At 46.4% G+C, this 55,966-nt stretch carries 39 protein-coding genes (1 of these 39 only partly in view); 23 read left to right on the forward strand and 16 right to left on the reverse strand.

Translation table 11 applies throughout. The features are described 5' to 3' along the window. From ACYVGR_RS08595 to ACYVGR_RS08620, 6 genes are all read left to right on the forward strand, one after another. Window positions 1-832, forward strand: partial view of an acyltransferase family protein gene (locus tag ACYVGR_RS08595; RefSeq protein ID WP_460955524.1) — the 3' portion only. 395 nt of this gene lie to the left of the window's left edge; the window shows 832 of its 1,227 coding nt (coding positions 396-1,227); its start codon lies beyond the left edge, outside the window; its stop codon occupies window positions 830-832. Between the two features lie 35 nt (window positions 833-867). Then, window positions 868-2,841 carry a pyrroloquinoline quinone-dependent dehydrogenase gene (locus ACYVGR_RS08600; protein WP_460955526.1) on the forward strand — a complete coding sequence of 658 codons (1,974 nt, stop codon included), beginning with the start codon at window positions 868-870 and terminating at the stop codon, window positions 2,839-2,841. 125 nt (window positions 2,842-2,966) lie between these two features. Beyond that, on the forward strand, window positions 2,967-3,962 hold the full coding sequence (bioB, locus tag ACYVGR_RS08605) for a biotin synthase BioB (RefSeq protein WP_460955528.1): 996 nt from the start codon (window positions 2,967-2,969) through the stop codon (window positions 3,960-3,962). 94 nt (window positions 3,963-4,056) lie between these two features. Further along, complete coding sequence (locus tag ACYVGR_RS08610; RefSeq protein ID WP_460955530.1) at window positions 4,057-4,635, forward strand: Crp/Fnr family transcriptional regulator; 579 nt, start codon at window positions 4,057-4,059, stop codon at window positions 4,633-4,635. Window positions 4,636-4,748: 113 nt separating this feature from the next. After that, window positions 4,749-6,893 (forward strand): DAPG hydrolase family protein, encoded by a 2,145-nt coding sequence (locus ACYVGR_RS08615; protein ID WP_460955532.1) that lies wholly within the window; start codon window positions 4,749-4,751, stop codon window positions 6,891-6,893. Between the two features lie 56 nt (window positions 6,894-6,949). Beyond that, complete coding sequence (locus tag ACYVGR_RS08620) at window positions 6,950-7,288, forward strand: hypothetical protein (RefSeq protein ID WP_460955534.1); 339 nt, start codon at window positions 6,950-6,952, stop codon at window positions 7,286-7,288. Window positions 7,289-7,427: 139 nt separating this feature from the next. Here the strand turns inward: ACYVGR_RS08620 and ACYVGR_RS08625 are convergent, their stop codons facing one another. Further along, the gene (locus ACYVGR_RS08625) at window positions 7,428-8,189 is read right to left on the reverse strand and encodes a hypothetical protein (RefSeq protein WP_460955536.1); all 762 of its coding nucleotides are present in this window, start codon (window positions 8,187-8,189) and stop codon (window positions 7,428-7,430) included. Window positions 8,190-8,574: 385 nt separating this feature from the next. Between ACYVGR_RS08625 and ACYVGR_RS08630 the strand changes: the two genes are divergently transcribed. Further along, window positions 8,575-9,366 (forward strand): UDP-2,3-diacylglucosamine diphosphatase, encoded by a 792-nt coding sequence (locus tag ACYVGR_RS08630; protein WP_460955538.1) that lies wholly within the window; start codon window positions 8,575-8,577, stop codon window positions 9,364-9,366. A 17-nt stretch (window positions 9,367-9,383) separates the two neighbouring features. Here ACYVGR_RS08630 and ACYVGR_RS08635 read toward each other — a convergent pair whose 3' ends face one another. From ACYVGR_RS08635 to ACYVGR_RS08650, 4 genes are all read right to left on the reverse strand, one after another. After that, window positions 9,384-10,112 carry a carboxypeptidase-like regulatory domain-containing protein gene (locus ACYVGR_RS08635; protein ID WP_182463249.1) on the reverse strand — a complete coding sequence of 243 codons (729 nt, stop codon included), beginning with the start codon at window positions 10,110-10,112 and terminating at the stop codon, window positions 9,384-9,386. A gap of 259 nt (window positions 10,113-10,371) precedes the next feature. Beyond that, the gene (locus tag ACYVGR_RS08640; protein ID WP_460955540.1) at window positions 10,372-11,205 is read right to left on the reverse strand and encodes a phosphatidate cytidylyltransferase; all 834 of its coding nucleotides are present in this window, start codon (window positions 11,203-11,205) and stop codon (window positions 10,372-10,374) included. After that, complete coding sequence (locus ACYVGR_RS08645; protein WP_460955542.1) at window positions 11,186-11,404, reverse strand: putative signal transducing protein; 219 nt, start codon at window positions 11,402-11,404, stop codon at window positions 11,186-11,188. Before ACYVGR_RS08645 ends, ACYVGR_RS08640 begins: the two co-directional genes overlap by 20 nt. 37 nt (window positions 11,405-11,441) lie before the next feature. After that, window positions 11,442-12,323 carry a lysostaphin resistance A-like protein gene (locus ACYVGR_RS08650; RefSeq protein ID WP_460956086.1) on the reverse strand — a complete coding sequence of 294 codons (882 nt, stop codon included), beginning with the start codon at window positions 12,321-12,323 and terminating at the stop codon, window positions 11,442-11,444. Window positions 12,324-12,569: 246 nt separating this feature from the next. On the opposite strand from ACYVGR_RS08650, the gene dusB reads away from it, so the two are divergent. The 6 genes from dusB (at window position 12,570) to frr (ending at window position 17,518) form a co-directional block, all read left to right on the forward strand. Then, window positions 12,570-13,562 carry a tRNA dihydrouridine synthase DusB gene (dusB, locus tag ACYVGR_RS08655; protein ID WP_460955544.1) on the forward strand — a complete coding sequence of 331 codons (993 nt, stop codon included), beginning with the start codon at window positions 12,570-12,572 and terminating at the stop codon, window positions 13,560-13,562. A gap of 88 nt (window positions 13,563-13,650) precedes the next feature. Next, entirely contained in the window at window positions 13,651-14,559 is a 909-nt protein-coding gene (locus tag ACYVGR_RS08660; protein WP_460955546.1) for a DMT family transporter, read from the forward strand. Window positions 14,560-14,601: 42 nt separating this feature from the next. After that, window positions 14,602-15,108 carry an acyl-CoA carboxylase biotin carboxyl carrier protein subunit gene (locus ACYVGR_RS08665; protein WP_460955548.1) on the forward strand — a complete coding sequence of 169 codons (507 nt, stop codon included), beginning with the start codon at window positions 14,602-14,604 and terminating at the stop codon, window positions 15,106-15,108. An 18-nt stretch (window positions 15,109-15,126) separates the two neighbouring features. Further along, window positions 15,127-16,080 (forward strand): sugar phosphate isomerase/epimerase family protein, encoded by a 954-nt coding sequence (locus ACYVGR_RS08670; protein ID WP_460955550.1) that lies wholly within the window; start codon window positions 15,127-15,129, stop codon window positions 16,078-16,080. Between the two features lie 65 nt (window positions 16,081-16,145). Next, the gene (pyrH, locus tag ACYVGR_RS08675; protein WP_460955552.1) at window positions 16,146-16,877 is read left to right on the forward strand and encodes a UMP kinase; all 732 of its coding nucleotides are present in this window, start codon (window positions 16,146-16,148) and stop codon (window positions 16,875-16,877) included. A gap of 80 nt (window positions 16,878-16,957) precedes the next feature. Beyond that, window positions 16,958-17,518: a ribosome recycling factor gene (gene frr, locus ACYVGR_RS08680; RefSeq protein WP_460955554.1), complete on the forward strand. Its 561-nt coding sequence runs from the start codon at window positions 16,958-16,960 to the stop codon at window positions 17,516-17,518. 105 nt (window positions 17,519-17,623) lie between these two features. On the opposite strand, the gene ACYVGR_RS08685 is transcribed toward frr, so the two are convergent. Beyond that, the gene (locus ACYVGR_RS08685; RefSeq protein WP_460955556.1) at window positions 17,624-17,878 is read right to left on the reverse strand and encodes a hypothetical protein; all 255 of its coding nucleotides are present in this window, start codon (window positions 17,876-17,878) and stop codon (window positions 17,624-17,626) included. A 189-nt stretch (window positions 17,879-18,067) separates the two neighbouring features. On the opposite strand from ACYVGR_RS08685, the gene ACYVGR_RS08690 reads away from it, so the two are divergent. From ACYVGR_RS08690 to ACYVGR_RS08710, 5 genes are all read left to right on the forward strand, one after another. Further along, on the forward strand, window positions 18,068-19,261 hold the full coding sequence (locus ACYVGR_RS08690; protein WP_460955558.1) for a glycosyltransferase: 1,194 nt from the start codon (window positions 18,068-18,070) through the stop codon (window positions 19,259-19,261). Between the two features lie 221 nt (window positions 19,262-19,482). Further along, window positions 19,483-20,322: a TolC family protein gene (locus ACYVGR_RS08695; RefSeq protein WP_460955560.1), complete on the forward strand. Its 840-nt coding sequence runs from the start codon at window positions 19,483-19,485 to the stop codon at window positions 20,320-20,322. Between the two features lie 9 nt (window positions 20,323-20,331). Next, window positions 20,332-22,521 carry a GumC family protein gene (locus ACYVGR_RS08700; protein WP_460955562.1) on the forward strand — a complete coding sequence of 730 codons (2,190 nt, stop codon included), beginning with the start codon at window positions 20,332-20,334 and terminating at the stop codon, window positions 22,519-22,521. A 107-nt stretch (window positions 22,522-22,628) separates the two neighbouring features. Beyond that, entirely contained in the window at window positions 22,629-29,330 is a 6,702-nt protein-coding gene (locus ACYVGR_RS08705; protein WP_460955564.1) for an amino acid adenylation domain-containing protein, read from the forward strand. 5 nt (window positions 29,331-29,335) lie between these two features. Further along, entirely contained in the window at window positions 29,336-33,388 is a 4,053-nt protein-coding gene (locus tag ACYVGR_RS08710) for a non-ribosomal peptide synthetase (RefSeq protein WP_460955566.1), read from the forward strand. A gap of 159 nt (window positions 33,389-33,547) precedes the next feature. Here the strand turns inward: ACYVGR_RS08710 and ACYVGR_RS08715 are convergent, their stop codons facing one another. From ACYVGR_RS08715 to ACYVGR_RS08730, 4 genes are all read right to left on the reverse strand, one after another. Then, entirely contained in the window at window positions 33,548-36,112 is a 2,565-nt protein-coding gene (locus ACYVGR_RS08715) for a glycosyltransferase family 2 protein (protein WP_460955568.1), read from the reverse strand. Between the two features lie 462 nt (window positions 36,113-36,574). Next, complete coding sequence (locus ACYVGR_RS08720; protein ID WP_460955570.1) at window positions 36,575-38,014, reverse strand: MOP flippase family protein; 1,440 nt, start codon at window positions 38,012-38,014, stop codon at window positions 36,575-36,577. Window positions 38,015-38,068: 54 nt separating this feature from the next. Then, complete coding sequence (locus ACYVGR_RS08725; protein ID WP_460955572.1) at window positions 38,069-40,399, reverse strand: T9SS type A sorting domain-containing protein; 2,331 nt, start codon at window positions 40,397-40,399, stop codon at window positions 38,069-38,071. An 84-nt stretch (window positions 40,400-40,483) separates the two neighbouring features. Further along, window positions 40,484-41,491, reverse strand: coding sequence for a T9SS type B sorting domain-containing protein (locus ACYVGR_RS08730; protein WP_460955574.1), 1,008 nt, complete (start codon window positions 41,489-41,491; stop codon window positions 40,484-40,486). Between the two features lie 127 nt (window positions 41,492-41,618). On the opposite strand from ACYVGR_RS08730, the gene ACYVGR_RS08735 reads away from it, so the two are divergent. The 4 genes from ACYVGR_RS08735 (at window position 41,619) to ACYVGR_RS08750 (ending at window position 46,021) form a co-directional block, all read left to right on the forward strand. Beyond that, a complete protein-coding gene (locus tag ACYVGR_RS08735) occupies window positions 41,619-42,368 on the forward strand; it encodes a 4'-phosphopantetheinyl transferase family protein (RefSeq protein WP_460955576.1) in 750 nt (249 codons plus the stop codon). 106 nt (window positions 42,369-42,474) lie between these two features. Further along, window positions 42,475-43,428: a hypothetical protein gene (locus ACYVGR_RS08740; RefSeq protein WP_460955578.1), complete on the forward strand. Its 954-nt coding sequence runs from the start codon at window positions 42,475-42,477 to the stop codon at window positions 43,426-43,428. 293 nt (window positions 43,429-43,721) lie between these two features. Continuing rightward, window positions 43,722-44,261, forward strand: coding sequence for a gluconate 2-dehydrogenase subunit 3 family protein (locus ACYVGR_RS08745; protein ID WP_460955580.1), 540 nt, complete (start codon window positions 43,722-43,724; stop codon window positions 44,259-44,261). A 41-nt stretch (window positions 44,262-44,302) separates the two neighbouring features. After that, the gene (locus ACYVGR_RS08750) at window positions 44,303-46,021 is read left to right on the forward strand and encodes a GMC oxidoreductase (RefSeq protein ID WP_460955581.1); all 1,719 of its coding nucleotides are present in this window, start codon (window positions 44,303-44,305) and stop codon (window positions 46,019-46,021) included. An 89-nt stretch (window positions 46,022-46,110) separates the two neighbouring features. On the opposite strand, the gene ACYVGR_RS08755 is transcribed toward ACYVGR_RS08750, so the two are convergent. From ACYVGR_RS08755 to ACYVGR_RS08780, 6 genes are all read right to left on the reverse strand, one after another. Beyond that, complete coding sequence (locus ACYVGR_RS08755; RefSeq protein ID WP_460955583.1) at window positions 46,111-47,322, reverse strand: glycosyltransferase; 1,212 nt, start codon at window positions 47,320-47,322, stop codon at window positions 46,111-46,113. Window positions 47,323-47,696: 374 nt separating this feature from the next. Next, window positions 47,697-48,827, reverse strand: coding sequence for a glycosyltransferase family 4 protein (locus ACYVGR_RS08760; protein ID WP_460955585.1), 1,131 nt, complete (start codon window positions 48,825-48,827; stop codon window positions 47,697-47,699). Next, window positions 48,824-50,272, reverse strand: a complete 1,449-nt coding sequence (locus ACYVGR_RS08765; protein ID WP_460955587.1) for an O-antigen ligase family protein — start codon at window positions 50,270-50,272, stop codon at window positions 48,824-48,826. The genes ACYVGR_RS08760 and ACYVGR_RS08765 overlap by 4 nt, the downstream gene beginning before the upstream one ends. Window positions 50,273-50,402: 130 nt before the next feature. Then, window positions 50,403-51,344, reverse strand: coding sequence for a glycosyltransferase family 2 protein (locus ACYVGR_RS08770; protein WP_460955589.1), 942 nt, complete (start codon window positions 51,342-51,344; stop codon window positions 50,403-50,405). Then, window positions 51,323-52,495 (reverse strand): sugar transferase, encoded by a 1,173-nt coding sequence (locus tag ACYVGR_RS08775; RefSeq protein ID WP_460955591.1) that lies wholly within the window; start codon window positions 52,493-52,495, stop codon window positions 51,323-51,325. Before ACYVGR_RS08775 ends, ACYVGR_RS08770 begins: the two co-directional genes overlap by 22 nt. Before the next feature lie 272 nt (window positions 52,496-52,767). Next, entirely contained in the window at window positions 52,768-53,277 is a 510-nt protein-coding gene (locus ACYVGR_RS08780; protein ID WP_460955593.1) for a response regulator transcription factor, read from the reverse strand. A 418-nt stretch (window positions 53,278-53,695) separates the two neighbouring features. Between ACYVGR_RS08780 and ACYVGR_RS08785 the strand changes: the two genes are divergently transcribed. After that, window positions 53,696-55,966: hypothetical protein (locus ACYVGR_RS08785; RefSeq protein ID WP_460955595.1), on the forward strand; the 2,271-nt coding region annotated here is incomplete at its 3' end.

Here is a 55,966-nt window from a genome sequence, read left to right on the forward strand (position 1 = left end):
TTATGCCGAATTTTATCCTGAGGTACTCAAGTTTCAACCGTATCAGGATGGAGGGGCTGGTGGCGCTTTCAGCTGGCATCATCTGTGGTTTATCTGTTACCTTTTCTTTTATTCGTTGCTGAGCATTCCACTGTTCAAGTGGCTTAAAAGCGAATCAGGACAACGCTTTACGAACAAAATCGGGCGACTCATTGCCCGGCCGGGCGGAGCCTTGTGGCTGGTTGGTTTGCTATTGCTCAATGATGTGGTGCTGGGCGGCTTTTTTCCCCACGAAACCCACGCCTTAGTGAATGATTGGGCCTATTTCATGAAGAACTTGATTCTCTTTTGGTTGGGCTATTTACTGATCAGTCGGCGAAGCTTTTGGGAAACCATTGCCGACCAACGACGTTATTTTCTGGTTGCAACGATTATCTGTACCGTAATTATCTACAGTTTTCGGTTCTTTGTCAGTCAGGAAGCGTTCGATAATTCGAGGTTAATCATTACTCTGTTTAGCTTTGATGGTCTGGGAATAACCTGGTTTTCAGTGCTGACAACTATTGCCTATGGCTATCGCTATTTGAATAAAAACCATCGGCTGTTACCGCAACTAAACGAAGCGGTTTATCCATTCTACATCATCCATCAGACCGTTATTTTGTTGATTGGCTACTATGTACTGACAAAAACTGGTTTGGGCGTCTATGATGGTTTTTTGACAATAACTCTCTCGTCGTTTGTTGCTTGTACTGCCATCTATTTGCTGATCATACGGCCGTTTACACTAACACGATTTCTGTTTGGTCTTAAAGCAAAGTCAGCCCCAAAGCCTGAATCAGTTCCTGCCTAACGCCAGTGATTAGTTAGAAACGAAATATATCTGCCATGAACCAACTGAAATTCATACATCAAGTTTGCCTTGCTGGTACCCTTCTACTTCGGATAAGCTGCCAAACAGAGTCAAGGGCTCAAATATTATCCAAACAAGCCACCAATTCTGTTGAATGGCCAGCTTATGGGAACGATGCAGGCGGTATGCGGTTTTCGCCACTAACGCAGATCAATCCGGGTAATGTGAAGCAATTAACCGTAGCCTGGACGTTTCGAACGGGCGAATTGGAGCATTACAAAGGCACCTCTGCCGAAGAGAAAGCGGCTTTCGAAGCCACGCCCATTATGGTTGATGGTACGCTTTTCTTTAGCACGCCCACCTCACGGGTCTTCGCAATTGATGCGGCTACTGGTCAAAAGAAATGGGAATACAACCCTGATGTGTATCTGCGTCAGGATTTATCCGAATTGACGTCGCGTGGCGTTTCTGTCTGGCCTTCGCCAAGCGAGAAGAAAGCAACAGTTGGAGCCGCCAAACGTATTTTCGTGGCTACGATTGATGGGCGGCTGATTGCGTTGGATGCGCTTACGGGCAAGCCAATCGACACGTTCGGAAAAGCGGGTAGTGTAGACTTACGGGCAGGAGTGGGAAACATCAGCGTTACGTCGCCACCTGCGATTATTGGGAATACGGTTGTGGTAGGCTCGTCGATGGGCGATAATCAGCGGTTCAATTATGATCGGGGTGTCGTGCGGGCGTATGATGCCGTAACAGGTGCTTTACGCTGGAGTTGGGACCCGATTCCGCGCACAAAAGGAGAGGCTGGTTTCGAGACCTGGAAAGGCCCCAATGCCACTCAAACCGGCGCTGCAAATGCCTGGTCCATTATTTCGGCCGATGCTGAGCGAGATCTGGTGTTTATTCCAACAACCAGCCCGAGTCCGGATTATTATGGAGGTGAGCGTCTGGGCAAAAATCTCTATGCCAGTTCTATTGTAGCTATCCGAGCCTCTACAGGCAAAGTCGTCTGGAGTTTTCAGACGGTCCACCACGATTTGTGGGATTACGACAATGCGTCGCAACCCTTGTTGTTCCCCTTTACCTTCAACGGTAAAACGGTGCCAGCGGTGGCAGCCGGTACGAAAATGGGCTTTGTCTTTATCCTGAATCGGGAGACAGGAGAGCCCTTGTTACCAGTCGAGGAGCGCCCTGTTCCGAAATCGACTGTTCCGGGCGAAGAAGCGTTCCCGACACAACCCTTCCCGAAAACACTACCTGCGTTGGGTCTGCAAAAACTGGAAGCCTGGGGCATGACTCCAGCCGATAAAGCCATTGCTCAAAAACGAATTGATGGGCTTTTGTATCAAGGTATTTACACGCCACCTTCATTACAGGGCAGCCTGATGACGCCGGGCAATGTAGGAGGTATCCATTGGGGAGGTATGTGTTATGACCCCACATCGGGTTTGTTGATCTCCAATGTGAACCGGATGGCGGCTGTTATTCGGCTACTGGAACGGGAAAAGTTGGCCGAATCTGTGAAAAATGACCAGGATTTACTTCGGGCCGAAACCGGAATGCAGTCGGGGACACCCTACGTATTAAAACGTAGCTATATGTTCACCCGAGATGAACGAGGCATTCAAATGCAGACGCCACCCCCCTGGGGAACATTAGCGGCTATTAACCTCAAAAAGGGAACGCTGGAATGGGAAGTACCTTTAGGCTATATGATGGATATCAATAAATACCCAGAAGCTAAGCAATGGGGTTCGTTAAACTTCGGAGGAGCCATTGCCACAGCGGGCGGACTTGTCTTTGTAGCGGCCAGTTTAGATGGTCACTTACGTGCCTTTAAAACGCAGGATGGTAGCCTGCTATGGGAAGTTCCTCTGCCAGCAAGCGGCCAGGCGACTCCTATGACCTATCAGGTAAACGGACACCAATACGTGGTGATAGCCGCTGGAGGGCATGGTAAGTTAGGAACCAAGCTGGGAGATTATCTGGTAGCGTATCGATTGCCGTGATTTTGTCTAATATTATAGTGTAGAAACAAGGGCATCTCGCCAATTTCTGGACGGGACGTTTTTGTTTCTGCCCCTCCGGTTCTATTTTTGACCCTTTTACTAGCTTACTTAATTTACCCAGCGCTATGCTTCGTACCGATTGGACCCGTGCTGAAATAGCCGAAATTTATAATTCACCTGTACTGGATTTGATGTATAGGGCTGCTACCGTTCATCGTCAGCATCATGATCCGCAAGAAGTGCAGGTTTGTACCCTGTTGTCGGTCAAGACGGGCGGTTGCCCCGAAGATTGCGCTTATTGCCCACAGGCTGCTCGTTACCATACAGGGGTGAAAGTTCACAAACTGATGGAAGTGAGCGAGGTGTTAACCGCTGCACAACGGGCCAAAGATACAGGCAGTACACGGTTCTGTATGGGAGCTGCCTGGCGCGAAGTGCGCGACAATAGTGATTTCGATAAAGTGCTCGATATGGTGCAGGGCGTCAATGAAATGGGCCTTGAAGTTTGTTGTACATTGGGTATGCTTACCGAAAGTCAGGCACAAAAACTGAAAGATGCCGGCCTGTATGCCTACAACCACAACCTCGATACCAGCGAAGAGTTTTATGGCGATATCATCAGCACACGTACCTACGATGATCGCTTAGATACGCTTGGTCATGCTCGTAAAGCGGGTATTTCAGTTTGCTCGGGCGGTATTATCGGTATGGGCGAATCCGATCAGGACCGTATCGGAATGCTGCACACACTGGCTACGTTACCACAACACCCTGAGTCTGTTCCAGTGAACGCGCTGGTGCCGGTGGAAGGAACACCGTTGGAAGATCAGCCACGGGTATCGGTTTGGGAAATGATTCGGATGATTGCTACGGCCCGTATTATCATGCCCAAAGCAATGGTTCGGCTGTCGGCCGGACGCGTTCGGATGAATACCGAAGAGCAGGCACTATGTTTTCTGGCAGGTGCCAATTCAATCTTCGCAGGTGATAAACTCCTGACAACCCCAAACCCCGATGGCGACGCCGATCAGGAATTATTCCAGACACTGAATATCCGTCCGCGTAAGGCATTCAAAGACGCAACCCAACCAGCCGTTGTGTTTGAGCAGATTCCGATTTGAGGTAAATAAGTTGACTTTTGCTTAACTAGTACGTCAAAGTAGCAGTCTGACTGCTACTTTTTTTGCTTTAGGTTAATGCACAATCGGCTATCATATGCTTCCCCCTTTTCTAATCGCAGAACTCAGTCGGGCAAATGTTTCTCCCGACCTTATTGAGCAAATTCTGAAGCACACTTCGTTTTTAGACGTAAAAAGCCAAACACTACTCGTTCGGCCAGGCGACGTATGTAGTAATGTTTACTTTATCCTTTCTGGTGGTTTCGTATGCCGGTATATTGATGAAGCTCTGGAAATTGAGAAAACGATCAATTTTTATATGCCAGAGCTGCATCCGTTCATGAGTTGTGTTGATAGTTTTTTCTCGGGTCTACCAACCCGGTGCGAACTACGGGCAATCAGCAATGCAACCTTGCTGGCAATTGCAAAAAAAGATTTAGAAGTACTTGTTGCTACCGATAGTAATTTTTTCAGGTTTTATCATTCTATCGTTACAACAGCCTTACAGGAGGAAAACGACTTCAAGCTAAAAATCATTTCCTACACCTCCGAACAGCTATACCAATATCTTATTTCTACATTTCCGGGGATTATCCAGCGTGTCCCATCGCGCTTTATTGCTGAATTTATGGGAATTTCGCCAGAGTGGTTAAGTAAACTGAAACACAAAATCTAAGCAGCCCTATCCTGTCTGCCACTATTCGGCCAGAACTATTTCTTGAATTAATTCAAGTGCTGCTGCCACAATAGCCCATTAGTTTTGAGACATCTTTTTAACGTCTTAAAATTATGGAAAAAGAATACATTGGCTATCGCCCCCAGGATTTCAATACCAGGCATGCACAGTATTTTAATGAAACTATTCTACCGCTGGCAACGCATGCACAAACGGCCCTAGCCAATTCGCCTTTTCAGCCAGGGGCCTTACCTCCATTTTCGGCCGCCAATTACCTGGAGTCAGAAGGGTATACTGATCTGGAAAACGGATACACGAAGGGTGCCGACGGGAGTATTCACGTGGCTATCCGAACGCACATGCCCGGCGTAACTCCCAACATGTGGGACTGGTGGTTTGGCTGGCATGGTTGCCAAAACAATCGTTATAAACTATGGCATCCCAAAGCTCATGTGAGTGCCCATTGGGAAGATGGCCGAGACGAGGTATCCTATATTGGCCGCCATTCGATCATCAAAGAGTATATTGGCGAGGAGTTGCAGGATGCCGTTATCCAGTTTAAATCACCTACCGAATTTGGGTTTTCTACAGAAGCCATCAACAATCCCGAAAAAGCGGTTTATATCTGCGCCCGGCTTGGACATCCTACGCTACCAGTCGACTATGGCTATCTCGTACATCAGGTTCGCGCTGTAAAAGGAGGCTCAGAAATGCGGTCTCGATTCTGGCTCGGTGGCCAATATGTTAATGTCCGAAAAGCCGGTGTGCTGGCTAAATTAGCTTCTGATTTTCTGCGGAAAGTCCGCTCGTTGCCCAAAAACTTCGGTCCCGATTTACTGAAACATTGCTCAGAAGAGATGACTCATCTGGCGGCTTTCTTACCTGATCTCTATGCCAAATTTATGAAAGAAAACGAAGGGCTGCAGATTGCAGGCAACATCACAAACCAGGACGATCCTACCTTCGAGGAACTGGTTATGGGTACGTTATTCAATAAAATAGACCCTGGCAAGCGCCCCAGCATGGTAGTTGAACCCAAGAACATTCAGGACGTTATTGACACGATTAACTATGCCAGATCTACTAGCAAAAAAATTACCGTTTGTTCGGGCGGCCATAGTTTTAGTGCTAACCACTTGCGCGACAATAGCATTCTAATCTTGATGAAGCGCTTTAACAGTTACGAAATCAACGTCGACACCCTGACGGCAAGGGCTGGGCCAGGTGTAGGTGGTAGTGTGTTGATGCTCGAATTGTATAAGCATAATTTGTTTTTTCCGGCTGGTCACTGCAAAGGCGTTTGCATTGGGGGCTACTTATTGCAGGGTGGATATGGCTGGAACGGGCGTAAGTTGGGGATTGCCTGTCAAAGCGTAATTGGGCTGGATATTATTACAGCCGAGGGCGAACTCGTACATGCCAATGCCGAACAAAATTCCGATTTGTTCTGGGCTGCCCGTGGGTCAGGCCCCGGTTTCTTTGGCATTGTTATTTGCTTTCATCTTAAACTATATCCAATGCCTAAATACCGCGCCATTATTGCCCACGACTTCTATATGAAGCATCTGGAGGATGTATACACCTGGGCTTACGAAGTCGGGCCTGATATTCCTAAAGCCGTCGAGTTTCAGATGATTATGAGCAATAGTATGCTCAATTTGCTTGGGCCAGGAATTGAAGCCATTGCACCCATTTTTGCCGATACTAAAGATGAATATGAAGAGGCAATGGCATTTATGAAAAACAGCCCTATCAAGAGTAAGGCGGTTATTGCCACACCTGCATTCAATCCAGGTATTGACATGCTTTACAAAACAACAATGACTCATTATCCTGAAGAGCAGTATTGGGGAGTCGATAATATGTGGACACACGCCCCACTCGACGATCTGATGCCTTTTATCAAAGAAATTGCCCGTACGCTCCCTCCTGAACCATCGCATTTTTTGTGGCTAAACTGGCACCCTGGCCACCTTTCTACCGATATGGCCTATTCTAATGAGGATAACACCTATCTGGCTTTATATTCTACCTGGGAAAACGCTGAAGATACCCCTAAATATGGCAACTGGGCAGCCAACATGATGCGGCAAATGGCTCATTTATCGACGGGTATCCAACTGGCAGACGAAGGACTCCACAAACGTACGGCTCCGTTTCTATCAGACAGTCATCTGAAGAAAGTACAGGAAATCAGAGCCCAGCGCGATCCGAATGGCCTGTTTTATGAGTGGCATAGTCGACCTGTCATAAAATGATGGATTACTTCCAGACCTGCTAAATCGTCTTTTTTACCCTCTAAAATTCAGTAGCAATGAAACAAAATCTCTTTATTCTCGGCCTATTGCTTAGCCTTACCAACAGTTTATTCACCCAAAAACCAACTGATAATTTTGCGGGCAGTTATAAAACCGACGACGATGGTGCCCTTATTGTTGTCAGCAAAACCAGCAATGGTTTTTTGGGTATCGACCCGGCCAAACGGGTGGTTCTAAAAGACATAAAGTTTGTCGATGGCCAATGGAAAGGGCTTGTTTATAACCCCAAAAAAGACATAACCGCCGAATGTGAACTGTTTCTTATTGGGAACAAACTGAAAATAGTAGCCCACAAGGGTATTCTGACAAAAACCGTTTATTGGGAGAAGCTTTGAGCAGGGGTGAACGTCAGAATCTGCTACAGAATTGATAATGCCGTAAATCATCATTGATACGGAACTTGATTTCACAAAAAAGGTGAGTTGAAAATAGCCTATTTTCAACTCACCTTTTTTGTGAAATCAAGTATTCAGATTATAAACGACGAACGTATTCGTTCTCAGCAATTTTTTCAATGAGTACTTCGGCCAAGCTTTGTGCCTGTTCTTTTTTCGCTTCAGCTTTGCCTTTGGTTTCAACGGTCACATTGATGATGTGATTGTTGTAGAGAACGTGCAGAGCGCCAGTGGTTGCATCCCAAACGGCTTTATCACCAACGTTTGGAACCGCTTCGTAATGACCCGTGCTGGCGGCATGCTCTGTATGCGTAGCAGCAGCTGTTACACCGCCATGTTGTGGCTGGTGATCATCTGTCGAATGGTGTTCGGTAGCTTCTTCATCGCTAACGATGGCTTCAGGGCTAGTGCCTTCTGAGCTGTTGACTGTTGCTGATTCAGGTGCTTCAGTTACTGGTGCAGGGGCAGCAGCCGGTTTATTCTGATACATCTTGTCGAAAAGATATTCAGCCTGATTTATAGACGGATAAGGTTTCGATCCACCAAAGGAAACAAGAACTTTATTCCCTTCCCAGGCGAATTCGCAGCCGTTGTGTCCGTGGGCTTCTTCTAATTCTGCTTTTTCGCCTAAATTAAATGTGCTGCGGACATACTCTTCGCCTAAAATGTTGCAGGGCTCGTCGTACCCAAAATCGACAGATAGTGTGTTGACACCTGCCACTTTTTTGGCCAGAATAGGGCTGGCATCCATTTGGCTAGCTGGATCAGAAGTGTCAGAACCAGGGTTACTGCAGGCTAAACAAAGTACGGGAAAGGCCAGTAGTAGCGATTTGATTTTCATGGTCTATTTGGAGAAAAGCCAAAATTAGCGTTTTCTTAAATACCATTTTAGTCAGCCAGATGTTTTTACATGATCAGATAATCGACAATCCTACTCGCAAACTGAGTAATATTAGCTTCTCCAGCCGATTAAAGCGACGTTTTTAGTTCGTGGATCAGGTTTTTGGTTTTTGTAAAAGGCTGTTAGTGAAGGAATTCCTATTGCTTTTTATCGTTAGTCAGGAACTAACCACTGATAACCTATTAGCGATACGAATAAGAGAAAATATTCATTGAAGGTTCGGCGTGAATAGATTGTCAAAACAGAAAAAGGTACACTCAATACCTTCTTTCTATATTCGTATCGGGTTTCGTTATGTAGTTTTGCGGCAGAATAAACCGCATCCATGTCCGAGATCGAAACCATTCCCCTTGCTTCTGGTCGAAAAGTCTATTTCGCTTCTGATTTTCATTTAGGAACCCCCTCGCATCAACAAAGCCGCGACCGGGAACGAATTATTGTTAACTGGCTCGATACCATCCGAGCCGATGCCGATGTGATATTTCTGGTCGGAGATGTATTTGATTTCTGGTTTGAATACAAAAAAAGCATTCCCAAAGGGTTCATCCGCTTGCAGGGCAAACTTGCCGAACTCACCGATGCCGGTATCCGTATTGTGCTTTTCACGGGTAACCATGATATGTGGATGAACGATTACTTTACCCAGGAAATGGGAATTCCTGTCTATCGGGAGCCACGTCGCTATAGCATTGGCGAAAAACGATTTTTCATAGGGCATGGCGATGGGCTAGGGCCTGGTGACTATGTTTATAAACGGCTCAAAACGGTCTTTGAAAGCGGCTTAGCTCGCCAGCTATTCCGTTGGGTACACCCCGATTTGGGCATTGGTCTGGCTCATGCCTGGTCGCGCCGAAGCCGGATCAGCAACCAGAAGAAAGGGGAGGAGCATTTTTTGGGCGAAGGGCGAGAGTGGCTTTGGCTGTATGCAAACGAGGTAGAAGCCAAAACCCACCACGATTTTTACATTTTCGGTCATCGGCATCTACCACTCGATTTAGCCGTAACACCAAACAGCCGCTATATCAATCTCGGCGAATGGGTTTCCGCTAAAACCTATGGAGTTTTTGATGGAACGGATATCCAGCTCAAAACGTGGGAACCTAATTCGGGCAGCTAAATGAAAGCAATGCTGAATTAATTGGTTTCATTCAGAATATCTTTGCGGGATACGTTTTCGCGAGGAGCTTTGTTGATTTCGCTTCGCCACTCTTTCGTTTTCAGGTCGCCACGTTTAACGGAGCGAATGAAGTTAGCCCAGGCAAACGGGTTGGTAAAGGCGAACGTGGGCGTGGCACTGCGGCCAATAATAGACTCTCGTCCGAAGAACTGTTGATTCACGAAGTTCTGGTGGTTAGCCAGTGCTCCCATCGGCATTGTGGCCGCCTGACGCATAATAACAGTCGGGTCCATGTTTTTAGCCAGATTCTCCCGTTCTTTCTCGTCGGGGAGTTTCAGGTTCACAAAGGCCTCTTTAAATAGCTCTTCCGTAGCATATGGATAAACCTTTACCTCTGCCAGCGTTTTAACATCTTCCTGCAACGCTACTACGGCCGAATACGTAAGGTCTGTTATCCGACGGGGAATAATGTGGTATTGCGTACGGAAACCGACATAGCTGAAAATGACGCTATCGCCTGGAAACACAGGCAATGCAAAATAGCCATTGGGTGCTGCTAAAACCCCTTTCCCCGCTTTCGGAATGTAAATGTAGGCACCTGGCAAGGCATCATTGGTTTTACCTCCGGTGATAAAACCTGTGAACGTTATCTGTCGTTCCTGCCCTTGCGCCTGTACGGTCGTAAAGAGTCCCGCTAAGGCAGACAACACCAGAATAAAAACCAATAACGTCAATGACTTCTTCATGGACCTACAATCTAAACTACAACGTAAACTAGTAAAAGGCAGTATAAGGTTTCGGCTACCCGAATTTTAAGAAAGATTAGTACGGATACCCTGTCAAATTTAAGCATTATGACTGGAAATTGCCCCAACTAAAATTCGATTTAAGGTTATTTAAGACCCTGAAATCGAATTTTAATGGATCAATTTCTGATAGATGGGGCCTGGAAGTCGGCTATAAAAGGCTATCTAATTGCTTGTAAAAGTTGAGCTTATACCTGATTTACGCGAACAATTTCAGGAAGGTGATAATAAATGGCGCGGCAAGTAGCAGGCCATCAAATCGATCTAAAAATCCACCATGTCCCGGAATGCTACTGCCCGAGTCCTTAATGGCGATGCTTCGTTTAAACAGCGACTCAACCAGATCGCCATAGGTGCCGGTTACGACAATAATACCGCCAACGCAATACCATTGCCAGGGTTTGAGTTCGGGCGCCCAAAAGGTTAGTCCAAGGGCTATCAGAGCCGCGGCTGCTGCGCCACCAATACTACCTTCCCAGGATTTCTTGGGAGAAACCCGCTCAAAGAGTTTACGCCGACCAAATTTAGTCCCGGCAAAATAGGCCCCTATATCACTGGCCCAGAGGAGCAGTAAGCAGCCCGTAATAATAGCCGGATGATAGGTGCCCCCTTGCAAGGCTAAAATGATTAATAAAGCAAATGGCATGGCCACATAGATAATCCCAAGGAACGTGAAGCCGATATTGGTAAAGGGCTTCATGTCGCGCTTCTTGTAGAGCTTGATCAGGAAAATCATAGAGGACGCCGGACAAATCAGAAAGTAATTACCCGTGCCGATTTGATCGGTTTCAACAAAATAGGCTAGTACACAAATCATGCAGCCTACAACAGTGCCATAGGCGGTAAGCGGTTCAAATCCATCGAGGCCGAGCAGACGGTAAAATTCGCGCTGGGTGAGTGCACTGACTACGCAAAAGAGTAAGGCAAACGTCCAGGCGTCATACCAGATCATAAACAGAATAAACGGAACACCTGCTACAGCCGCAATAACTCGTTGTTGCAGGTTCGATAAGTTAGCTAAACGTTGCTTCATTTTCCAGGATTACTTTGGCCAGAACTGCGTCTTTAGCCAGCACATGAACCTCGCTCTTTCCCCAGCCTATACTAGGATAACTGCTACTTTGTTTATTAACAACTACTGCCGGAATGTCGTGTTCGAGCAATAAAGCCTTTGCCAGTTCGGCCCGATGAGGTAGCGGGCTGGTATAAATTGATTCCCAGGTTTCGGTCATTGTGTTGTGTATAGAAATCGTACTGGCCGACCAGTTTCTACGTCTGCTCTGAATTTATCTGCTTAAAATAATATAAGAGGCCCGTTGTAACCAGTAAGGCAACCAAGGAGCCCAGAATTGGCACGGACTCAGTGCTTTCAATATCCATGGTAGTCATTTCTTTCTGGTGTAAATAGACCATCACAACGGTAAAACCGTTGTTGACAAAATGGGCTAAAACAGATACCCAAAGATTGCCTGACCACAGATATAAATAGCCAAACAGAGCGCCGAGTAGCATTCGAGGGAAGAAGCCCAGAAACTGTACGTGGATAGCACTGAATAAGGCTGCTGCCAGCCAAATTCCCAGATGAGCATTACCTGTCCAGCGGATGAGATTACGTTGTAAAATACCCCGAAACAGCGTTTCTTCACCAAGGGCTGGGATAACTGCAATAACAAGAATGGCAATCAGCAGCTGACCAATTGTTTTAAACGAAGTAAGGTACTTTGTTAGGCCTGATAATTTTTGTTCCTGATCGCGCATCCATTGCTCAATGGGCGCCAAGGTTTCGGGTAAGTGGAGGTTTTGATTCCATTCGATAATCAACCCATCGAATGGCATAAACGCAATGACGATAAGGACGACGATACTAAATCCAGCTACTGCCGAAACAGGTCGAGGGTTAAACTGATCCCACGTTCGTCGTTCAATCGCGTACCAATACAATAACGAGGGAAGGAAAAATGTGCCGAGGTGGTTGACGGCCTGAAGCAACATGAGCTCATACCAGTTGGCGGGTGTGCCGGTTGGGTTAATGGCTAGTTCTTTCAGGTAACCCTGCGTTTCCGTAAAGTCCATTCCTTTACTCAGTGCCAGAATACCAAGCAAAAGATAAGTGCTGACAACACCTCCGATTAGGATAAAACCGACAAGCATAGTCAGCCCACCAAGGGTAGGTGGCCGTGAATTGGAGGCTTCTTGAAAGTGGAGTGGCTGCATAATTTCGGTAAATATACGCAATACGAGTTACGAAGAATGTTTTTCGCTTGAGTTGCTTCGCAGATCAACGGAACCAAACTGCCGGGCAAATCGTAACTTGTACATCCTTTGCGGGTAGTTTTAATTACTGCTCAATTAATTAAACGAAAATAGAGCTGGGTTTGGGAACCCATAAGAACAAAAATGGTCAATATTGGTACGATACAACTTCCGGATTTTCCACTGCTACTGGCACCGATGGAGGATGTTAGTGATCCACCGTTTCGGGCAGTCTGCAAAGCCAACGGTGCCGATCTGATGTACACCGAATTTATTTCGTCGGAAGGGTTGATTCGTGATGCCGCCAAGAGTGTTCAGAAGCTGGATATTTTTGAATATGAGCGTCCTATTGGCATTCAACTTTTCGGTTCGGATGTAGAAACCATGGGCGAATGCGCTCGTATTGCCACGCGAGCCAATCCCGATCTGATCGATATTAATTATGGCTGTCCTGTTAAGAATGTAGCTTGCCGGGGCGCTGGAGCCGCTTTGTTACAGGATATTCCTAAAATGGTTCGGATGACCGAATCTGTCGTGAAAGCGACTCATTTGCCCGTAACAGTGAAGACTCGACTGGGTTGGGATGAGAGCACGAAGAATATTGGCGAAGTTGCAGAACGTTTGCAAGACATCGGGATAAAGGCGTTAACGGTTCACGGACGTACGCGCGTACAGATGTATAAAGGTGAAGCCGATTGGACACTTATTGGCCGTATTAAAGAAAATCCACGGATTCAAATTCCCATATTTGGTAACGGCGATATTGACTCGCCTGAAAAAGCGCTGGAGTATAAAAACCGTTATGGAGTTGATGGGGTAATGATTGGTCGGGCTAGTATTGGGCATCCCTGGATTTTTAACGAAATCAAACACTTTGTTAAAACAGGCCAGCATTTGTCTCCACCTACCATTGCTGACCGGGTAGCGGTATGCCGTCAGCATCTTGATTTCTCGATTCGCTGGAAAGGAGAAATTGTAGGACTCTTTGAGATGCGTCGACATTATGCCAATTATTTCAAAGGACTACCCGATTTCAAACCTTATCGGATGCGCTTAGTAACTACTGATTCATATAGTGGTGTAAGTGCTATTCTGGATGAAATAGCTGAAATCTACGACATTGCGCTGATTGCTTAATTTTCATGTTGGGGTCGACGGAATTACAGGACTAGCCGGATTTTCGCATAAAAAACTATCTTGCAGTTTCTGTAATTCTACCTCAACAATGACTGCTGAAGAACCTGTCGTAATTCCTCAGAAACGACCACTATTAGCCTGGATACTGCTTTGTTCGCTCGCGTTGGTCTGGGGCAGTTCATTTATTCTGATCAAACGTAGCCTGGTTGCCTTTCCTCCAGAGCAGGTGGGGGCCGGACGATTAGTTTTTGCGCTCTTCTTCTTTACGCCTTTTCTAGCACGACAAAGCCGTCAGGCCGATGTTCGTGTGGCCGTTCGACACCGTTGGGTTGCCTTGCTGGCATCGGCTGTAATTGGGTTCGTTGTCCCGGCCTTTCTATTTGCCGAGGCAGGAGCTCATCTAAACAGCTCGCTGGCCGGTGCCTTAAATTCACTGAGCCCATTATTTACGCTGATTCTTGGGGGTGTATTTTTCGGTCAATCGCTCAAGATTCGACAAGTTGCTGGTATTTTGCTTGGTTTAGGGGGCTCGTTACTCTTGGTGTTTTTTAGTGCAACGGGTTCATTTCAACTAAATAAATATGCGCTTTTGGTTGTACTGGCCACGATTTGTTATGGCCTGAATACAAACTTGATTGGGCGCTATTTGAGTCACCTTCCTGCACTCGTATCGACCGCCTGGCTGTTTGCCTTTGCTGGTCCAATAGCTCTACTCACACTTATGCCGACCGATTTTTTGAGTCGGGTTATTACCCATGAAAATAACTGGTCATTGGGGGCATTGGTTACCCTTGGCGTATTTGGCTCGGGCTTAATGTCGATCTTTTTTAATCGGATTATGCAACTGGCCTCGCCTTTGTTTGCTGCTTCGGTCACGTATCTAATTCCCATTGTTGCCTTGATGTGGGGTGTTTTAGATGGCGAAACCATCTATCCGGTGCAATTTGCCGGAATGGGTGTGTGTTTAGCTGGAATCTGGCTGGTAAATAAATCGTAGTGTATTTTCTTCAAAACAATAACCCGGCGAAACAAAAAAAATATGTATACCGCAACTCTTGCCGACTCTGAACTTGCTCCTTTCTCAATTGACTTTCTTCCCGAAGGCCAGACACTAAACGGCGAACTATTTGCCTGGGACTTGGTCAAACTTTCTGATCGGACGTTCCATATTTTACACCAGAATCGCTCATTCACAGCCGAAGTGCTGGAACTGAACACAGCCGAAAAAACGGTCACGCTGAAGATAAATGGGCATATTTATCCAGTAAAACTAAAAGATCGCTTCGACCAGCTGCTTGAAAAAATGGGTATGAGTACGCTGGCCAGTGCAAAAATTAATGAGCTAAAAGCGCCGATGCCTGGTTTAATTGTGGGCATTAGTGTACAACCAGGTGATGAGGTTCGTAAAGGGGATAGTTTGCTGATTCTGGAAGCTATGAAGATGGAAAACATGTTGAAGGCACCTGCTGATGCGACTATAAAAACAATTCGAGTTAGCAAAGGCGACCGCGTCGAAAAAGGGCAGGTATTGGTAGAATTTGCCTGAAGCGGTGTTTAGGTGAGTATGGACTCCTTGCATTCTCGTCGTCATTTTCTGAAGCAGGCTACGCTGGTTGCTGGCTCATTGCCATTGATACCTTCGGCTATGAATCAGTCGATTAATCGGGTCGAAACAGGCTTGCCCGACATTCATATTTTCTCGAAACATCTGCAGTTTCTGAACTACACCGATATGGCCGATGCTGCGGCCAGTATGGGGTTCGATGGAGTTGACCTAACCGTTCGTCCCGATGGCCATGTGGTACCCGAGCGGGTAGAGGACGATTTGCCAAAAGCGGTTGATGCGCTAAAAAAAGCCGGACTTCCACCTAAATTGATGACTACAGCCGTCGGTGACGCGACCAACCCGATTGACAGACAACTGCTGGAGACAGCCGCTAAATTAGGCTATCAGGCATATCGGATGAAATGGTATTCCTATGATGCTAAGCGTTCTATGCCCGATTCGATTCTGCAATTTCAGAACCAGTTACAAGCGTTAGGAGAACTGAATAAAAGCCTGAAATTAGTAGGGTGTTACCAAAATCACGCGGGTTTGTTAGTCGGGGCATCCGTTTGGGAACTTTGGGAAATCCTTAAAAAGGCTGACCCCCAGTACATGGGCATTCAGTATGATATTCGACACGCTACCGTCGAAGGAGGAACGTCCTGGCCGAATGGGGTTCGGCTGCTATTGCCGCAAATCAAGACCATTCCAATAAAAGATTTTCGTTGGGAGAAAAAAGGAAATCAGTGGGTAGTGCAGGATGTGCCCCTGGGAGAAGGCATGGTTGATTTTAAAACGTACTTTCAATTATTGAAAAAAGCCAACCTGCAGGTGCCTGTGTCCCTGCACATTGAGTATCCGATGGGCGGTGCCGAGCATGGGACTACACACCTATCGATTCCCAGAAATGATTTATTTATGGCAATGAAGCGAGACCTGAACCGACTTAAAGAAATGTGGAAATCGGCATAAGCCAGCCTATGGGCGTTGCTTCCTTCTGGCCTTTTTCCCTATATTTGCCCGCAAAATTTCCCTACATGACATCGCAGACAAAGTACAAACGCATCCTGCTCAAGCTGAGCGGGGAGGCTCTGGCTGGGCCAAATGGTTACAATATAGATCCAGCTGTTCTCGAACAGTATAGCAAAGAGATCAAACAAGTAGTCGATTTGGGCGTACAGGTAGCCATCGTTATTGGTGGGGGCAATATTTTCAGGGGCGTGTCGGGTGAGCGTTCTGGCATCGACCGGGTACAGGGCGATTATATGGGTATGCTGGCAACGGTTATCAATGCGATGGCCATTCAAAGCTCGCTCGAAAAGCATAAGATGTATACACGAGTCATGTCGGCTATCAAGATGGAACAGGTTTGCGAACCTTACGTACGTCGGCGGGCAGTACGTCACCTCGAAAAAGGTCGAGTGGTCATCTTTGCCGCAGGAACGGGTAACCCTTATTTCACGACCGACTCAACGGCGGCCTTACGAGCAATTGAGGTTGAGGCTGACGTAGTGCTCAAAGGCACGAAGGTAGATGGGGTATACACCGCCGATCCGATGAAGGATAAAACAGCCACGCGGTATACGAGCATTACCTTCGACGACGTTTACGAAAAGAAACTGAGTGTTATGGACCTTACGGCCTTTACGCTTTGTCAGGAAAACAACCTGCCCATTATCGTATTTAATATGAATAAGCAAGGCAGTTTGCTCAAATTGATAGAGGGTGACGACGAGCAGGGTACGCTCATTACAATGAAATTACCATAATTAAATAGATTGAGTGATTGAGTGATTGAATGGAATAACCAGTCACTCAATCATTCAATCACTCAATCACTAAGTAAGACATGGAAGAAATCGAGTTGTTTCTCGACGATGCAAAGGACACGATGGAAAAGGCGCTTAAGCACTTAGCCATTGAATTGACTAAAATTCGCGCCGGGAAGGCTAATGCAAGCATGCTCGATGGCATTCAGGTTGAATACTATGGAATGCTGTCGCCTTTGCATACGGTAGCATCCATCAATACGCCCGATGCCCGTACTATTTCGATCAAGCCATTTGAGAAAAAGATGATTGGCGAAGTAGAAAAGGCGATCCGTAATTCCAGCCTTGGCCTGAATCCGAATAACGATGGTGAACAGATTCGCCTGAGTATTCCACCATTAACCGAAGAGCGTCGTCGTGATCTGGTGAAAAAGGTGAAACAGGAGGTTGAAACCGCCAAAGTCAATGTTCGGAACATTCGTAAAGATACGAACGAGGATATTCGTAAGCTCACAAAAGATGGCGTTTCAGAAGATGCCGTAAAAATGGGTGAAGAACGCGTTCAGAAACTTACCGATGCGTTCATTGCGCGTGTCGACGAAATATTTGTTGCGAAAGAAAAGGATATTCTGTTGGTATAAATTGTTGAATCATCCTAATCGTAAAGCTTCAGCTCTCAATGAAAACCGATCGTAAACGATCGGTTTTTTTATGTGATAAAGATGGCCTCCCTGTTGGCTAGAGGCTTACGTTGTCTGCCGAATAGCCGAATTCAAATAATCTTTTGCGGTTCGGCTAATGGTCTCTTCATCAACGGCGACGACTAATTCGCCCCGGTGTTCGTACGGAAATACTTCTCCCGTTAATGCGTCAAAAATACCGTAGGGTAGCAAATCGTATTCTTCATAACCCCAGAATAAAAAATCGACCGCGTCGGAGGAGTCGTCGAACCCCACGGCGTAGCCAATTTCCTGCTGAGCGAAAACAACGATGTAGCGCATAACCGTATATACGAACAGATTGGAATTAGGGTTGCGTCATATAGTGTGACTTGGTCACAAATTATTGGTCTTAAAAGGCAAGGATTCTGTTGGGGGGAGTTCGGTTGGAAGGCGAACAAATACCAATTTTCCGAGAAATTTATTAGACGGTAGGTTGTGGCAAGATAGGGTTAATTGTTTTAGTTAATTATGCAGTTTTTCTACGTTATATATATCCTCTTTTTAGGAATTATTTCACTAAATGTCTTATACTGGATCGTATTCGCTATAGCTGGCCGATTGGGTAAGGCTGATGATACGGATCAGGCGCAGGCACCTGTTTTTTTTAGGAAAATAGGCGTTTTAATTCCCGCTTATAAAGAAGATGCCGTCATTATTGAATCTGTTACTGAAAACCTGAAACAGATATACCCGTCAGACCGATTTGAACTGATTGTCATTGCCGATTCATTCCTACCTCAAACACTCAGCCGGTTGGCTGCTTTACCTGTTAAAGTTCTTCCTGTTTCTTTTGAGGTGTCTACCGTTGCCAAAGCCATTAATTCAGCGTTAAATAGGTTACCGATTGAAGAGTACGATATACTAGTTGTATCAGATGCTGATAATCATATGGCACCTGATTTTCTGAGCCGCATCAATACTGCTTTTGGGCAGGGGTGGAGAGCCATTCAAGGGCATCGGGTTGCCAAAAATATCAATACAAGTATGGCTATTCTAGATGCCATCAGTGAAGAAATCAACAACCATATTTTTAGAAAAGCCACGCGGGTATTAGGGTTCTCGTCGGCTACCATTGGATCGGGTATGGCATTTGAACCCGCAATTATGAAAGCGGCAATGACAACGCAACATACCATGGGTGGCTATGATAAAGAGCTGGAAACCAATGTGGTATTAAATGGTCATACAATCGGCTATCTGGAACAAGCCTTTATTTACGACGAGAAAGTGGCCCAACGGGTGGTTTTCGAAAACCAGCGTACCCGATGGATTGCTGCTCAGTGGCAGTTTGTGAAGTTCTATTTCTGGAGCGGTGTAAAGGAGCTTTTCTCGGGTCGATTTGCTAGTGGATTCAAAGTAATTCAAGCCATAATCTTACCCAAGATTCTTCTGTTAGGACTTTTGATTATCAGTTGCCTATTTGGGATACTGGCCGGAAAGGCATTGTTGTGGCAAATTCCAGTTGTTTTGTTGTTAGTACTAATCGTAAGTTTGGTAATCTCGGTGCCTACGTATTTGTGGAAACGTCTGAGTATGAGAGAATTACTTCTTATTCCGATGGTATTGCTCAGCTTTGTTCGGGCGGTACTGAATATGCGGAAAGCCTTTAAGCGATTTATGCATACTCCCCACACGGGCTCGGCTGATACGCAAGTGCCTTAGCAGATGAACCAGTTGGGCTAACTCGAATAGGCAAGTGTGACAAAATAGGAATAAATTAGTCAAAATCAGGAATAGACAGGTAACAAAAGAATAAAACTGGTAGTTGATTTGAAGTTTTGATTTTTCCGGTAAATGAAAATGATAAGTTATTGTGTTCTAGAAATAGGAAACTTATTGAATAGATACTTGTAGTAATAAAAACATGCGTAAATTTTTATAGAATGAGATTCCGTTTATTGCGATTAAACACAATACTTATTTGCCGATTTAGTCTTTTCTGCCTGATTGGAGTTCTTACTATATCGCTCTGCTCAGGGCAGAATAGAGGGGCTCGTGGGCTTGTTTCATTTGGGGCGTCGTCTGGTTTTGCTGATGATACCTTATACCTCGATATAAATCAGGACATAGCTGGTCAGTTGCTACCGTTTGATGATTTAATGAAAATAGCGGTAACGCACTCACCGTTTGTAAAATATCAGACAGAAGTGACGAATTCGCTGAACGAAGGATATGAAATAGCCAAATTGCAAATTCTGCAAAACGTTGCCGGGGCTGCCAATTATTCAACGGGGAATCAGGTGTTGGTCTCGACTGGCGCTCTACAGCAAGGAGGCACATCAACATCACAGGGGAGTACCCTTGGGCAAATTGCCAACGGTTACCGGGTCGGCATTGATGTTCGGTTTCCGCTCTATGAGTTGTTTGGCCGAAAGCACCAGATACGCCAGGCGCAGGCTAATTATAAAGCGGCTGTACATCAGAGAGAAACGGTTGAGTTGTCGCTGAAACGTGATCTGATTGGTATTTATCAGGATATGATTACGACGCAGCAACTCCTGAAAATTTTGTTGATCGATGAGCAGGCTTCGTTGACTGCCCTTCGTGTTGGGGAAGTTGAAATTCAAAAAGGTCAGATCACGGCCGATTTGATGGCGTCGATTACTAGCCGTTATGTTCAGGCAAAAACGGCCTCAGAGCAAGCGAAAGGCAATTTTCTGAAAAATGTTCGCTATTTTGAAGCATTAATGGGCATGCCTATCCAACGATTAAAACGTAACTAAACGAATTGTATGTCAGTCGAGGTCTTTTTGCGCTTACTGAAACAGCATATACTCTGGTTCATTCTCATTCCGGCAGTGACTGCAATTGCGGCTTTTTTCGCCACCCGGAATGAAGCCAAGGTGTATAGATCACAGGCTACTCTTTATACCGGGCTGGTTTCTCGCTATTCGCTATTATCAGATCGAAATAATGCCTATCAGGATCGGTCGGCTAGTGCGTTCGACAATATTCTGACTACGCTGAACTCTCGGGAAACCCTGCTTCAAATCGGGGTTTCTCTGCTTACAGATCACCTTCAGCTTCGGCGTCCCGATTCGCTGGTATTAGGCTATGCAGGGTTCCAGAAACTGCACAATGCGATCACACCCGAATGGGAAAACCTATATTACATTGCAGCAGACTCGACGCTCTTACATAATACCCTAGATAGTTTAGCAAAAACACCATCTGATAATCCAATAAAAACCTTACTGCTGAAATCAGATTCGTATTATTCCATAGCCCACCTGGGCGAAAACATAAAAGGCTCTGCTCGTAAGAATACGAATGATGTTTTGTTGATGGAATATGAATCTGACGATCCTGCGGTATCGCAGCGGACATTACATTATGCCATTGAATACCTGAACAAACGTTATTCGACGCTCAAAACCTCCGAAACCAATTCCGTTATTGGTTATTACGAAGCCAAGTTAGAGAAAGCGAAGGCAAAACTGGCGCAGGCAGAGGCCGATTTGCGGGCCTTCAGTGAGAAGCATCAGGTACTGGATTATGATGAAGAAGCCAGAAATGTTGCCTCATCGCGTGAGGCCTTAAATAGCGAATACAATCAGGAGCTGATGCGGAAAAATGCCGCTAAAGCCGCTCTCGATGCCTTAAATGGGCGTATGGGTCAACAGGGGAGTATTCGCGCTGCCAATAACGATTTAACCGAAAAACAGAAGAAATTAAGTGATGCCGAGAATAAACTAGCCAATGCCCGAGCCTATGGCCAGCCGCAAACGGTAATCGCTCAGTTGCAGGCCAGTGTCAAACAAGCTTCGGAAGATTTAAAAGTTAGTGCGCAAAAATATGATGCGGCAGCTAATTCGAATGATGCCATTCCGGCGCAAACAATGGCCAACGACCGTTTAATGAAGTCGCTGGAATACGAAGAATCGTCGGCCCGATTAGAACTCTATAAGAAACGAATGGATGACTATGCGGCCAAGACCAATGAGTATGGGCCGTTAGGAACCCAGCTTCGTCAGTTGAATCGAGCGTTAGCCATTGCAGAAAAAGAATACCTGGACTTAATACAGAATGTCGATCAGTCGAAAACGCGTCGTCAGGATGTATCGATTGGTGGAACATTGGAGGTTTTGGATGCTCCGGATTTTCCGTTAGTTCCGCTGCCATCCAAGCGCATACAAATGGTGGCTATCGGCTTTGGGGTCGGGCTTTTCATTGCCCTATTGCTTACAGCCCTTCGTTTCTGGTTAGACAAGCGCATCCAGTCGCCCGAACAGGCTGAATCCATGATTGGGATGCCTGTTGCCGCTTTATTCCCAACGGTCAAAAAACCACAGGTGTTTACAAGGGCTTCAATGGCATCGCGGAGTATGTTTGAACAGCTCTTCAACGCCATCAATGTTGAGGTGACCCAAAATACCACTAAGCCATATCCACCCATTATTACCCTCTTTAGCATCCGATCGAAACAAGGTAAAACCTGGGTGGCTAATGGATTGGTTGACCTTTACGAAAACGCAGACCAGAAGGTAGCCTATTGCTATCCACGGGTGACCGGAAAAGAGCAACGGGAGTTTAAACAGGGGGTAACGTATTTCCCGTACACCATTCGTCCCGATTTTATGAATGTTACGAGCGTCGATTACCTGGTTGATTATAATCAGGGGTTCGATGGCTCACAGTTTGACCGAATTATTCTTGAACTCCCCGCTCTGATTAACAATCAGATTCCGGTTTATCTGCTCAAAAGCAGTGCTTTATCCTTATTAATCATTGATGCAAGTAGTCCCTGGGCCAGGGCCGAAAAGCAACTGTTAAGTATGTATGTACGCGTAACGAACCAACCCATATTTACGGTATTGAACCGTGTGGAAGGGAATTACGTCGAGGTGCCGGGTAGGGCCGATGTCATGCCAAAGCCTGTAATTCCTGCCACCTCACTACAACCCCAACGGAATATGCTTTGAGCATCACTACATAACGATAAGTAAACACACTGGCAGATTCATTCGTCTACCAGCGAGTGCTACACTCGTGCATAAGGCGGATTGTTGATCCTCAATCAATTAACTGTATGGGTGTCTATGAAGACATAAGCCGGGGCATCCTTTCCCCGCAGTTTGTTCATCAGCTTGTCGAGCAAGTTGTACTTGACAATCCAGACCATTTGGCACTGGTGTTTAAGGATAGTGAGCTCACTTATCGTCGGTTGAACGATCGGGCAGATGCGCTCGCTCAGGCTATTCTAGATACCGATCCAGAGGCCGAACATATTGGGGTAAGTACGACCCGCAATCTGGAAATGATTGTGAGCGTACTGGCGATCCTGAAATCAGGGAAAGCCTATTTACCGCTCGATCCTGCCTATCCTGAATATCGGCTACAGCAAATTAAGGCTGATTCTGGTCTCCGAACCTGTTTGACGACGGCGCAGGATGAGTCGCTTTTTAGCCAGTTAGGACTTAAGGTAATTTTGTCGGATCGGGTCTATACTCAGCCCGAACAAGTGATGAGCCAGCACGGCAGCACGGCTTATGTGCTATACACCTCTGGTTCAACGGGTAAGCCAAAAGGTGTTTGCATGGGACATAGCCCCCTCATGAACCTATTGCAGTGGCAATCGAAACAGTCAACGGCGGGTTTGGGCAGTCGGACACTTCAGTTGGCTCCGTTAAGTTTCGACGTTTCGTTTCAGGAGATTTTTGCCACACTGAGTACAGGTGGCACATTGATGCTGATCGATGAAACGCTTCGTCTGGATCTGAACGCATTATTACGCTTCATTGACGAACAGGAAATCAATCGGCTCTTTTTGCCATTTGTCGCGCTCCAGTATCTGGCTGAAGCCGCTGTGAGTACCCAACTATTTCCGGTGCAGTTGCGCGAAATCATGACAGCTGGAGAGCAGTTGAAGATTACCCCTCAAATTGCCCAATTCTTTGCAGCATTGCCTAGTTGTGTTTTATTCAACCAATATGGCCCTACGGAATGCCACGTAATCACGCAACTGGCCTTAACGGGTGACCCCGCCAACTGGCCACCCCTGCCGACTATTGGTCAGGTGATTGATAACGTTAGCGTATTTGTGGTTGATGATTCGCTGACCATTCTGCCTGATGGCGATGTGGGAGAACTCTGTTTTGGCGGAGCTTGCCTGGCTGAAGGTTACCTGAATCAACCAGCACTAACCAGCGAAAGATTCATTGAGTTAAGTACTCCGCAACAAGAAAAGATGCGGATTTATCGCACGGGCGATCTTGGTCGTTTGTTGCCCGATGATACAATTGAGTTTCTGGGACGTCGTGATGATCAGGTCAAAATTCGAGGGCATCGGGTTGAATTGGGCGAAGTTGAAGTTATTATCAATCAACTTACTGGTGTTAAGCAGGCTGTAGTTGTTGCTCGTGAAGGAAATGACGGGCAGAAACGCTTAGTGGCTTATCTGGTAGCCATTGATGCTCATGTATCCAAAGCGAGTATTCGAACTCAATTGGAACAGCAACTGCCCGACTACATGATGCCCTCTGCGTTTGTTTGGCTAGACGAGCTTCCTAAAACCAGCAGTGGCAAAGTTGATAAGAAACAGCTACCAGCACCCGAACAAAAGCGGCCAGATCTGGCAGTGGCCTACCAAAAGCCTCGAACCGACCTGGAGCGGAAAATCGCAGGTTTGTGGGCTGAGTTGCTTCAAATCGATAAAGTTGGTCTGGATGATAATTTCTTTGAGCTTGGCGGGAATTCGCTGCTGGCTCAGAAAACCGTTGCGCAGTTAAAACAACAGCAACAAACGTTACCCGTTACCAAACTATATCAATATCCAACGATTGCGGGTATTGTTACTTACTTACAGCCACAAAAAACAGAACAACCCAATCGACTGACGAAAGATGTCTCGAAACCAAAAAGAGATACGTTGGCTAATCAACGAGACGATGTGGCAGTCATTGGCATGGCGGGTCGTTTCCCCGGAGCAAATACAATTGAGGCCCTTTGGGAACTGCTGAAACAAGGTAAGGAAACGACTCGCTTTTTTACCGATAGTGAACTAGATGCCAGTATACCAGCTAGCCTTAAAAATGATCCACTTTACGTAAAAGCAAGAGGAGTCATTGAGCAGGCCGACCAGTTTGATGCCCAGTTCTTTGGACTAACGCCCAATGTGGCCCAGCTTATGGACCCCCAGCAGCGCATCTTTTTGGAGATAGCCTGGGAAACACTCGAACAAACAGGCTATCTGCCCCAACATTTCGATGGTCGTGTGGGGGTATTTGCTGGTTGCGGAAACAATACGTATTACCTGAACAATGTGCTTGGTCATCAAAACCTGGTTGATCAGGTGGGCGCTTTTCAGGTGATGACCCTGAACGAAAAAGATTATATAGCCTCCCGAACAGCCTATCAGCTGGACTTGAAAGGCCCAGCTGTCAGCGTATATTCGGCTTGCTCGACATCGTTACTGGCTATTTCGCAGGCAGTTCAGAGCATTCGGAATGGGCAGTGTGAGCTGGCATTGGCTGGCGGGGCTAGCATTACCACCCCGCTCAACAGTGGTCATTTGTATCAGGAAGGAGCGATGCTAAGCCGGGATGGCCATTGTCGTTCGTTTGATGCAGACGCTCAGGGAACCGTGTTTAGCGATGGGGCAGGGGTTGTTTTGTTGAAAAATGTAGAAGCTGCGTTGCGTGACGGCGATACGATTTATGCAGTTATCAAAGGGGTGGGGGTTAATAATGATGGTGGAGGCAAAGGCAGCTTTACCGCGCCAAGCGCCGAAGGACAAGCTGGCGCTATTGCCATGGCTATTGCTGATGCTTGTATTGATCCAGCCACCATCAGTTATGTCGAAGCCCACGGAACAGCCACTCCGCTAGGTGATCCGATTGAAATTGATGGGTTGATACAAGCATTTGGTGAGCAGGTCGAAAAGCAATACTGCGCCATTGGGTCCATCAAAAGTAATATGGGCCATTTGACTCAGGCGGCAGGCGTGGCCGGACTGATTAAAACGACTCTGGCTTTATATCATAAGCAACTACCGCCGTCCATTAATTACGACGCCCCTAACCCCGCCATTGATTTCGAAAACAGCCCATTTTTTGTCAATACCAAACTTGCCGATTGGGAAATTAATGGAGCCGATGCGAATCCACGCCGGGCAGGTGTGAGCTCGTTTGGGGTTGGGGGTACAAATGTGCATGTAGTGCTGGAGGAATTTGAACAGGAACTACCTGTTTCAGATAGTGGTCGACCTGCACAGTTGATTACCTGGTCGGCAAAAACACCCGCCAGTGTAGAGGCCTACGCGCAAAACCTTGCCACTGAACTCGATCAACAACCGACTCTGAATCTGGCAGATGTAGCGTTTACCTTGCAAACAACACGTGCTGATTTTAAGCATCGTCGGTTTGTAGTAGCCTCTAGACCAACTGAATTGCGGGATACATTAGTGGACAGTTCGAAGTCATCGGGAATAAAAGCAACGACTGAGCGTCCTGATGAAGTTGTTTTTCTATTTCCGGGACAAGGGGCGCAATACCTGAACATGGGTCGGGATTTATACGAGCACGAGGCTGTATTCCGACAGGCTGTAGACAGTTGTGCGGCCTTGCTGAACCCATATCTGGACACGGACATTCGTGAGGTGATGTACCCCGAAAGTCTGAGTTCAGAGGCTGAACAGCGGTTGAAAAATACGCGGTATACTCAACCGGCGCTCTTTGTTACAGAATATGCATTGGCTCAATTATGGATGAGCTGGGGCATAGAACCCTCTGTTTTTTGCGGGCATAGTATTGGCGAATTCGTTGCGGCTCATTTGGCGGGTGTGTTCTCACTTTCGGATGCGCTAACCTTAATTACTGCTCGCGGACGGATGGTCAGCGAATTGCCACGGGGTAGTATGCTGTCGGTTCGACTCGCAGCGGATGCAGTGCTGGCAATCATGCCGCCAACAATCTCAATGGCTGCCATTAATAGCTATACACTCTGTGTTGTGGCTGGTCCCGATGAAGATATTGCTGATTTTGCGAGGTTGCTCGACGAACGGGAAATTCCTAATCAACCGTTGTTAACAAGTCACGCCTTTCACTCCGCCATGATGGACCCAATTGTGGATGAGTTTAAGGCGATTGTTGCGGGTGTTTCGCTAAATCGCCCTAAAAAACCAGTCGTATCGACTGTGAGTGGTACTTGGTTGACTGACGCACAAGCGACCGATCCTACTTATTGGGCAACCCATCTGCGTGCTACCGTGCGTTTTGCGGATGCGCTCGATACGCTCCTTACCTTCGATAATCCGCTCTTTTTAGAAGTTGGTCCAGGTCATGTAACGGCTACACTGGCTCGTCAGCAGGCGGCTAAAAAGCCCATAACGGTTTTGGCTGGTTTAGCGAATCAACCTGATTGGACTAAAACCTGTCAGGCCGTTTTAACGACCTTAGGGCAACTATATATGGCCGGACTTAAACCTGACTGGAAGGCTTTTTATGCTGGTCAGCAACGCAGCCGCGTCGTATTGCCGACCTATGCATTTAACCGAAAACGCTGCTGGGTCGACCCAGTCGTTCGATCAGCCGACCCATTGGAAAGTACACATTTCGCTTCCTCTAATCAATCGTTATCAATATCTAACCCACCAGAAACGCAAGCCTCAGCGGTTACTATGAGAAAAAATACCCTACTCAACAAAATTAACCAACTCCTCGAAGACGCATCCGGTATTGAAATGGATGGTGTCGCGCCTGATACAAGCTTCCTGGAGATTGGCTTCGATTCGTTGCTACTGACACAGGTAGCCTTGACGCTCAAAAAGGAGTTTGGCTTGCCAATTACGTTCCGGCAGTTAACGAGTGAATATACATCGCCTGAACAACTGGCCAACTACCTCGATCAGGCTTTGCCTGCTGAGGTTCAACACCCAGCTCCCGTATCAGCGCCAATACCACCAGCAGTGAGTCAACCTGTTGCTGTTCAGTATGTACAGAACCCAGCTTCGAATAATCCGGCCTTAGATCTAATCGCGCAGCAACTTCAATTACTGGCGAAACAGCTAGAATTACTCCAGGGTGGGAGTGCGGTGGTTCCTATTGCAGCTCCAGTAGCCCCAACTACTATAAAGTCAATTTTGACACCCAGTAATGGCGCTACAAACGGGAGTTCGAATGGTCATCATAAAGCCGACTCTGCTGCCGACCTGACTCCCGAAGAAAAAGTTGAGCTGAAAAAGCCGTTTGGTGCCACAGCTCGTATCGATCGCCAGGCTTCGGAGTTAACCGCGAAACAACAGGATTTTTTACAGCAGTTTACGGAGCGGTACACGCAGAAAACAGGCAAGAGTAAAGCATACGCACAAGAGCATCGGACTCAAATGGCCGATCCTCGGGTGGTTTCGGGTTTCCGGCCACTAACGAAAGAAATTGTGTATCCGCTGGTTGTCAATCGCTCAAAAGGCAGCAGACTCTGGGATATTGATGGTAACGAATACATTGATGCGCTGAATGGCTTTGGCTCAAACATGTTTGGCTACCAGCCAGATTGGGTCAAGGAGGCATTACATGAACAAATTGAGCTCGGTTTCGAGGTGGGGCCTCAGCATGAACTCGCTGGCGAAGTTTGCCAATTGATTTGCGAATTAACGGGTACAGATCGGTCGGCTTTGTGCAATACCGGCTCCGAAGCTGTATTAGGTGCCATGCGGATTGCCCGAACCGTTACGGGCCGGTCATTAATTGTTGCCTTTTCGGGTTCCTACCACGGCATTGTCGACGAAGTACTTGTACGCGGCACCAAAAAACTTAAGTCATTTCCGGCGGCACCGGGTATTATGCCCGAAGCAGTCCAGAACATGCTGATTTTGGACTATGGTACGGAAGAAAGCCTTCAGATTATTCGGGAACGGGCACATGAATTAGCAGCTGTTTTGGTCGAACCCGTGCAAAGCCGCCGACCTGAATTTGTTCCCATCGAGTTTCTGAAGGCAGTGCGGTCCATTACCGAAAAGTCAGGTACCGCGCTAATCTTTGATGAAGTTATTACTGGATTCCGGACGCATCCGGGAGGGGCTCAGGCACTGTTTGGTATTAAAGCCGATTTAGGTTCATATGGCAAAGTGGTTGGGGCTGGTTTACCCATTGGTGTCATTGCGGGTAAACGGGAATTTATGGACGCGCTTGATGGCGGGTTCTGGCAATATGGCGACCACTCGGTACCCGAAGTGGGTGTAACCTATTTTGCTGGAACATTTGTCCGGCATCCATTGGCTCTAGCTGCCGCCAAAGCGTCCTTAACTCATATGAAGGAAGTTGGACCAGGTTTGCAACAAGCGTTAACCCAAAAGACGCAGCGACTCGCCGATGGTCTTAACGTGGTACTAAAAGAGTATACTCTACCGATTCATGTCGTTAATTTTGGCTCACTTTGGAAAATAAAGTTTAAGGAAGATATAGTATATGGGGAGTTGTTGTTTACTTTAATGCGCGAAAAGGGAATTCATATTTGGGATGGATTTCCGTGCTTCCTGACAGAGGCCCATACTGATCAGGAAATAGAGATAATAATTCGCCGGTTTACCGAAAGCGTTCGGGAACTGATAGATGCCGGCTTTTTCAAAAAAGATTCAAATCCAATAACCAGTACTGGACAAGTTGGTGCAAGTTTGGCTAAGGATACCCCACCTGCTCCTGGTGCTCGATTGGGCCGCGATCGGGAAGGGAATCCCGCTTGGTTTGTTCCGAATCCAGATCAGCCCGGAAAATACCTCCAGGTTGAATTAAATTGACTAGGATGGCGGAAAGCATTACAAACGTAAATCTGATTGCTGTTGACTTTGATCCGTTTGATGGGCCAGCTATTGTGCGACTGGCCCCGGCTACCGAACCCCAAACGGAAATCTGGGCAACCTGCCAATTAGGTGGCGCTGATGCCAGCCGATCATTTAATGAGTCGGTTTCATTGCGATTTAATGGCTTGCTGGATAAACCGGCGCTGGAGCAAGCCTGGCACGCATTAGTACAACGTCACGAGTCGCTACATTCGGCTTTTAGTGCCGATGGGAGGCAAATCTGTGTATTCGACCAGCTTTTTATTGACCTGGTTTACCAGGATTGTTCCGATAAAACGCCTGCCGAACAGGAGCAAATCATTGAGGAATATGTAAGGCAGGATGCCTTGTATCTGTTCGACCTCCTCAATGGTCCTTTGGCAAAAGTTGGCCTGATTAAACTGTCCGATACCGCGCATCACTTCACGATTACCGCGCATCATATCGTGTGCGATGGCTGGTCGCTGGGCATTATGCTCCAGGACTTAAGCGAGCTATATTCTGCCTATACGCAGCATAAGGTGCCAGCGTTGCAGGAAGCTCCCTCGTATAGTCAGTATGCAGCCGATCAGCTTCAATTTTTAGCAAGCGAAACGTATCAGCAGATAGAAAAATTCTGGGTCAACCAGTACAAAGAGTCGGTGCCCGTACTGGATTTGCCGACTGACTTTGCCCGGCCTACGTTACGTACCTATAAGATTGCCCGTCGAGATTATCCAATGGGTGGTAAGCTGGGGCTGGCGGTCAAAAAAATGGGTGCCAAAGCGGGTTGTAGCTTTGTGACTACCTTATTGGCCAGCTTCGAGGTTTTTCTACATCGACTGACAGGGCAGGACGATATTGTCGTTGGTCTCCCAACGTCAGGACAGTCGGCTACGGGTTATTTGGGCCTGGTTGGCCACTGCGTCAACTTGCTACCCTTGCGAAGTTTTCCGCGTCCGGAGCTTAGCTTCCTTTCGTTTTTAAAGCAGCGTAAAGAAGATGTACTCGATGCGTATGAGCATCAGCAGCTAACCTTTGGCAGCTTGTTGAAAAAAATATCCATTGTCAGAGACCCGTCTCGTATACCACTCGTGCCCGTTATTTTTAACGTGGACATGGGGTTGGACGATGGAGTTAACTTTCATGGGCTTGATTATCAGTTAATCAGCAATCCCCGCGAATACGGAGCCGTAGATTTATTCCTGAACATCAGCGGATCATCTACAACGGCTGAATTGGTTCTGGAATGGGCGTATAACACGCAACTGTTCAAGGAGAGTACGATTGACCGGATGATGGGCGAATTTGAAAACGTACTGGAAGCAGTAGTCGAAAATCCGTCCATACTCATCGAGGATATTTTACTGGCCGATCAGTCGGAGCAGATTCGGAAATTAACGCTTTGGAATGATACGCAGGCAGATTATCCGCGTACCAGTTCGTTGCAGGCGTTGCTCGATAAAACAGCAGTAACCTATCCGGATAAAACAGCATTGGTTTTTACGAAAGGCCAAACGTTCACTTATCGCGAACTAAATGAACGGGCCAATCAGATAGCTCACGCCATCCTGCAAACTGGTCTGGGAGGTACGAAGCAAAAAGCTGTAGTGGGCGTTGTGCTGGATCGATCGCCGGAGCTGGTGATTACGCTCTTAGCGGTTCTAAAAGCCGGTGCTGCCTATGTGCCAATTGATCCTGAGTATCCGCACGATCGGGTTGAGTTTATGTTGGCCGATTCATCTGCCAGTGTACTCATTACCGCTAAAAAATACCATGCAGCTGGCCAAACGGCCAATCAGACAACCGTAATTCTGATTGAAGAGGTATTGGCTAAGCTGGATACTTATTCGAAGGAAGCCCCTAATGTACTTGTTGCCGGGAGCGATCTGGCGTATATCCTCTACACATCTGGTTCGACAGGGCGGCCGAAAGGTGTATTGATTGAGCACCATAACCTGGTTAATTTGCTGTACAGCATGATTGCCTGGCCGGGTATTACGAAAGAGGACGCCTTACTAGCAGTAACGACCGTTTCGTTTGATATTGCGGGCCTTGAGTTGTTCTTGCCTTTATTGGTTGGGGCTACCCTCGTATTAGCCGATGCCGAAATGACGAAAGATGGCCGGGCCTTGCTGGAAGCCGTTCCAGCTTACCAAGTCAGCATAATTCAGGCTACGCCGGTTACGTATAAAATGATGCTGGCTGCTGGTTGGGAACAGCGGTTGCCACTAAAAATCCTGTGCTGTGGCGAACCCATGTCGAAAGATTTAGCGCAAAAGCTAACTGCACGCTGTGGCACGCTTTGGAATATGTACGGCCCAACGGAAACGACGATTTATTCAACCGGGAAACAGATTTTAGCTAGTGATGAAATCATTACGATTGGTCGACCGATACAAAATACCCAAGTATATATTCTGGACGAACATCTGAATCCTTTGCCGGAAGGGAGTATTGGTGAAATTTATCTCGCAGGTGAAGGAGTAGCGCGGGGATATCTTAACCGCCCCGATCTGACGAAAGATAAGTTTGTGCCCAACCCATTTGAGAAATCGGCCAGACGGCTGATGTACCGAACGGGCGATTTGGGGAAATTTATGCCTGATGGCGAAATCCATTGTCTGGGCCGTATCGACCAGCAGGTAAAAGTTAGAGGCTATCGGATTGAGTTGGGCGAGATAGAACATGCCTTAATCACACAGCCAGGTGTGAGCGAAGCAGTAGTTGTGGCTCGCGAAGAACGGGCTGGTGACCAGCGATTAATTGCGTATATCGTAAACTACCCGCCACTGACCAACGCTGCTTTTATGAGTCAGGTGCTCATTTGGCGAACCAAACTACAGGATGTGTTGCCGGTGTATATGGTTCCGACTGATTTTGTCAGTCTGCCACAATTGCCTATCACACCGAACGGCAAGGTTGACCGTAATGCACTACCGAAACCCGCCAGTACGTTGACGGCTAAGGGCAGCGAAGCAGAACCCGTTACTGAGGCCGAAAAATTAATTACAACGATCTGGAAGGAAGCACTTGGTCTGGAAAAAATTGGCGTGGATGCCGACTTTTTCGAGTTAGGTGGGCACTCGATGATTGCCGTGCAGGTAATGATCCAGCTCGAAAAAGAGACCGGAAAACGTCTGCCACTATCGACCTTATTAACGTACCCAACCATTCGAAAGCTGGCGCAGGTTGTGGAAGCCGACGCTAGGCCAACCAACTGGAAATCACTGGTTCCCATTCAGCCAGAAGGCAATAAAGTGCCGATCTATATTATTCATGGTATTGGGCTTAATCTGTTGAATTTTAGTAGCTTACTGAGCTATATGGACCCTCAGCAACCGATCTACGGATTGCAGGCTCGCGGGTTAGATGGTATCGATGAACCGTTGGACGACATTAGTGAAATTGCAGCTTTTTACGTTAGCGAAGTGATCGACCAAAATCCAACGGGGCCGTATGCCATTGCTGGTTATTCGTTTGGAGGATATGTAGCCCTCGAAATGGCCCGTCAACTGAAGGCAATGGGTAAGGAAGTGAAAATGCTGGCCATGTTCGATACCAATGCTCAAGAGTCGGATACGAACCGATCAATGATGAATTGGTTGCAACGAAAAATTCTTCGCCAGTTTCCCAAATTAATTTGGTTTACCAGTTCGTTGGTGCGCCAGCCGATTGCAACCCTCCGGTATCAGCAGGTGTATGTTGAGCGTCAGGTTGACCGATTGCTGAAAGCAACGGGTCTGCGCGAAAAACCAAAGCCGAAAGAAGGTCTTGACTTGTTTGAGCAAATCATTGAAAAGCATGAAAGCGCCTTTGAGAAATATACCATGAAGCCCTATGATGGCATCGTGGATCTGTTTAAAGCGCAGGTGCGGCTTTACTTTGTTGACGATAATAAGTATCTGGGCTGGAAAAAGTACGCAATGAAAGGCGTTCGTGTACACAGCGTTCCCGGCGATCACGAGTTAATGCTTTTGCCACCAAACGATAAAGCATTTGCCGAGGCCTTACAGCGAGCGCTGGATAATGCGTAGAGGTATAAAACCTGTATAACGATTAGGGTCCGGTGCACAAAGAATAGTTCTTGTGCACCGGACCCTAATCATTATACAGGTAAATGTATGGATTTTTTGTCATCCCGACCGGTCCGCCGGTGCGGCAGGAGGGATGACAAAAAACAATCTGTTGATCACTTAATAGGCTTCCTGAACGGCACGCGTTTGTTGGGGGGTCAGAACAATCCCTCGAATTTCTGGATAACGTTCGTCTATGATCGCTAGCGCATCACGTACCCATGTCTGTTCGTTGGTGTTGGCTTGAGAATCTCTCAGGTGGGTGATCAGAATTGGTTTCAGGCGGATGTTATAGTCTAAATGTAAACGGATGGTATTGTGTGCCAATTGATATAAAGCCGCAAATGAGTGGCTTTGACGGTCTTCATCCAGATCTGGATTATTGATGACTTCAAGCCCAAGCCAATCTATGTAATTGGTACCCGGGTAATGATTTACGATCGTTGATGGTTGCGTCGGGCACCAAACCCAGATCACATTGGTTACCTGTTGTTTCTGTAAAAAATTGACCATGTACTGCCAGGCTTGCCGGTAGCCTACTAACGTACTTTCCTGCTTTGTACCCCAGGCTCGGGTTGTATCGTCAAAAGCTGGTGCGAAACTGAGCAACACCGGCTCTTTGTATCGCTTTATGGCACCAACCAGTTTTTGTAAATCGGTGTTATAACGGCCCTCTTTAAGATTGCTCAAAAAGGCTTGTAACTCCGTCTCTGACCGTTGTTTATGGGCCGATGTGTCGATAAGTGCAGGCTCCAGGTAGAGAAGGGGTAATTTATTTAAAATGGTTGACAGGTTTGGGGCCGCAATGGCCTGTTTACCGGTAGGATTAACAGACCAGGCCAGATGCTGGGGTGAAATTACCTGATCGGGCAGCACTACGGGTTTTGAGATAGTTGTTCGTTCGGTTGGTTGGCCGCTTTCCACACCATAATAGAAAGGCTGTGTAGTAGCAAAGCGAACTTCGTGAGGGAGCGTTGACGTTTTTTTGCGACTAGTATAGGCTACTAAACCCGTTGTTAAAATCACGACCACACCAAATAGCGGGATGGCCGAAAGGCGTATCCAGTTATACAAACCGTATCGCATTTGCCAGATGGCGATGCGAAGTGGCCACACGATTGGCTTTTGAAACGAGATTTTGGTAATCCAGTTTTTTACCATTCCCAATAATTTCTCCTGCCCAATCAATACATTAAGACTTAGAATATAGCCATTCAGTATGGCAAATGTGATCATTAGTTCCGAATAGAGATTGCTCACGGCAAATCGTCCATAGTGATAGATGCTATAACCAATTGCGCCCACAGTTAGCAGCAATATCAGCAGGTTTGGTAGGCAGAGAATGAAGTTATTGCGCGGCTGGTCGCGTTTGGGGGTGGGCAGGTAAGGGACCTCTATTCGGAAAATGGTGTAAATAAGTCCCAAGGTATAAACCCACCAGGTGCCACTACTAAGTACACCGCCAAGGGTATGAAACCCTGCTTCATGCTTTTCGATGAGCCAGCGTTGTGCATATTGCCGGATCAGAAAAGCCGTGACCAGAAGCGGTAGATAAGCTGTTCCAAAGACCAATAAGTCTAGCTTCAGCGGTAGTCTCATCGTGACTAACGAGATGATCGGAATGAGTAGGTCAATCAACTGAACGATACCCAGTAAGTAATACAATGGCATCGTAAGATAGTGAAGTCGTTGCCGCCAAGACAGATGACTAAATACCTTGGGGTACGTTGTAACCAGCAGTTCAAAGGTTCCGCGTGCCCATTTGAGCTGCTGTTTATAATAGGCTGATAAAGTCGATGGTACTAAGCCATAGGAGAGTGGCAGCGGTACATAAACCGACGCCCAGCCTTTACCGTGCAGTTGCATGGCGGTGTGCATATCCTCGGAGAGCCCGGCAGCGTGACCACCAATCGAATCGAGCGCTTCCCGGCGGAAGGTACAATTAGCCCCAATAGCCTGCGCGGTTCCATAGTTTCCCATGCAGGTCATCATTGGCCCATAAAACGTGTAGGTTTGCTCGGCGGCTCCAAATGCAACCAGACTTTCCCGATAATTATAATAAGCCTGTACGCACTGTACAAAGCCAATATTGGGGTCTTCGAAGTAAGGGAGAACGTGATCCAGAAAGTCAGGCACCGCTACATGGTCGGGGTCCAGAATAACACAGATTTCGCCCGTAGCTTGTTTGAGGGCATTGTTAATGTTACCGGCCTTGGCATCCTTTTTATCGGTACGCGTAACATGCCTAACTCCCATTTCTGCACAAACTTGTCGTAAGTAAGGGTCATCTGCCTCGTCGCATAAATAAGTTGTGTGTGGGTACGAAATTGCCTGAATGGCTCGAAGGGAGTTAAGAACCATCTCATAAGGTTCGCCTGCACAAAACGTCGTCATGATATCGACGCTCCAGGTTCTTGTGGCTTTCGGAGGAGTTACGGGAACAACGTTCCAGTAATGATACCACTCGTGTAACAAGCGTAGCAATTTGAAAGACACCGATATGGTCAGTAAGGCAAATAGCCAGGAGTAACCTCGGTTGCTCGGCTGAAGATATACCCAGAGAAAGCCAACAATAAACAACACACCAACCGAAATGAGTATTCTGATGAGTCGTTTATCGCTCTTTTTATACGAGAAATTATAGGCTTCGTTGGGAGTTGGTTGAGTAAAAAGTTGCCAGTTCATGATGGGTTAGCTATGTGCGTTGTTCAAGACGCTTCAATCTCGCTTGATTGGAACGCCCGAAAAAAGCACATTAAATTGGGCAATAGAATCGTATGGCGATTGGCTATATCTGTTTCTTGGTTGCTTAGCGTTACACAAAACACACAATGCGTATCTATACGAGTTGTTTTTTTTGACTTCAAAAAGTTGAAGTGGTCAAAATAAATTACTTATAAATTTTAGGAGTGACATTTTGGGAGATTATGAGGCTTATGTGAGTTTAATAAATTAATCGGGTAACAAGGGATCAAACAGCGAAGCGTTGGTAGATGAAGTGATTTGAGTTCCTATTTAGCGTGCCGTCAGGTACGCAATCCATCTCGTACCTGACGGCACGACTGAAAAAGAAGGGCGATATTGGCTACCGACGCTGCGCTATTAAGCCCCCTTTCGGGGCAGTGTAACACCAATCGTCTCTGAGACTTACATGAGCCCCTGTCGATAGGCTTTTAATTCGGAGAATGAAAGCTTATACGCTAACGTGAAAACGGCATAAACGGCCCCACCCAAGGCGATTTCTACCGTAGTGTTGACTAAACCTGTATAGCCCACAAATGATTTGTACAGGCTGATGATACCCACCATTACCAGGCAAAACGTAACGGGCTTTGCGATGTTTTTCAGGAATTCGCCAATGAAATCGCCAATTAGGTAATGCACCATACCAAAATTGACGAGCATATTAAGAAAAGTGGTTAGCATAAACGCACTGGCTATACCCGTTACGCCCCACCGAGTCCCAAAGAAATAGACGAGTGGAATTTTGACGATTAATGTGCCTAAGTTGAGGTAGAAGAGCAGGTTAGGCTTTCCCTTGGTGAAGGCAATGGTATACAAAGGGTGACTCAGGCAAATGAAAATTCCAACAAAGACGAAAATGCGAATCAGCTCGGCCGTTTGATCCCAGCCAGGACCATAAATTAAGGGAACAACGCCATCGGCCGTAATGAATAAGCCTGCCAGAAGCGGCAGGTTACAGTAACTAATGAAATCCAGAATTTTCAGATACGACTTTTTCAGATCGGCGGTATTTTCCTTCATTTTGGCCAGTATTGGGTAAGCAACCTGCAAAATGATCGGATTGAGCTTCATGATCGGGAACACGCATAACTGATACGCAATGGTGTAGTAGCCAAGCATTTTGACGCCTAACATACCCCCAAGGAAAATGTTGTCAACATTCGTTTGTACGAAGCCTAAAAAGCCATCGCCCATGCCGAAGATGCCAAAACGGAGGTGTTCTTGAATGTTGCCCAAATTAAAGAATAACCTCGGCTTGAAGAACTGACGCCCGAATGTAATCTGTAGCGCAGATTTTATGGTCTGCATCACTAACGACCCAATAATAAGCGACAGTTCATGGTAGCCGTTATAGGCAAGCGTTATCGTAACCGCCGACCCGATAACAGTTCCAGCAATATCAATAATGGCGACAGATTTGAAACGGAGCTCTTTCTCCAGTAAAAACATGTAAATCTGGCCAAAGTAAGCAATTACGAAATAGTAGGAAGACAGGTTAAGTACATGGTCCAGCTTGGGTTCGTTATAAAACGAGATAATAAAAGGGGTGCTGATATGAATGACGATAAAGATGAAGAAGCTAATCAGCAGATTTAGGTAATACAACGTCGATAAAACGTTTGGGTCACTTTCCTGCTTGTAGATGATCGAGTTCGAAAAACCGAGATTAGCAAAGACCGTGAAAAACGCAATAATCAGATTGCTGATACTGACAATGCCAAAATCGGACGGTGCCAGCACGCGAGCGAGTACGGCGACCTGCACGAATTGAAATAGGGTTGAAATACCAGTGGAAATGGTGATCCACTTGCCCCCATTCATTGCCTTTTTTGTATTACTCATTGGAAATGATACTCAACTACCTGGGTTGCTGTTTATAAATTAATAGTGTCAATATTACTGGGCTTTAACCCATTTCCTGACTACCCTTGCCTTACCCTGTTGGACTGCCAGCAAATAGTTGCCTTTGGGTAATTGCCTTAAATCGAGTTGCGTATGAAAGATACGTCCTGACTTTGGCAGACTTACTTGTCTGAACCGTTGACCTTTGCTGTTGTAAACACTAATTTCTAGTGGACTCCGGCTGCTATTCTCTACCAGTAAATCTACGGAATTAGTTGATGACGCCGAGACAATCTGTAAGGTGCTTAGATCGGTAGCACTAATTGATACAGGTACTACAAAGACTGGCGTTTCACTGACGCTTAGTTGTATAGTGCCTGTTTGGCTTACCTGTATCCTTCGGGTCATCTGATTGCGACCAGCGGTTGGTGTACAAATTTGCATGGTATCACCCTTTGGAATCGCTAACGTATAGGTACTTGTTCGATCTCGCTCATCAGGTATCATGAGTACATAAGACGAACGACCATCTAATACGTAACGATCAATGAGTAGATCAGAAGGGCCGCCGACGGGTTTGAGCGACTCTTTATAGCGATAATCGCCCAGCAGATTCATTGCCTGATATAAATAATCCGCAGCGGGTTTGCGGGTTTTATCCGTATTCAGTAAACCCATCGAACTAAATTGAACAGGATTGGCTGGATTATCATCGTAGGCCTGAAAGAAAAACACACGATCAATACCAACCCGACTGAACAATAAAGCGGTGCGCAGAACCCAGTCGGCCTGCGTTTCCAGAGCGGTCTTCCTGCCAATGGACAGCGCATGGAATGGGCTACCCTGATTGATATCGTAACCCGTTTCGGTAATCCAGACGGGCATTCCATTTGCATACTGACGAGCTAGTTTGACAAAAGAAGCTGCCTGGGCCCCCACGCCCGCCAGCTCGGGAGCCGCCCCGCGCTTTCCCCCGCCCCCCTGCGACGATTGAGCGTCGTTTGCGTATAGATGTTGATTGATAACGTCCCAGCAAAGATTTACCGAACCGTCGGGGCGATACCCTCTGAACTCTTTGCACCAGTCGATCATTGCCCGGATATAGTCGGTGGTTGGCGCGGACATACCGCCCATGACAACTGTTACTGAGGGGTCGGCGTTTTTAACGCCTACGCCTGGCCCTAAGGTGTTTTTATGTCCATCATAAAATGCGGATAAATTAGCCGCATACTCCCTTGCCGATTGGTATCCGTTACGGCCTTTCCAGGTTTTATCCGGCTCGTTGTTGCATTCAATGTAGCGAACCAACCCTAGTCCCACCTTAACCGAGTTGACACCTGCTGTTGTCTTCACCGAACTCACCGATAATAGCGATGGATTTACCCGCTTATTAAAGCCATAGCGCGCTATGTACTGAAAAGCCACCCGAGCATGGGCAAGGTATGATTTGGGGGAAGTAAGATCAGAACCGTACGGAGTGGGAACATTGCTGTAATCACGGCCGCCTGCTGGATAGGTGTTCTCCATCCACTTCGGAAGCGTTTGAAAACAGGCTAATAGGTCAATTCCTTCTGCCTGAAGACGAGTATACATGGCATCATAATCCCAACTTCCACTGAACGTAGGAGCGTAAGTGTATTGGCCTTTACTCGCTTCCAGTTTATCCCAGTCCATGTATTGCCGCATCGATGAAAAACTCTTCAAGGCATTTACACGCGTATCATCTACAGGGCGAAGCGCCGATGGGGCATCAGGGTTTTCAACGTACCATTCAAATCCATTGATGCCCAGTTTATGTCGAAAAGGAGTTGTTGGTAATGGGGCAAGTGCTGGTTCATGCCCCTTTTGGTAAGTACCGTATAGTTCAAGTTCGGTTGGGTAATCGCCAGATGTATTCAGTACCAGGTAGCGGGCGTTGTTGACGGGCGTCTTAAGATCAAAAACATCGGGCTGGTCGGGATCGGGGCCAACCCATGCCTGATACTTACTCCCAATAAAACGGGCAATTGGAATGCGTTCCCATCGGTCTGTTAGTATAGATAGCGTGACTGGTTTGTCCGTATTCATCCCCGCACCATCATAGAGACGAATACTGGAAATACTCCATTGCTCTCCTTCGAGCAAAGGGTAATACGCATCGAAGTTCGTTAGAATTTTGCCCCAGCCCGTATTAACGCTTTCAGTTGTTATGCCATCGAAAAGACCCTCGAGACCAGTTGATACATTATTGATCTGATACCAGCGTTTAGGGTCAATGGGTATTTTGACGGAAGTCCCATGCCGAAAGGGAGCGGGAGGGGGTAATGCCCGACTACTTTCCTGCGTCTTTATAAAAAGCAGCAGTACGAGCAAGGCTCCCAATAATGTTACTATAGTTCTTTTCATGGGTTAGATGACCTGACAAGCTACTGTCGGGCATTCGGATGATTCGTTAATCGTGGACATCGCCCAAAAAGGGAAAATTCCGGATTAACGCATCAGTAAAATACGGCCAGTTTGAACGGTTTCACGTTTGGGTGATGAACTCGACTTATGGGTGATCTCCCAGGTATAGGTGCCTACAGCACAAGGTGTACCCGCAAAATTGCCATCCCATTTGTGAGCCGGATCAGAACTGGTAAAAATCAAACTGCCCCACCGATTGTATACTTTTAAGGCAAACGAGTCTGAGGCAGCAGACTGCAGGAAAACAGACATAGTGTCGTTTACACCATCATTGTTTGGCGTAAAAGCATCCGGGACATACACTAACTCAGGTTGCCCTACACACTCACTGCACTGTTTTACCTGTAAATCGTCGATAAGCATATCATTGCCACAACCTAAACCCCCCTGATTGTTAATTAACTTTACAACAATCTCGTCATCAGATTCTGGTGCCGTAAACAAAATTGAACAACGTCGCCAGGTGGGTGTGTCTGTTTGCAGAATCTGACCAATATCGATCGATTGAATAAGCAGTCCATCTATCGTCTCTACACGTATTGTCAGATTAGGAATCAGCGCATCCAGGCACGTTCCTGTTTTCAGTAGATTCAGCACCCACATCGAAAATTCATAGCTGGTTCCTTTGCAAAGAGCCCCTACGGGTTGCTGATAAAATAGCCCAGCTTTGTCTCCTCCATTGATAACCAGCATATTGCCCTGTACATCGCCCGGCGTATGATCAGTTGCAACCGTATACCAGGTTGCATTAAAACAATCGCTCTCGAGTGCTGACGTAATGGTGTATTGGCCATCGCCTGGGCAATCTATTGGCTCGTATTCATAGGTAGTTAATCCGGTTATTGAAACAGGGCTTCGGGCAGTACCAAATGTTTGATTGAATACGATTCCTCCAGATGGGTCTGCACAAACCTGAGCAGTAGCGGCTTGGAAACAGCTATAGAATAACCAGGCAACCAGGCAGATTGCTATTCGTAACTTGTTCGCTATCAGAAAAGTGTTTCTGATAAATTTACGGATCGCAGAAAACATACTTACCTTTTTGGACTAGACTGCCGAAATTTGGTCACCATTTTTTACGTTGAATTGTCTAGTTATGGACTATACTAGCGAGAGAGTAACTTTACGGTCTGATTTTTAACTTATGGCAGGATGATTTATGCCTGATGCTTTCCTAACCAGTACGACCCTGTCAGCTGTTTCGTGGCAACCTTTGTCGGCCTGTTCTTATGCCGATACAGTAGCGATCTTTCGGTTTCACGTAGCCAATGCTGTTGATTATCAGTATCCCGAATTACGAGATCACGAAGTCGAACAGGCACAGCGGTACCATCGGCAGGAGGATCGTCTTCGCTACATTTATACCCGACGTATCTTACGAACCTTGCTTGGGCGCTATGTAAACAAGCGCCCGCATGAGCTATGTTTTATTAAAGGTATCAATAAAAAGCCTGAACTTGACGATAATGCAGGTTGGTTTATGAATGTCTCACACTCAGGCGATTGGATTGTTGTCGCTATTGCAAAATCCAGCGTAGGGGTCGATACCGAATGGGTTAATCCCGATTTTACATTTCAGGACATAGTACCGCAAAGTTTTAGTCAACAAGAGCAAGCGTATATAGAGGCTAGTGCCAATCGCCGTTTCGCATTTTACGATTTATGGACTCGGAAAGAGGCTCTGGTTAAAGCAACAGCGAAAGGACTAGATGACGATTTTGTACAAGTCCCGGCCTTAGGCGGTACGCATGTATTGGACAGTCGGCTGATTGGGGCGTCAGGTAGTTGGGTGGTTGCTGGCTTTTCAATTTCCGATGATTATCCGGCTGCAATTGCTTATCGACCAATCAATGAGGTACCTAAATTTTATACGGTTGATAGTGGCTTATTTTCTCATTTTGAGTCATAAATATAGGCCACTTTAACACCGGCGCATTTCATCTATTCTGTTGTTTTTGCCCAAGGTTTTAACCTGGAGGGTGGCGGCAACTGTTTACTGAACCAATCAGATCTATATGCAGCAATTAATGCTGAAGTTCCTTTACGTTGTTGCGTCGCTGCGCTATCCCGGAATTCGACGGGATCTGCGGTATTTTGTTCGAGATAACTATTACGCCCGGCTCAATCAAATCCGCTTCTTTGGTGCCGATTATTTTACCAAAAAGCCCTATAAAGTTGTTGATTATCACGGCGAATTCGATCAGGAGTTGCGTTATGTACTTCCATTTGCCTACTGGCATCACCTGAATGGAACACTGAAAAAAACCATATCCTGTACCAATACAAAGGAATTTTATTTTTTTAGTGAGCAGCACGTGGAGCAATACGAAAAACGGGTTTGGCAGGCTGGATATGGCTATTATGATGTGCCTAACATGACTCATAGCCCAACGTTTAGTTATACAAAGTTTGCTCAGGTGCCCTTTAAAAAGCAGTACAAAAATGACCTGTTTGTGTATAGCAAACCTATTTTAGTGATTGCCAACAAATACAATATTGAATGGGATAAACCACCCATCAATTTTCTGGGTATAGCCGAGCTGGATCGCATTATTTCAACCTACAAACAGAAATACCAGATCATTTACAATCGCCCACTCTCCACTCAAATCGTGCTGGACAACAGCGAAATAATGGATTTAAATGAGCATGAGTGGATTCGGAAACAGCATCCTGAAGTGATCCTGATGCATGATCTGCACGAACAGCACAAAGGGACAGTTAATAACTTCAACCATCTTCAATTACTGGTTTACGCCAATACCGACCGATTTATTTCTATGCACGGTGGAACGGCTGCGCTGGCCAGTTATTTCGGGGGGATAAATATCATTCTATCGCATCCGGGTGGTGGTATGGAGCACCACTTCAACGAATACGAGACTATTTTTCCGTCTCTTTCTGGCGCTAAAATCCTACATGCCAAAACCAAAGATGAGGTGTTTCACTACTTGAGTGAGCACTATTAGGTCCAGCCTTCCTGCCATTTTCTAACCGCCTAGTTTTTATAACCACGCAAGCTCAGGAGAGGATTGTGGTGACATTGTTGTGCCAATTTTTAGAAAATCGTACCTTTGATTAAGGTTATAATTTAATTATTTGGTGTAATTGTTGGTTTTTGTTGAGGTTTAGTAGTATATCCTGCCTGGTAGTTGCGTTTATAAGACAAGTGCTATGAGTCTTCAAATAAAAAGATTGTAAAGCAGCTTCCTGACAGAAAGGCGACTAGATCAAGAATAGAATTTTAATTTTTATAGCTGTTATGCAACGACGTTCCGTACTGAAAAACTTAGCCATGACCTTTGGAGGCTTAGTGAGTCTTCCGGCCTGGGCTTCTGGCTGGACACCAGATGCGCCAGGATATGTTTCTACCCTGGCCTTCGACGATGAGCTTCTTTTGAGTGAAATAGTGGGAACAATTATTCCGGAAACAACTACGCCGGGCGCAAAATCGCTCAAAGTCCACCAGTTCGCGATGCGGATGATTGCTGATTGCTATGGCGAGCCTGCTCAGACGTTGCTGAAGCAAGGCCTTCCATTGGCAGACTCAACAGCACAGCAAACCTACGCAAAGCCATTCACTGGTTGCGATGTTCCTCAGCGCCTGGATGTACTGGCTAAAATGACTGCCTCAACCGATACGAGTGGAAAAGCATTTGTCGATATGATCAAGCAATTGACCATTCAGGGGTATATGAATTCTGAATACTATCTGGTTAATGTGGAGAAATTTAACATGGCTCCCGGTTTTTATCATGGTTGTGTTCCTGTACCCAAATTGGCTGTACAGGGTGGTCGGTAGTATAGTTTTCAATAGTCAATTTCCCCTTAGCACGTTATCTCATGTCTTTCTTAAATATAGATTCTGTTAAAGATCGCACGTTCGATGCCATTGTTGTTGGCTCGGGTATTAGTGGTGGCTGGGCGGCTAAAGAGCTGACCGAAAAAGGCTTGCGTACACTGGTTCTGGAACGGGGGCGCGATGTGAAACACATTGTCGACTACCCAACCACGATGATGCAGCCCTGGGAATTCCAGCACCTGGGCCAGTTAACCAAGGAGATGAAAGAGGCTAACCCGATTGCCAGTCGGTGCTATGCCTTCCGGGAAGATGCCACACATTTTTTTATTAAAGACAACGAGCATCCGTATGTTCAGGAGAAACCTTTCGACTGGATTCGGGGCTATCAGGTTGGGGGTAAATCATTGATGTGGGCGCGCGGAACCCAGCGTTGGTCGGAATATGACTTTGATGGACCCGCTCGCGATGGCTTTGCTGTCGATTGGCCTATTCGCTATGCCGATATTGCTCCCTGGTACAGCCACGTTGAGCGATTTGCGGGCATCTCGGGAAACAAAGATGGATTGGCTGCGCTGCCCGATGGCGAGTTTTTACCGCCACACGAACAATCCTGTATTGAGAAGCACTTTACAGATGAAATGGCGAAGCATTACAAGGGAACTCGTCCCATTATCATTGGTCGTTGTGCTCATTTGACCAAACCGCAACCCATTCACTTTAAGCAGGGTAGGGCACAGTGTCAAAATCGATCTTTATGCCAGCGAGGTTGCCCGTATGGAGGCTATTTTAGTAGCAACTCGTCGACGCTTCCCTGGGCAGCCCAAACAGGTAGGATGACCCTTCGTCCCGACTCGGTTGTTCACTCCGTTATTTTTGATGAGAAGAAAGGGAAAGCATCTGGCGTGCGGGTGATTGATGCCCACACTAAAGAGATGACAGAGTATTACGCCCGAATCATCTTCGTTAATGCCGCCTGTCTGAACAGCAACCTCATTCTCCTGAATTCAAAATCCAGCCGTTTCCCCAATGGCTTGGGTAATGATAACGGTCTGCTGGGTAAGTATGTAGCTTTTCACAACTTCCGGACAACTATTTCAGCCGAACATGAAGGCTTTCAGGATACGACGACCGAAGGTATTCGCCCGAATGGTAGTTATATCCCTCGCTTCCGAAACGTATTTAAACAGGAAACCGACTTTCTGCGGGGCTATGCGGCCGGGTTTGGTTCTAGCCGCATGACTAATGTAGATACATCGGCGATGGGCGAAGACCTGAAGTCGAGCCTGATGCAACCCAAATATGGCAATTGGCGTGTCAGTTCCCACATGATGGGCGAAACCATTCCGAAAGAGAGTAATTATGTGACGCTCGATTCAACGTTGACGGATGCCTGGGGAATTCCTCAACTGAAAATTTCCGTGGCTTATGATGATAATGACGAGAAAATGATTCGTGATTTTCATGAGCAAATGACCGAAATGTTGACAGTTTCAGGCTTTAAAAACATCCAGACGCACGATAAACCAGACAAAGCACCCGGACTCGATATTCATGAAATGGGGGGAGTTCGGATGGGGAAAGACCCAAAAACATCCTTGTTAAACAAATGGAATCAGCTTCATAACTGTAAAAATGTATTCGTTACAGACGGAGCCTGTATGACATCCACGTCGACCCAAAACCCGTCGTTGACGTTTATGGCCATTACGGCACGAGCCGCCGACCATGCCGTGAAAGAAATGCGGAAGGGATTGTTGTAGGTACGTAAGATTTATTTAATACAGAGGCACGGAGAACACAGAGATTGATTAGTAACTCTGTGTTCTCCGTGCCTCTGTGTTGCAAATAACTATAGTACAGCCTCTTGGGTCCAGGCGTTGGGTACTTGCCGAATAATAGCCTCAAACTCTTCGGCCCGTCGTGACCAGGAGTTGTTTTTTGCCATGTTGATTCGGGTATTTACGCGTTCAGAACTTGTATCTGCTAAAGCTCGGCGAAGTGCCTGCGCAAAGTTTTCTGGACTGTCAGCCAACTCAATTACCCCGTCGAAATCATCGAGCAATGAAAAAGGGGTTGATACGACGGGTAAGCCAGCCGCTAAATACTCGTTGATTTTCAATGGGTAAATGGTATACGTATGCTCATTGCAAACAAATGGAATCATGGCCGCCTGCATTTGAGCCAGCAAAGGCGGGAGGGCCGCTGGTTGATGGGGCGGTGTAAAAATTACATTTGAATAGGTAGATGCGAGCTTTAAGAGACCAGGTTCATGGACTTCACCGACAAACTGAAACGTGACATCTGGCATCGTGCGGACACAATGCTCGACTAACGTTAGATTGACTCGATTATCAGCAGTCCCCAGATACCCAACGATAGGCTTTTCAGGCGCTGGTTGTTGCTGTGCTATTTGATAGGCCTGATTAAATAAATCGAAATTAACCCCATTTTTCACGCAATAAGCATTCGGTTGCAAGGCTGACTTAGCACGTCTTAAGGTCTCAGAAGTAGTCACCACAGCATCCACGCTCCGAAGATAATCGGGCTCGAAACGGCTGCCATGCCGACTCATCCAGTTAATAATCGTTATTTCATCAAAGCAGTAGTAGATCGTAGCGCACTCATTGAGTTGATGAAGCATAGGCAAGCCAAAAACGGGATTCAACCCATTGATGACCAGCGGTCGAATCATATTTAACTCACGCATGACGCGTCGAAGCCCCTTAACCAAACGCTTTACATTTTGCTGAACCAATAGATCATGTGGTTTGGCCGACATCCAGTTGACGGGAAGCATTAATGGGGGCGTCCACACATAAACCTCACTACCGTTGGCAAACGTCTTTTTCGTGAGTGGATTCTTCAGCCGGACAACTTCCTGAACAGGTATATCCTGGCGACCCGCTACACCCATGGCCCAGTCTTTCAGGGTATATTGATAATCAATGTACAAAACTCGGTATCGAGCAGAAAATTCGGTCATTAATTGCACGACCGCTTTCTGGAAATCACCCTCCCAGGTAGTCTGCCCGAGACAAACTATACTATCAAACTGCTGCATGTATGCAAGAAAAAGCGTCCTTTCGGATAAATGAGAGCATTAAAGACAACTAGATCGGTGGCGATTAACGAACGTGGTATGTGGCTATTGATTAGCTATAGAATTGAGAGAGTAAAAATAAGGGTTTATCTGATGCGGAAATACGTGTAATTCTACTTAGTTTTTGGTCTTATTGACAGTAGAACGAGAATTCGGAAAACCCAGTAGACATTCCTGTTTAAGTAATCCCAAAGATTTAGATTAAATCATTTGATCTGACCCCAATGAGGTCATATATGTTGATAGAAAAACCTATTTGCTATAAACATATGACCTCATCGGGGGCACACAAAATATAAATTGTAGTTGGATAGCTCACGTTGTGAATCGATGACTTATTGATTCATGGAATCAGCGTAAACAGTCAATAATTGATTGGCTGTTGCTTTCCAGGAGAATAGGGCCGCCCGTTGTAAACCTTTCGTTCGTAATTCGGCTCGCAGGCTGGGTTGTGTGATAAGCCGATCAATGCCAGCCATCATTTCTTCGGTTGACGTTGGGTTTACCAACAAGGCGGCATCACCGGCTACTTCTGGCATTGATGAAGTAGACGACGTTAAGACGGGTGTTCCGCAAGCCATAGCTTCTAAAATCGGCAGCCCGAAACTTTCCCGTAATGATGGACATAGGAAAATGGTGGCTGCGTTATAAACCAGTGGCAAAATATAGTTGGGAATGTAGCCGCACAAAATAATATTGTTGGCCAGGTCTTGCCCGTCAATTTCGCCAAGAAGATCGGTGAGCGTATCGGTAGGCAAGTTCGAAATAACGACAGGTAACGTCAGTTTACCTTGTCTTTTTAGCCCTAATAACGCTTTTAGTACGCCTTTGACATTCTTTTTGGGATCGGTATTTCCCAGGAAAAATATAAACTCTTTGGGTAATTCATATTTTGACCGAACGGCCTCAATTTGCTCCATATCCTTGATGACCTTAAACTGGTCGCTAACAGCGTTCCAAATGGCTACAACACGTTCTGGCGATAGATGTAGATGATCGACGATCCGTTGCCGTTCAAAATGAGATACCGTAATGATCCGCTCACATTCCGTCACAATTCGGGGAACATTCCAGCGTCGATACTGATTTCCAAATCGTTGATACCAGCTACCCGCCAGCATAGGCTGATTTTCCAGGAAAATAATATCGTGTAGGGTAAGCACAATAGGTACTGAGCAATTCAGAGGTGCCGTGTTGGCTGTGCAATGTAATAAGTCAATACCGTGTTGTTTGACTGCTTTGGGCAACGCATATTGTTCCCATACAGGATAAGGCCCCCCAGGTAACTCTACGATTTGCATATTGGACGAACTAGGTAATCCGTCGCGATCTTCATCCGGTTTTACAAAAACGACGAACTCATGCTCCGAACAGGTAGCCAGCGCTCGAATCGTTTCGAGCGCTACGATGTCCATACCGTGCTTGTGAGGTCGTAGGAGACGTTGTGCTTCGATTCCGATTCTCATGCTTGCTTATGGGTATCCCACCTATCGCAGGTGGTAAACAGAAATGAATTGATAAATAAAAGGGAACTGGTTGGAAACTGGCCCAGAATTGGGTTGGTGTAACTCACAACGCATATGCCGGTGAATTCGGCCAGCAACGCAATCATCATCGTCGTTACCCAGGGGTCTTTTAGTTGCCAGATTTTAATGGTGCCGATAAGGATAAAACTGGCCAGCATCAATAAATAAAGGGTTAGCCCAACAACGCCGGTTTCGATCCAGATTTGAACATACCAGCTGTCAGTTGGTATTTGCGCGGCAAAATAATTGGGTGAAAAGCGTTGCCCGGCGCCCGATGAGGTTCCAATTCCCGCGCCAAATGGTTTGTCTTTCAGGAAGTTTCTTAGCTTTTGCTGGTTCTCAAGGCGCACCAAGAAGGAGGCATCTTCGGTAGGGTGCAGCGCTGAACGAATCCGCCAGATTTGATAAACAGAGTCACCAATGTGGGTGAACAAGAGAATGGCGAGTACGGGGCCAGCTACCATAAGTCCTCGCAAAATGTGAACCGGGTTTCGCTTCAGACCAAAGTAGGCTGGAAAACCAGCTAGAATCACGAATAAAGCGCCCCGTGTACCCGAAACGGCAAATCCCCAGAAAAGAATAACAGCCAGGAATACATAGAGAATACGGTACGACCAGGAATCCGTCTCAAAAAATAAAATAAGGCAGAGCAGGGTTACACCAGCCATTTCAGAGCCAAATTGACCGGCGTCGGAATAGAACGAAAAGCTGCGCAGTTGGCCCCACAAAATATGCTGTTTCTCAGCACCTTCGGCCAGCCACCGGAGTTCCGCGGGTTCCAGACCAATGTACTGCTGCTTAAAACCCCACAAGGCTGCAAAGAATGACCAAACGAGCCATAGTATAAAAAGTACCTTTATATCTCCTTTGGTAATCGGGTTGACAGATACAATAATGGCAAGCAGGAACCAGCTTAACGAAAAAGAACGAGCGTGGTAAAACCAGGAAGAAGGGTGGGGGTGCTCGGGATTAAAATACTCCAGAATAGTGAATGAAAGCCACACAATTAATACCCAGAAGGCTGGACGACGGAGCCTTTTCCATTCCATTCGTTTCCCATTCAGGAATGTACTCAGCAACGTCAGTACCAGTACCCCGTCGAGTCCTGTACCCACGGCTATATCGGTACTCAGAAAGCGGGTAAACCCAATTAGAAAACTCAGATTAAGATAAATGAACAAGCCAAGTCTTGGCTCTAGCAATATACCCACTAAGAGAATGATGGCTACCGGTACCCCAACCGACATCAGAACGCCTATAGTACCCCATGAACCAATGAGCCAGCCAGCGATTAAAGCACATAACACGCCCAGCAGCGTAAGCATCCAACGGTTGTTGCGCCATTGATCTGCAGGGGAGAGCGTATCGTTAAACAGGGGATTCATTACTTGGCTAGTTAGCTTTAAGTCTGGTACTTAGATGAAGAGCTTGTCTGAGTAATTAGACTCTATCAGGAAAGTGGGGTCACTAGACTATTAGCTTACAATTTGTATTTTTTTGAGTTTGCGCGTAGCGTTATACTGGTGATAAACTTGTTGAAGTCAGATTCCAGAGGGTACCTCTGAGAAAGGCTTTGGCGTGCGTTAACTTGCCAGATACAGCGTAGGAGACAACGTGTTTAGGGAGCACACAGACCCCGAAAAACAGGTAAAAGACAAGGCGCTGAAATGACGAGGAGTGCCGGCGCATAAACAGAATGCGATTGCGGGTCAGGTAGTACGTTCGGAGAGGGCTATTCTGCCCAACTGATGCCGATTCTTTATGCAGAATAGAGGCTGTAGGCTGATAATAAATGATAAAACCAGCATCTCGAATCCGTTGCGACCAATCGAGTTCTTCGTAGTATAGAAAAAAACGTTCGGCAAACCGCCCAACTTTTTCAACTACGTTCCGGCTTACCATCATAGCGCAACCGTGGGCGAAGTAGGTAGAATGAGGCTCATCGAACTGGCCATTATCTGTCTGATTAAAGCCAATAGCTGTTGCCGTACCTGTGTACCGATTCATTGGATTATAGCCCGCATACTGAACAAGCTGGGGCGCATCGAAGAATCGTATCTTAGGGCAGGTAACCCCAATCTGTTTATTTTCACCGAAGGGCTTTAGTAATTCGTCGAGTAACGATGGTGATAGTTCGGTATCGTTGTTAACAATAAAGAAAAAGTCACCCTTTGCTTCTTGTATGCCTAGATTGTTGCCACCCGTAAACCCTAGATTCTCTTCACTCCGAATCACTCGAAGGTGGGGGTATAAAGTTGAATCGATGTAAGTCGTTAACGGTTGGACAGAGGCATTATCGACCACAATAATTTCGTAGTTCGGATACGTAAGGCTCTTGGCCGACTCCAGAAACTGGCGGGTTATTTCAGCCTGGTTGTAGTTGATCGTAATGATCGATATGAGCGCCGACTGATCGCTGGGTTGTCTGCTATCGTCTATACGTTCTCTTTTTGCCATAAGCTGAAAAAGGTTTTCCAGATAATCTCGAGATCCGTCTTGAACGAGAAATTGGTTGTGTATTCAATGTCGAGCAGTGTTCGTTCCCGATCAGACATTGTACCTTGTCCTTTCGCCCGTTTTTTAACCTGCCACAAACCTGTTAAGCCAGCTGGACCAGCGAACCGTTTGGCAAACTCATCAGAAGTCAATTTTTCGGCTTCATAGAGCGGTAATGGGCGATTTCCTACTAACGACATGTCGCCGATCAGAATATTGATTAGTTGAGGAAGTTCATCAATGCTACTGTTACGAAGGAACGTGCCAAACCGGGTAACACGCGGGTCATTACGGAACTTCATGAACTTGGCTGAACCTTCTGACTCTTCCAGGTATAATTTCTCACAGATTGATCTGTTGTGATCGACAAGGAGGCTCTGACAGGCAATTCCTTGTTCACGACAACTGCTGCACAACTTCATGACACCATTTACGGCTTCGCCATTGGGCTTGGTTTGGGCGTAAATATTTTGAGACGATAACTGATTGAGCTGTTGATCGGCTGATACAGTCATCGTCCGAAATTTGTACATATCGAACACATGGAAATTAGCACCAGCACGTTTTGATTTATAAATAACAGGCCCTTTTGAGTCCAGAAGTATCAGTAGCGAAACTAATAGCATGACTGGCGAAAGGAGAATGAGTATGATCAGCGAAACGCTCAGGTCAATAGTGCGTTTCCAGAGCGGTAGTTTAAAGTGCTGGACAACTGGGCTGGGGGAGTCATCACGGAAAGATTGTACCTGATTGTGTAGCCCCAGATAGTAGTCAAGTTTTGCCTGAATTTTATAGTTTTCCTCGTTGATGACCAATATATCGGTTACGCCTGCAGCAAGCGTTGATTTTATTAAGTGAGTTTCCCCGAAGCGACAGGTGATCAGGAAGGGTACTAAGCGATAGTCGGCTTTGTTTCGGACCATCGTGACCATCGCTTGGCCACAACGTTTATCCGCGATAATCAGGTCTACTTTCTGACTATCGGTTAGCCACTTTTCAGCATCATCCCCGGATCTGAATCGCACGATTGAACAGGTTGCGCCAGCAATGGTAGCAAGCCGGTTGGCGATTAGATCGTCTTCCATTACCAATAAGACACAAAATGAAGGCATTCGATATTCGGTTGGGGGAATTTTAATAAGTTCTAATCCGCGCTGGCATTATCGGTGCATGGTATACTACTATCGTGCGGATATACGTCTGGCGTCAGCCTAAGAAATTCTTAAGAAGTAGTGATTAAATCTGAATTTTTCTTACAATAATCCCAGATCTGTAGATGTATTCTCTCAGATTCAGTTAGCGAGTGCTTTAAACAAATTGATAGATCCAGTTAGAATAGTTTTGGATAATACTCGTTAAGGTATTATCTCAACCAATTCAGAAATTACGCACTTTGGGGAAGAAGGTGGCTGCCAAACAACATCGAGAAAATACGAGATTTCTGAAGCCAAAAAGGCTTGTTCTCCGATTGCTCCGTCACCGAAACCAATCGCCGTTGCGGCTCTTCGATAGGAGATTCGGCGCGTCGTAGCAAAGCATGTAGTTTAGCTTTGACTTCAAGTGGATTAAAAGGTTTCGACAGAAAAGCATCGACACCTTGCTCCAAACACTCTATTCGAGTTGCACTGTCTGATGCATTAGAAAGAATGACCACAGGGGTCTGAGAAGCCAATCGGCTCATTCGGATAAGCTTGGTTAATTCAAGCCCACTAAAAAAAGCCAGATCGAGTTCCGTAAGTACACAATCAAACCGATTACCCTGGATCAACAAACGGGCTGCTTCTTGTCCTGTACTAGCCACTGTAATTTTAAAATCTTTACTAAGCGTTTGTACAAGTATATCAACCACGTATGGATTTTCATCCACGACAAGTAAGTGGTGTTTGGCGTTCATTTTATTAATTTTTTAAGTACTTATGGGTTAGATTTTGAATTTTTAGACTATCCCCTAAATCGCCGGTTACTATTTGTAGTAAAAAAAAACTATACCCCACTATCTTTTGCACCGACTCGTTCATGGTGGAAATAAGTCTATTAAATTAAATAATATTGGTATATTGTTTTGTTAACTTATTGATTATTATTTATTTATGTGACTTTTGGCTCTGCCAGCGAAACCTGCAACTACAGAAAATCATGCCATAGGAAGGGGAACTACGTAAAATACAAAATTGATTAAGCGGTAGGTGATTTAATGTAGTTATGATCCATTTTAATCCAATTGAGGAAGTTTTTTGCTAGCCAACAATCCGTAGGTATCCTATCCGTTTTGGTACAAAGCCGTATCTTTGGGCTATGTATAAGTTGCTTTTATGAACCAACCAACCCTTTTCCAACCGCACCGGCGGACTAGTCTGCTTCCTCACTTGATTGCCGTACTGGGGCTACTCGTACTAGCTATCATTTATTTCTCGCCGGTTTTGTCCGGTAAAATCCTGTCAATGCACGATGTGCAGGAAGCTTCGGCATCGGCTCGCGAAATCCGCGAAATAGCCCAGCAAACCGGACAAAAGCCGCTATGGACCGATGCCGTTTTTAGCGGGATGCCAGGCTACATGATTGATTTTAATTACCCATATATTCTGGTTTATAAAGCCGTGATGGGCGTAGTTAATATATTGCCCAATACGGCCAGTATCATCTTTATGGTGATGCTGAGTATGTATATTCTACTAGTCGTACTTGGCTGTAATCCGTGGCTCTCGGCCCTTGGAGCCGCTGCCTATGGGTTCGGTACATTTAGTATAGTCAGCCTCGAAGCAGGGCACGTTTCTAAACTTTTCGCGCTGGCGTATGGAGCTGGTATGCTGGCTGGAGTCATTCTGGCGCTCCGGGGTCGCTATTGGATTGGTGCTGCCCTGATGGGATTCTTTATGTGTATGGAGCTGGGAGCCAATCACATACAGATTACCTATTACTTGTTTATGACGATTGGCCTGTATGTACTCATTGAAGGAGTTAGCCTGATACGGGCAGGTAAAGGTCGCCAGCTCACACTTGGGTTGCTAACGCTGGCAGTGGCCGTTGGCCTGGGGGCCGGAAGCTTCGGTAAACGGCTACTGGTTCTCAATCAGTACACCAAAGAAACAATTCGGGGTAAGTCGGAACTGACGGCTAAAACAACCAATCCTGATGGAAAGGCACCTAGTAGTGAATCGAAGGGTGGTTTAGATAAGGATTATGCCTTTACATATAGCTACGGTAAGGGCGAAACCTTGACGCTGCTTATTCCGAATGCCGCTGGTGGCGCTTCATCGGGAGGAGGCTTGTCAACGGATTCTGAATTTTATAAGGCCATGGTAAACCGTGGTATTGACCCTTCGGCTGCTAAGCAAATGGCCGAACTAGGAGCGCCAACCTACTGGGGCGATCAGCCAATTGTAGGTGGTCCTGCCTATGCAGGTGCAGCATTGCTATTTTTGTTTATTCTGGGCCTATTTGTAATTCGAGGTTCGATGCGCTGGTGGCTGTTGAGTGCTACGGTGCTGATGATTATGCTCGCCTGGGGTAAAAATCTGCTGTTTTTCAATGAGTTTCTGTTCGATTATCTGCCTTACCTGAATAAGTTCAGAGCCATGACGATGGCCTTCTGTCTGGCACAACTGTTTATTGCAGCAGGGGCGGCTTTGGGTCTTCAAACAATTGTAAATCAGAAATTAACCTTTGCTCAGCTAAAGCAGCCTTTATTGATTAGCCTGGGGCTAACGGCGGGTGTTGCCTTAGTACTGGCGGTAATGGGTGGAGCATTCTTCTCATTTCAGTCACCAAACGATGGCCGTATTTTATCCAGCATTTTCGGAGAAGGAGGTAAGGAATTCCAGAGCGCACTTATCAGCGATCGGCAGAGTTTGCTGAGGGCCGATGCTATTCGGTCTATTATCCTGATTCTACTTGCTGCTGGGGCAGTATGGTTGTTTATCACCGACAAAATAAAAACCGCTATCTTCTATCCGCTGGTGTTGGCAATCGTTGTTTTTGATTTGTTTTCGGTTGACAAACGCTTCCTGAACAGTGCCGATTTTGTTTCCAAAACAGTTGCCAGTGTTCTGTTTGAGCCAACCGCTGCCGATCAGCAGATTTTACAGGATAAATCGCTGGATTATCGGGTGTTCGACCAAACGGGGTCGTTTATGGAAACCAACCGGACGTCGTATTTCCACCGATCAATTGGCGGTTATAATACGACCCGATTACGGCGCTATAACGAGCTGATTAGCCATGCGTTCCAATCGAATACGCTGAATATTCTGAATATGCTGAATGCCAAGTACGTTATTCAGCCCGGACAGCCAGACCCTGCCAATCCGCAGCAACAGGCTGGTCCCGTTGTTATTCCGAATCCAGAGGTACTAGGGGCTGCCTGGTTTGTTGGAAACATAGTACAGGTGGCTAATGCCGATGAGGAAATGGCGGCCATGAAGACGCTGAATCCCCGCGATTCGGCTGTGGTCGATAAACGATTTGCTGCCGAATTAGGTAATTTGCCTGGCAAACTGGATCATACAGGCAGCTCGATTCAACTGACAAGTTATCGCCCCGATAAGTTAATTTACCAGACTAATGCAGCACGTGATGGACTCGCT

It is taken from the genome of Spirosoma litoris (genome assembly GCF_054776755.1).

Coding starts and splice junctions, on each gene's coding strand:
- ACYVGR_RS08710 (WP_460955566.1), top strand. CDS start 29,336: ATGGCGGAAAGCATTACAAACGTAAATCTGATTGCTGTTGACTTTGAT.
- ACYVGR_RS08640 (WP_460955540.1), bottom strand. CDS start 11,205: ATGAAGCAACGTTTAGCTAACTTATCGAACCTGCAACAACGAGTTATT.
- ACYVGR_RS08630 (WP_460955538.1), top strand. CDS start 8,575: ATGTCCGAGATCGAAACCATTCCCCTTGCTTCTGGTCGAAAAGTCTAT.
- ACYVGR_RS08620 (WP_460955534.1), top strand. CDS start 6,950: ATGAAACAAAATCTCTTTATTCTCGGCCTATTGCTTAGCCTTACCAAC.
- ACYVGR_RS08755 (WP_460955583.1), bottom strand. CDS start 47,322: ATGCAGCAGTTTGATAGTATAGTTTGTCTCGGGCAGACTACCTGGGAG.
- ACYVGR_RS08765 (WP_460955587.1), bottom strand. CDS start 50,272: ATGAATCCCCTGTTTAACGATACGCTCTCCCCTGCAGATCAATGGCGC.
- ACYVGR_RS08730 (WP_460955574.1), bottom strand. CDS start 41,491: ATGTTTTCTGCGATCCGTAAATTTATCAGAAACACTTTTCTGATAGCG.
- dusB (WP_460955544.1), top strand. CDS start 12,570: ATGGTCAATATTGGTACGATACAACTTCCGGATTTTCCACTGCTACTG.
- ACYVGR_RS08725 (WP_460955572.1), bottom strand. CDS start 40,399: ATGAAAAGAACTATAGTAACATTATTGGGAGCCTTGCTCGTACTGCTG.
- ACYVGR_RS08720 (WP_460955570.1), bottom strand. CDS start 38,014: ATGAGTAATACAAAAAAGGCAATGAATGGGGGCAAGTGGATCACCATT.
- ACYVGR_RS08740 (WP_460955578.1), top strand. CDS start 42,475: ATGCAGCAATTAATGCTGAAGTTCCTTTACGTTGTTGCGTCGCTGCGC.
- ACYVGR_RS08685 (WP_460955556.1), bottom strand. CDS start 17,878: ATGCGCTACATCGTTGTTTTCGCTCAGCAGGAAATTGGCTACGCCGTG.
- ACYVGR_RS08650 (WP_460956086.1), bottom strand. CDS start 12,323: ATGCTTGTCGGTTTTATCCTAATCGGAGGTGTTGTCAGCACTTATCTT.
- ACYVGR_RS08700 (WP_460955562.1), top strand. CDS start 20,332: ATGTCAGTCGAGGTCTTTTTGCGCTTACTGAAACAGCATATACTCTGG.
- ACYVGR_RS08715 (WP_460955568.1), bottom strand. CDS start 36,112: ATGAACTGGCAACTTTTTACTCAACCAACTCCCAACGAAGCCTATAAT.
- ACYVGR_RS08665 (WP_460955548.1), top strand. CDS start 14,602: ATGTATACCGCAACTCTTGCCGACTCTGAACTTGCTCCTTTCTCAATT.
- pyrH (WP_460955552.1), top strand. CDS start 16,146: ATGACATCGCAGACAAAGTACAAACGCATCCTGCTCAAGCTGAGCGGG.
- frr (WP_460955554.1), top strand. CDS start 16,958: ATGGAAGAAATCGAGTTGTTTCTCGACGATGCAAAGGACACGATGGAA.
- ACYVGR_RS08770 (WP_460955589.1), bottom strand. CDS start 51,344: ATGGCAAAAAGAGAACGTATAGACGATAGCAGACAACCCAGCGATCAG.
- bioB (WP_460955528.1), top strand. CDS start 2,967: ATGCTTCGTACCGATTGGACCCGTGCTGAAATAGCCGAAATTTATAAT.
- ACYVGR_RS08610 (WP_460955530.1), top strand. CDS start 4,057: ATGCTTCCCCCTTTTCTAATCGCAGAACTCAGTCGGGCAAATGTTTCT.
- ACYVGR_RS08780 (WP_460955593.1), bottom strand. CDS start 53,277: ATGAACGCCAAACACCACTTACTTGTCGTGGATGAAAATCCATACGTG.
- ACYVGR_RS08670 (WP_460955550.1), top strand. CDS start 15,127: ATGGACTCCTTGCATTCTCGTCGTCATTTTCTGAAGCAGGCTACGCTG.
- ACYVGR_RS08705 (WP_460955564.1), top strand. CDS start 22,629: ATGGGTGTCTATGAAGACATAAGCCGGGGCATCCTTTCCCCGCAGTTT.
- ACYVGR_RS08690 (WP_460955558.1), top strand. CDS start 18,068: ATGCAGTTTTTCTACGTTATATATATCCTCTTTTTAGGAATTATTTCA.
- ACYVGR_RS08750 (WP_460955581.1), top strand. CDS start 44,303: ATGTCTTTCTTAAATATAGATTCTGTTAAAGATCGCACGTTCGATGCC.
- ACYVGR_RS08615 (WP_460955532.1), top strand. CDS start 4,749: ATGGAAAAAGAATACATTGGCTATCGCCCCCAGGATTTCAATACCAGG.
- ACYVGR_RS08625 (WP_460955536.1), bottom strand. CDS start 8,189: ATGAAAATCAAATCGCTACTACTGGCCTTTCCCGTACTTTGTTTAGCC.
- ACYVGR_RS08775 (WP_460955591.1), bottom strand. CDS start 52,495: ATGCCTTCATTTTGTGTCTTATTGGTAATGGAAGACGATCTAATCGCC.
- ACYVGR_RS08745 (WP_460955580.1), top strand. CDS start 43,722: ATGCAACGACGTTCCGTACTGAAAAACTTAGCCATGACCTTTGGAGGC.
- ACYVGR_RS08635 (WP_182463249.1), bottom strand. CDS start 10,112: ATGAAGAAGTCATTGACGTTATTGGTTTTTATTCTGGTGTTGTCTGCC.
- ACYVGR_RS08735 (WP_460955576.1), top strand. CDS start 41,619: ATGCCTGATGCTTTCCTAACCAGTACGACCCTGTCAGCTGTTTCGTGG.
- ACYVGR_RS08695 (WP_460955560.1), top strand. CDS start 19,483: ATGAGATTCCGTTTATTGCGATTAAACACAATACTTATTTGCCGATTT.
- ACYVGR_RS08660 (WP_460955546.1), top strand. CDS start 13,651: ATGACTGCTGAAGAACCTGTCGTAATTCCTCAGAAACGACCACTATTA.
- ACYVGR_RS08760 (WP_460955585.1), bottom strand. CDS start 48,827: ATGAGAATCGGAATCGAAGCACAACGTCTCCTACGACCTCACAAGCAC.
- ACYVGR_RS08645 (WP_460955542.1), bottom strand. CDS start 11,404: ATGACCGAAACCTGGGAATCAATTTATACCAGCCCGCTACCTCATCGG.
- ACYVGR_RS08600 (WP_460955526.1), top strand. CDS start 868: ATGAACCAACTGAAATTCATACATCAAGTTTGCCTTGCTGGTACCCTT.